This is a genomic window from Mycolicibacterium sp. P4_G11 (assembly GCF_056555145.1).
In genome coordinates this window covers 1-57,671 of record NZ_JBFUJW010000003.1, presented here as the reverse complement: position 1 = coordinate 57,671, position 57,671 = coordinate 1, and the positions used below count along the sequence as shown (strand labels likewise).

Here is a 57,671-nt window from a genome sequence, read left to right as displayed (position 1 = left end):
CAACCGTGGTTGAGCCTCTAGCGTCGCCGACGTGACCGACACACACGCCGAAACCGCGACCACAGGCAGCTGGCGGGAGCTGCTCGGTCCCAAGTATCTGGGTGCGTCGACGGTACTGGCCGGTGGTGTTGCGCTGTACGCGACCAACGAGTTCCTGACCATCAGCCTGCTGCCCAGCGCGGTAACTGACATCGGCGGCGGACGGCTGTATGCCTGGGTCACCACGGTGTACCTGGTGGCGTCGGTGATGGCGGCGACGACGGTCAGCGCCATGGTGGCCCGCTTCGGTCCGCGGCAGGCATATGTGTTGGGGTTCAGTGTTTTTGCGCTCGGCAGCGTCGTGTGTGCCCTGGCGCCGACCATGGAGGTGATGCTGGCCGGGCGCGTCGTGCAGGGCGCTGCGGGCGGCACGCTGGCCGGACTGGGCTACGCGGTGATCAATACGGCTCTGCCGCAATCGCTTTGGCCGAAGGCGTCGGCGCTGGTGTCGGCGATGTGGGGTGTCGGGACACTGCTCGGCCCCTCGTCCGGGGGCTTGTTCGCGCAGTTGGGCGTGTGGCGCTGGGCGTTCGGCGCGCTCGCCATCCTGACCGTGGCGGTGATGGTCCTGGTCCCGTTGAGTCTGCCGGGCAGGTCTGCCGACCACGTGCGGGTGCCGCTGCGGATTCCGGTGTGGTCGTTGGTGATTCTCGGATCGGCGGCCATGGCGATCAGCGTCGCCGGCATCCAGCGCAGCGTGCCGCTCATGGTGGTGCTGCTGGCCGGCGGGGTCGCGCTGGTCGGAGTGTTCATCGTCGTGGACCGGCGGATGCCTGTGAGCGTGCTGCCGAAGACCGCCTACGGGCCGGGCCCGTTCAAGTGGATTTACGTGACCCTGGGCGTGCTGATGGCGGCCACCATGGCCGATATGTACGTGCCGCTGTACGGCCAGCGCCTGGCCGGCCTGGTGCCGTTGACGGCGGGCTTTCTCGCCGTGGCGCTGAGCGTGGGCTGGACGGTCAGCGAGATCGTCAGCGCCTCGGTCACCACACCCGCTCGGGTGGTGCGCATCGTGGCGGTGGCGCCGTTGGTGATGGGGATCGGACTCGGTGCTGCCGCGCTCAGCCAGGTCGATGGCGCCTCACCCGCAATCGTCGGCGTCTGGGCGCTCGCGCTTCTGGTCACCGGGATCGGTGTCGGCATGGCATGGCCCCACCTGTCGGTGTGGGCCATGGGCCGGGTCGACGATCCCGCGGAAGGGACGGTGGCCGCGGCAGCGATCAACACCGTTCAGCTGATCTGCGGAGCTTTCGGTGCCGGGCTGGCCGGCATCGTCGTCAACACGGTCGATCGGCCCGACGCCGTCGGGGCCAGTTGGTTGTTCGCCGTATTCGCCGGCTTGGCGGCGCTGGGGTGTGTGGCGTCGTATCGGGCCGGCCGGGGGAGCAGCTAGCCCACCACGGCGGAATCGCGCTGCTCGGCGCGAGAGGCTTCCCGTGCCAGCAGCCGGTCACGTTGCTCCTCGAACCTGCTGGCCTGCTTCGCCATCGTTTCGAGGTAGGCGGCCAGCTCTTCGCGGCGCTTCTCCCCGCGAGCGGTGAAATCGGTGCGATCGAAGATCTTCCACTGGCGCAGCGGCGGCAGGACGACTTCCTCCAGATGCTGGCGCAGATCGTAGATACCGTGCTTGGCCATCAGGACGCCGTAACGCCGGAAGTTCGGCATGCCGGTGCCGGGCATCCGGAACTTCTCGATCACCGAGGCGACCGAGTGCAGGGTCTGGTCCGGTGCCAGATCAAGTGCGGCCGCACTCATCTGGCGGTAGAAGATCATGTGCAGGTTCTCATCGGCCGCCACCCGTTGCAGCAGCCGGTCAGCCACCGGGTCGTTGCAGACCTTGCCCGTGTTGCGATGGCTGACTCGGGTGGCCAGTTCCTGGAACGTCGGATACACGATGGCCATCAGCACCCCGGCGCCGATGGCTTCTTCCTCTTCGGCGGTCGGCGCAAATCCGTTGGCTACGTGCTCCATCCGGGCTTGCTCCAGCGCCACCGGGTCAACCCCTCGGTTCACCACCAGATAGTCGCGGAGGGCGATGCCGTGCCGGTTCTCTTCGGCGGTCCAGCGGTTGACCCAGGTGCCCCACGCGCTATCCAGCGACAAATGGGTCATGGCTTCACGGTGGTAGGACGGCAGATTGTCTTCGGTGAGCAGGTTGGTGATCATGGCGGCTTTGGCCAGCTCACTCAGTTGTGACTGCTCGGGATCCCAGTCCTCGCCGCCCGCCGCTGCGAAGTTCTTCCCATTGGCCCACGGCACGTAATCATGCGGATACCAGTGCACCGACCTCGACAGATGCTGGTTGAGGGCGTCGGCGGCTACCGGCTCCAGCTCGGCCAAGTAGTCAGAATCAGTCAATTCGCGCGTCATACGTCCCGTCACCCCGTTAGTTCTGCGAAACGTACAGGAACATGGGGTGTCGGCGCGCCTCCGCGTGCGTCAGTCGGGATCTTCTGTGATCTGACGCACACCGATGACCCCATCGACCTGGGCCAGCACGGCGGCGGCCCCGATGACCCCGGAACCGGCCAGCGTCACCTGGACACCGACGTGGCCGGGTGGCGCCTCGAGGGGTTCGCCGGCGGGGTCGGTCTCCAGGTCGGTGACCTGCCAGTCACGCCGGCCGCACGCCTGCAACACGTCCCGTAGGACCCCGCGGTCGTCTGCATAGGTGATGTGGAGCCGGACGGTCGCGCCCAGGCGCGAGGCCAGCCGTCGGGCCAGCGGCATGAACCCCACGATGATCAGCAGGTGCATCCCGGTCATCACGCTGGCCAGCAGCAGCAAGCCGGCGCCGGCCGCCATGCCGATCGCCGCCGACTCCCACACCGAGGCCGCGGTGGTCAGCCCATGCACCGAGCCCCGGCGCACGATGATGATGCCGGCGCCGAGAAAGCCGATGCCCGAGACGATCTGGGCCGCGACGCGGGACGGGTCGACGACCACCAGCCCAGGGGTCAGCACGTCGCCGAAGCCGTACTTGCTCACCAGCATGATCAGCGCCGCTGCGGTGCCGACGATGGTCTGTGTGCGCAAACCAGCGCTCTTGCCCTGGATTTCGCGTTCCAGTCCGATGAGTGCGGTCAGGCCGAACGCGACCACGAGTTCGATGATCTGCCGCGAGCCCTGCCCGGGCCCGCCGAAAAAGGCGGGATCTGCCAGCCATTCCATGGGGGACAAACTAACGCGCTCCGATGACTTTTGGCGGGAGTCGAAGTCTGTCTTATAGAGCCGATATCTGACGAGGAGTGATGCCATGTCCGCACAACCAACCGCTTACCCCGATGTCGTCACCCGGGAGGAATGGATGGGGGCTCGCACGAAGCTCCTGGCCAGGGAACGGGAGGCGACGCACCTGCGCGACGCGGTCAACGCCGAACGCCGTCGGCTACCGATGGTGAAGATCGAGAAGAACTACGTGTTCGACGGACCCGACGGCACCGTCAGCTTGCTGGACATGTTCGAGGGTCGCAGCCAGCTCTACATCCACCACTTCATGTGGGTCGACGCGATCGATGCCGGCTGCCCGAGCTGCACCGCCGCGGCCGATCTGACGTTCACCGAAGACGATCGAAAGCTGTTGCACGGCAAGGGCGTCACCTTCGCGTGCGTCTCTCGGGCTCCGTACGACAGCATCGCCCGGTATCGCGACCAGCACGGCTGGACGTTTCCGTGGTACTCGTCGCGTGACGGCGACTTCACCTACGACTTCCACGTGACGCTCGACCCGGCGCGGGCGCCGATCGAGTACAACTACAAGTCGCTCGGTGAGCTGTACGCCGACGGCTGGACCGACGATGACCTGCGCGGAGACTGGCCCGGTGCGAGCGTTTTTCTGCGCCGCGGCGACGAGGTGTTCCATACCTATTCGGCGTACGCGCGCGGGCTCGATCATTCGGCAGTGGGCTATCCGTTCCTGGATATGACCCCGTACGGACGTCAGGAGCCGTGGGAGGACTCGCCGGCCGGCTGGCCGCAGGGCGGCCCGGTGGTGGGTCGGCCGGTGGGGGACTGCTGCGAGGGGTAGTAATCACCGCGATCCCAACCATGGGCACGCGCAGCCTCTGCTGGCACTCTGGTCATCAGTGCGGGTGTGGCTGAGTGGCTAGGCACCGGCCTGCAAAGCCGTTCACACGGGTTCGAATCCCGTCACTCGCTCCACTACTGGAGCTCGGGTAGCTGCCACCAGCTCCCGAGCTCCAGGTCGAATGCTGCCGTTTGGCCCGCAAGCCGAGTTGAACCCGCGCGAATACCCCTGAAAGTCGTGATTTTTCAGGGGCATTCCGTTTTGTTCAGTGCGGTGGTGGTTTGTCGTTTTCGCCGGCCTCGCGGGCTGCTTCGCGGGCGGCGTGTCGGCGGTCGGCGGCTTCTTGGCCGGCCGCTATCGCTTGGAGGTCGGCTTCGTTGAGGGCGCGTTCGTAGGCGATGCGCTGGGCTTGGTTGTGGGCGCGGGTGCGCCGCCGGATGGGCATCATGATGCCGCGGCCGGGTGCTGGTGAGGTGTCGAGATCGGTGGCACTCGATGGTGGTGGGTCGGGTAGTGGGGTGTCAACCTGCGTGTGGGGGAACAGGATTCGACTTTCGGGCACGCTGGTGTAGGTGTGGCCGGTGGGTGTGGTCCACACGATGGTGCCGTCGGGCTGTTGACGGTCCCGCCATCCGTCAGGCCCGCTGTAGAAGGTTTTGAGTAGGTGGTGTTTTCGGCATTTCGGGCTGAGGTTGCCCGGATGGGTGGGCCCGGCGGGCCAGGGAATCGTGTGGTCGACATCGCAGGCGGTCGCGGGCTGGTCGCAGCCGGGGAACATGCACGTCATGGCGCGCATCCGGACGAATTCATCCATGGCGGTCGATGGCCGGTACCGGGGCACCCCGGCCAGATCAGTACCCCTGGCGACGGTGCGGACTTTGGCGCCGCGGGCCACCAGATCGGCCAACTGCGCTGGAGGTATCACCGGGCCGCCGACCACATAGCCGACAGGGGTGCGCACCGGAGCCGGGGCTCGGACAGGTGCCGACACGGGGGCGGGAGCTGGCACGGGCGCGGCGTCAGGGGTGGTTTCATCCACCAACTCTGGCTCGCGAGCTGGGGTTTCGGCCGACGTAGCTGGATGCGGCGCAGGTGTGGGCCCGGGTTGCGGTGCGGGTTGGGTCAAGGGCGCGGCCGGGTCCCCGCTGAGCAGCGGATCCGCCACCGGCGCGGGTAGCGCGTCGGTGAGGACGTGGATCACCACTGCCGTGGCCCGGGCATCAGGTGCGGCGGCCGGGCAATCCGGCGCACCGCATTGGCAGGCCAGCCGGTCCCCGCGGGCCGCGAGCACACCCAACGCGTCAGCACGCCGTTGCCCGAAAGTCCGTGGATCGTTGTCGCACACCTGCCGGGCGAGTTCGGTCAGGACCCGATCCAGCAGTTCGGCATCAGTGGCCAGCAGGGCACCCCAGATGGAGGCCACCCCGGTGTCGTCGCCGGGTTTGCCGACCCCGACCCCACGGCACCGGGCCGCGGATCGCACTTTGAGGACCGCAGCCGGATCGAATTTCTGCACCCAGCCATCGATCTTCTTCTCGATCTTCTTGCGGGACAGGCCCGCCCACTCTGACAGCGCCCCGGCCAGCGCGGCATCGATCACCGCCATCAGGTTCGGGTCCTCAACCAGACGGGTGCGCCAACAGATCAGGCCCACCGTCCGCGCGGACACTCCACCGGCGGCGAACACCGCCGCCACTCGCGGTAGCCGGTACCGCAACGCGATCGCCACCGACAACTGCCCTGACGCTTCCTTCGGACCAATCCCCAGCGCGGCACCAACTTCCGCGCAGGCCGCGTCCCAGCCATCGCAGGCCCACCACTGCCGATCACCCTGATTGTCGACCCGCAGCTCCACCAGATCAGCGATCGCCACGAATTTCCCCGACTCGGCGATCGCCGAGACCCGCGCGAAGTGGACCATGGAGTCGACTGCGGAGACATCGTGCACGAGGACCCCCGTGCCACCGATACCGCAATGATCGAACATGTGTTCGAGTCTACCTGTTGATCGGACGTGCCGCAATGGAATTCACCGATCAGTGCTACCGCTCAATTGGGCGCGTGAACATGTCAGGCAAGATGCCTCAGGTGACGTACCGTTCGCCGACCTTGTCCGATCTCGTCAGCACGCTGCTGGTGGATCAGACCGATGACCACCACTTCGTGGCCACCCAACTCGACAACCCCGGCCACCACATCGCCGGCGGTCATCTCGCCGGTCAGGTGCTGGTGGCGGCGAGCCGGACCGCGCCGGGACGCAGCGCGCACAGCCTGCACGTCTACTACCTGCGTGCCGGTGACGCCCGGTATCCGGTCGAGGTCCAGGTCGACGCCGCGCGCGACGGCGGCACGCTCGCGACGCGCCGCATCACCGCCTGTCAGGATGGGGAGATTCTGCTGGAGGCGTTGGCGTCGTTCAGCGCCCCGGTTGACGCGCTCGACTATCAGGCGACCATTCCTGATGTGCCGGAACCGCTTTCGGTACCGACCATGGCCGAACAGCTCGCCGACTACGCCGACGAATCAGGTGGCTTCTGGGTCCGCGACCAACCGTTCGAGCTGCGGTACATCGATCCGCACCCGCGGTTGGCGAAGGACTCGTCGGACCCGGCGCCGCATCTGCGGATGTGGTGGCGCCCGACGGACACCATCCCCGATGACCCGGCGTTGCACGCCGGGCTGCTCGCGTACCTGACCGGTACCACCATGCTGGAGGCGGCGATGATCCCGCGTGGTGCGCTGCCGGCCCACACCTTCTCCGCGCTGATCGACCACGCGCTGTGGTTCCACCGGCCGGTGGATCTGAGCGACTGGGTGCTGTCCGACCAGACCTCGCCGAGTGGCATTGGCGGCCGCGGCCTGGCGAGCGGGACGATGTACAACCGTGCCGGGCAGTTGGTGTGCGTGGCCACGCAGGAGCTGTATTTCGGTCGTGGCTAACAATCTTGGGTCTGAAGCGATCCCGCTCACCGGGCGAAACACGCGGTTGTTTCGTCACCATTAGCAAGCCCGTTGCGGTGGCTGCCGCTAACATCGGTGCCGGTAAAGCACATTTTTCACGGTATCCCCGGCGAACTTGTGTGGTGAAACCGCACCATCGGCCGCGCTTCAGCGGCTACTGTCTGCGGTGACGCCGGACAGTACGCCGGATACTCAAACCTGCATAACGGGAGGCCATTGATGAGCGGCTACCAGACCGTGGTCGTCGGTACGGACGGATCGGATTCGTCATTGCGCGCTGTGGAGCGTGCCGCCCAGATCGCCGCGGGGGCCAATGCGAAGTTGGTCGTGGCAACCGCCTACTTCCCGCACGCCGATGATCAGCGTGCGGCCGACGTCCTCAAGGACGAGGGCTACAAGGTGCACGGCGACGCGCCGATCTACGCGATCCTGCGTGAGGCTCGTGACCGCGCCGAGGCAGCGGGTGCCACTCAGGTGGAGGAGAAGGCCATCGTCGGCGCTCCTGTCGATGCGCTGGTCGAGCTGGCTGAGGGTTCCAACGCCGACCTGCTGGTCGTCGGCAACGTCGGTCTGAGCACCATTGCCGGCCGTCTGCTGGGCTCGGTGCCGGCGAACGTCGCTCGTCGCGCCAAGGTCGACGTGCTGATCGTCCACACCTCGTAAGGTTCGGATTTCCCTGAGGCCCCCGGCGTACTGCCGGGGGCCTCAGGATTTTTCGTGCCCGTAAAGTTTCGAGCCATGGCCCGAAGAAGTCTCGTCCTTGCGTCGTGGGTGACGCTGTCAATGGCTGCGTCACTGGTCGCCAGCTGCGGTGCGAACGATCGGACCGCTGCACCCGCGACGACCTCCGGGCTCGCGTCCGAAACCGCATCGACGATCCCGGCCGTCGCTCCTCCCGACCCCAATGTGGCGACGCACCCCGCCGTGGCTGCGGCGCAGGGGAGTGTGGTGCGGGTCCACGGTATCGCCCATAGTTGCCGAAAGCGGTTGGAGGGCACCGGGTTTGTCGTGGCGCCCAAGCGGGTCATGTCCACAGCCCATGGTGTTGCCGGGACCGACGAGATCTCGGTCGAGGTCGGCGGCACCAAGTACGACGGTCACGTGGTTTCGTTCGACCCCAACATGGACATCTCGATCCTCGCCGTCCCGGACCTGCCGACGGCTCCGTTGATGTTCTCCGAGGCGCCCGCCGTCAGCGGTGCCGACGCGGCAGCCCTGGGGTTTCCGCACGGGGGTGCCTACGAGGCCAAGCCTGTCCGGGTCCGTGAGGTCATCAAGCTGCAGGGGCCTGACATCTTTCGCACCGGCACGGTGACGCGCGAGGTGTATGCCATCAGAGGTGCTGTGCAGCAAGGAAATTCAGGTGGCCCGCTGGTCGACCTGGATGGTCGCGTGCGTGGTGTGGTCTTCGGCGCAGCGCAGGACGACCCCGACACGAGTTTCGCGTTGACTGCGAAGGAAGTTGCCCCCCAGCTGGCGCTGGTGGGTAACACCGAACCCGTCCCGACGGGTCAGTGCGTGGGCTGATGTAGCCCTTACCAGCCGCGCGTCCGCCATTCTTCGAGGTGCGGCCGCTCGGCGCCGAGCGTGGTGTCGTCGCCGTGGCCGGGGTAGATGACCGTCGAGTCGGGGTAGACGTCGAAGACCTTGCGGGTGACGTCGCCGAGCAGTCGCTCGAAGTCGCCTTCCTGCCAGGTCTTGCCGACGCCGCCCGGAAACAGGCAGTCTCCGGTGAAGAGGTGTGTGACGTCACCGTCGGCCCCGCGGAGCGCCAGCGCGACCGAACCTTCGGTGTGACCCTGCAGGTGGATGACGTCGAGGGTCAGGTCGCCGATCGTGATGGTGTCGCCGTCGGCCAGAATCCGGTCGGGCTTGACGGGCAGTGGCTCGGCGTCCAGGGCATGCGCGGCGGTGGGTGCGCCTGTGGCTTCCGCCACTTCGGCCAGCGCCTGCCAGTGGTCGAAGTGCTGGTGGCTGGTGACGATGAGCTCGACGTCCGGGGTTTGCGACCTGATCAGCTCGACGAGCGCGGCGCCGTCGTTCGCGGCGTCGATGAGCAGCGTCTTTCCGGTCGCGGAACAAGTGATGAGGTACGCGTTGTTGTCCATCGGTCCGACCGATGCCTTGACGATCGTCGCGGCGGGCAGCGTGCGACGTGCCGCGGTGCCCGCATCGACGTGGCCGGTGTAGGTGTCATTGACGACTGTCATGACGCCACCGTATCGGGCTTGTCGGTGGGGGCACATAGCATGGCGCTGTGGTGTCTGGACTGCCCAGACATTCAGGTGAAGGGATACGTGTGTCGGACCGTCTGATCGTCAAAGGTGCGCGCGAGCACAACCTGCGGGGAATCGACCTTGACCTGCCAAGAGACTCGCTGATCGTGTTCACGGGCCTGTCCGGATCGGGCAAGAGCTCGCTGGCGTTCGACACCATCTTCGCCGAGGGGCAGCGCCGCTACGTCGAGTCGCTGTCGGCCTACGCCCGGCAGTTCCTGGGCCAGATGGACAAGCCCGACGTGGACTTCATCGAAGGCCTCTCGCCCGCGGTGTCCATCGACCAGAAGTCGACCAACCGCAACCCGCGCTCGACCGTCGGCACCATCACCGAGGTCTACGACTACCTGCGTCTGCTCTATGCGCGCGCCGGCACTCCGCATTGCCCGGTGTGTGGTGAGCGCATCGCTCGGCAGACGCCGCAGCAGATCGTCGACCAGGTGCTCGCCATGGACGAGGGCATCCGGTTCCAGGTGCTCGCGCCCGTGGTCCGGACCCGCAAGGGTGAGTTCGTCGACCTCTTCGACAAGCTCAACGGCCAGGGTTACAGCCGCGTGCGGGTCGACGGCGTCGTGCACTCGCTGACCGATCCGCCGAAGCTCAAGAAGCAGGAGAAGCACGACATCGAGGTGGTCGTCGACCGCCTCACGGTCAAGGCCAGCTCCAAGCAGCGGCTCACCGATTCGGTGGAAACCGCGCTGGGCCTCGCCGACGGCATCGTCGTGCTGGAGTTCGTCGACCGCGACGACAATCATCCGCAGCGCGAGCAGCGTTTCTCGGAGAAGCTGGCCTGCCCCAATGCGCACCCGCTGGCCGTCGATGACCTTGAGCCGCGGTCGTTCTCGTTCAACTCCCCGTACGGTGCCTGCCCTGAGTGCACCGGCTTGGGCATCAAGAAGGAAGTCGACCCCGAGCTCGTCGTGCCGGACCCGGAGCTGACGCTCGCCGAGGGTGCGGTGGCGCCGTGGTCCATGGGCCACAACGCCGATTACTTCACCCGCATGATGGCGGGGCTCGGCGAAGAGCTGGGCTTCGACATCGACACCCCGTGGAAGAAGCTTCCGGCCAAGGCGCGCAAGGCGATTCTGGAAGGCTCCGACCACCAGGTGCACGTCCGGTACAAGAACCGGTACGGCCGCACCCGCTCGTACTACGCCGATTTCGAGGGTGTATTGGCGTTCCTGCAGCGCCGCATGGAGCAGACCGAATCCGAGCAGATGAAGGAACGCTACGAGGGCTTCATGCGGGACATCCCGTGCCCCGAGTGCGCCGGCACCCGCCTCAAGCCGGAGATCCTGGCCGTCACCCTGTCCGCGGATGACGACGCGAAATCCATTGCGCAGGTGTGTGATCTGTCCATCTCGGACTGCTCGACGTTCCTCAACGCGCTGACTCTCGGCTCGCGCGAGCAAGCCATCGCCGGCCAGGTACTCAAAGAGGTGCAGTCGCGGCTTGGATTCCTGCTCGACGTCGGTCTCGACTACCTGACCCTGTCGCGGGCCGCAGGCACACTGTCCGGCGGTGAGGCACAACGTATCCGGCTCGCGACCCAGATCGGTTCGGGTCTGGTCGGCGTGCTCTACGTACTCGACGAGCCGTCCATCGGGTTGCACCAGCGGGACAACCGCAGGCTCATCGACACCCTGGTCCGGCTGCGCGACCTCGGCAACACGCTGATCGTCGTCGAGCACGACCTCGACACCATCGCGCACGCCGACTGGGTCGTCGACATCGGTCCCGCTGCCGGTGAGCACGGCGGCCAGATCGTGCACAGCGGCACCTACAAGGAACTGCTGAAGAACACCAATTCGATTACCGGTGCCTATCTTTCGGGCCGGGAGCAGATCGAGGTTCCGGCCATTCGGCGGCCCGTCGACCGCAAGCGGCAGGTCACCGTGGTCGGCGCCCGGGAACACAACCTCAAAGAGGTCGACGTGGCGTTCCCGCTCGGGGTGCTGACGTCGGTCACCGGAGTCTCGGGTTCAGGCAAGTCGACTTTGGTCAACGACATCCTGGCGACCGTCATGGCCAACAAGCTCAACGGCGCCCGTCAGGTGCCGGGCCGGCACACCCGGATCAACGGGCTCGACCAACTGGACAAGCTGGTGCGGGTCGACCAGTCACCGATCGGCCGCACCCCGCGGTCCAACCCCGCCACCTACACCGGCGTGTTCGACAAGATCCGCACCCTGTTCGCGGCGACGACCGAGGCCAAGGTCCGCGGCTACCAGCCGGGCCGGTTCTCGTTCAATGTGAAAGGTGGCCGCTGCGAAGCCTGTTCAGGTGACGGCACCATCAAGATCGAGATGAACTTCCTGCCGGACGTGTACGTGCCGTGCGAGGTGTGCCAGGGCGCCCGGTACAACCGGGAGACCCTGGAGGTGCACTACAAGGGCAAGACCATCTCCGAAGTCCTCGACATGCCGATCGAGGAGGCCACCGAGTTCTTCGAGCCCATCAGCTCGATCCACCGGTACCTCAAGACACTCGTCGATGTCGGCCTGGGCTACGTTCGGCTGGGCCAGCCCGCGCCGACGCTCTCCGGTGGTGAGGCCCAGCGCGTGAAGTTGGCCGCCGAACTGCAGAAGCGGTCCACCGGCCGCACCGTCTACATCCTCGACGAGCCGACCACCGGCCTGCACTTCGAGGACATCCGCAAGCTGCTCAAGGTGATCAACGGTCTGGTCGACAAGGGCAACACGGTCATCGTCATCGAGCACAACCTCGACGTCATCAAGACGTCGGACTGGATCGTCGACATGGGCCCCAACGGCGGAGCGGGCGGCGGCACGGTGGTGGTGTCCGGCACGCCGGAGGACGTCGCGGCGAGCCCCGACAGCTATACCGGGCAGTTCCTGGCGGAGCTGTTACCGACCGTCGTGCCGGATCCGCCGAAGACGAGGCGGCGCAAGGTGAGTGTCTAGGTTCAGCGAGACAGGGCCTGGCTCAGTGGCGACGGGAACCGCGGCTTGACCCGCACCCCGTCGATCCAGTCCGTCAGCTCGGAAGCCTTGCGCTGCAGCACCTTCCGCGCTGACGCCCCGACGTCTTCGACGAACTCCAGCTGTACCCGGCCGTCCGCGTCCTGACCCCAGGCGCCGACGACGCGGCCGTCCCACCACACTGTGGGGCCGGCATTGCCGGAGCGGTCGAACAGCTGCCCGGCGTGCGGACCCAGATACCACGACCGGGCCTGCCAGCCCATGACGGTCGGGTCCAACCCGGGCAGTAGCGCGCCCCAGGGTGGGACCGGGGGAGCGGCGTCGAGATCGTCGGGCAGGACGAACCCAGCGTCAGCGCAGTCTTCCAACCCGACTTCGACGGCCTCGACCGACCGCAGCCCCTCACGCGCCCACGTCAGGGTCTGCCCGAACCACCACTTCACATCGGTGGCGGTGGCCGGGCCGAAAGTCCGCAGCCAGGCGCGCAGCAGCGCTGCCCGGGCGTCGTCGGCGGGCAAGGCGGCGGCAGGTTCGGGCAGCCAGTGTGCCGCCGCCGCCCACCGTGGCCGCGACGTCGTCCAGGTGCCGTCGTTGGGTCCGCGCAGCAGATGTCCCTGCGCGGACAACACAGTCAGTACCCGCGGGGCGACGGGAGTGCTTCCGCCCCAGGTCTTTCCGGGCGCGGGGTCCCAGTCGCCGGCCAACTCCGGCAGCGTGGTCCGGAGCGTGGCTGTATTGGCGAAATCGCCCGAGGACAGGTGGCCGCGGACGGCGGCCGACGCAAGCTCCAGCCAGGCCTCGCCGTCGGCCGCGATGCCGGATTTCTCGACGTCGCCGATCAGCCGTTTGCGCTCGGTCGCGGCCACGCGATCGCTGGCCGCGGCCTGGACCGCGGGCAGGTCGTCGGTGTGCACCACCCACAGCGTCCGGCGCATGGCCATGTGCTTGACCAGCTGCCGGTCCCGATACAGCGCACTGTCGAGATCGGTGACGGTGAAACCGGGCAGCCGCGCCCACAGCGACAGGTACGGCGTGGCGGGGTCGGTGCCGTGCAGGCCCACCAGCGACCGGGTCACCTCGTTGTGACTCGATGCCGCACCGCTCAGGAAATGACGTTGCGCCAAGCGATTGCGGCGCTCGGCGACGGTGAAGGTACGCAAGTCAGCTGTCGTGCATCGAGCGACGGATCTCCTCGACCCGTTCCGCGGCCGCCTTCTGCCGGGCTTCGTACTGTTCCTCGACCGACCGGCCTTCCGGGGTGTCCGCAGCCAGCTCGGCCGAGCCGATCGCGGTGCCGTACCGGGTCTCGATCTTCTCCCGCACCGACTCGAAAGTCGGGACACCACCGGGGGTGTAGCCGGTATCGGGCGCTGGCGCGGGTGCCGGCGAGGGGTCCGGATCCAGTGGCACGACCTCGGCGTCGATCGGCTCATTCGGATCCGTCGATGGCTGCTCGGCGGCGGTTTCGTCGGCCATGACTTCACCGTACCGCGCGGGAAAGTTGGGATCGGTAGCCGCGACGTCCGCGTGTACTTACGGCACGACGACGCCACTGGGGCGGCGTACAAGGAAGGGAAACCCTCTGCCATGAACATCAATCGCACTCTGGCCGCTGGTATCGGCATGCTGGCCGTGGGCGCCACCCTGATCGGCTGCTCCACTGACAAGTCGGACGGCCCGAAGGCGTCCGGCCCGGGTTCGGTGACGGGCGGCGGCAACACCGTCGTCAAGGTCGAGGGCCAGGACCTGGCCGGCCTGGACCTGAAGTCGGTGACCTGCGTGAAGCAGGGCGGCACCATCAACATCGCCAGCGCACCCATCGGCGGTGGCGCGCAGGGCCTCGGCGTCGTGCTGACCGATGCGGCGCCGCCGAAGGTGCAGTCCCTGGGCATGGTGGTCGACGGCAACGCGCTCGCGGTGTCGGAGATGGGCGGCATGAAGACCGGCTCGGCTGACGTCAAGGTCGACGGCAGCACGTACACCATCACCGGGCAGGCGGCGGGCGCTGACCTGAAGAACCCGATGGCCGGAATGATCTCGAAGAACTTCGAGATCAAGGTGACCTGCGGCTGACATGCCTGCCAGGGCTGCCCGAGCGGCGGGTGCATCTGATGCACCCGCCGTTCGACTTATGATGCGGCCGTGTCGACTACCGGTGAACTCGCTCGCGCCCGCGCGCTGATGTTCGCCGCCGACGAGGCGACAGCCAAGGAACTGCTGCTGTCGCTGATGCCCGCCATCGAAGCGGCCGACCGGGACGACCAGATGCTCGAGGTCTTCGCCCAGCTCGGCGAGATCTATCTGATCCGTAGCGCCCTGGACGGGGTGCGCGAATGTATCCGGCGGATCGACGATTGCCTCGACATCTACGCAGCGATCTTGGCCGGCACTGCGCCCGCCGCAATCGCCGCGCAGATGACCATGACCCCGGAGGACGCGGACCACATGCTCAGCCGCTACCGCCGCCGGGCCACATTTCTGCGGACCGGCCTGTCCGCCGCCATCGGTGACCACGACGGCGCAGCGCAGTCCTTGGCTGCGCTGGACGACGAAGACGTCTATCTGATGACCCACGCCCGCATCCTCTGCGCGCTCGCGCTGTGCGACGACGATCTGCACGTCCGTTCGGTGCCGTTGTGGGACCAGGTACTGGCCGCGATCGCTTCGCCGGCCGACGACCCCGAGCGCGAATATCTTTGGCTCACCGGCGCGCTCGGCTATGCGCGGTTCTGCATCGAAACCGGCAGGATGGACGAGGCGTTGCCGTGGCTGCGCCGGGCCGAGGCGCGGGCTCAGGCTCGTGGCTGGGAATTGGCCACCGCCAGAGTGCAATTGGAACGGGCGGCGGTGCGTTGGTCGACGGGCGACCTGGAGGGCACCGAAGCGCTGGTCACCGCCGCGTATCCGGAGATCGCCCGGCAGGCGCGAGCCCACGAGGTATCGCGCTGCTGGCTGTACTTCGGGCTGACCCGGCTGGCCGCCGGCGCATTGCAGGCCGCCGACGAATGCTGGGGGCACGCCGAACGGCACTGGCGTGAACTGGGCAAGCCGCTGCACGTGCACCGCATCCTGTTGCAGCGCAGCTGGATCGCCATCTTCCGGGGCGGCTACGACGAGGCCCGTGGGCTGATCGGTCAAGCCCGGGCGTGCCTGGATTCGTCGCCGCGGAGCAGTTGGTTGCAGTACGCGCGACTCGACGACCAACTCGGCTCCGTGTGGCGCGCCGAGGGACTGGCGGACCTCGGCTTCGATGCCGCGGGAAATCTGGGGACGTGGTCCGCCGAACCCGGCACCGATCAATACCGTTCCGGCATGGACAAATTGGCCACCGCCGCGGACTTGAAGTTGCCAGCGGCCCTGGCCGTCGACTCGGTGCGATACTCGATCACCGACGCCGACGCGCGAGCCCGCTGGGCCACCGGGGTGTCGGCACCCCTGCTGGCCGGGGCGTTCGCGGTGGCGTGGGAATCGCAGGATCCTGCCCTGGTCGGCGAACTGATCGAATATCACAGCGCCCGAGGTGCATTCAGTGTCGACGCCGCGAACGACCGGACGATGGAATGGGCCCGGGCCGCCACGACGGCAGCACCGGTCCTCGATGTCGAGCAACTCGCCTCGGTGGCATCCGGGCCGGTCGCTGTCGGCGCCGCCGGCCTCATCCGGCTCGGGCCCTTGCCACCGCTGCAGATGGAGCCGGACGGTGAGCCGGTGCTGGCACGCTACCGCGAGCTGGCTCAGACCCGCTACGGCCGCGCCGTCACCGCCGAGCAGGACGCGTGGTCGACATGCCCGTAACTGATATCACCACAACCACATTGGTGCTCCGCTTCGCCGACATCGGGATCGCGACATACGTCAGCCTGCGGGTGGTCGGCGCACCGGACCGGCTGGTCACCTGGATGGTGGCCGAGGACGTCCTACTCGCGGTGACGGCCGCACTGGCCGAGGTGCTGCCGGATCCGCTTGACGGTGAACACATTTCCGATGCCTTGACCCGGTCATTGGCCACCGGTCCCTTCGCCGCCGTGGAGCGGGAGTGCGAACTCGCCCGGCTCCTGGGGGCGCTGCTGCCCGATGAGGCCTGGGACCTGGTGCGGCAGCACGCGGGCGGGCCGGAACTGCCGGTGCTCTTCGTGTCTCCGAGTGCCCGGTTGAGTCGGGTGCCGTGGGGCCTGCTCGCGCAGCCCACCGGCACCGACGACCAGCGCCTGATCGAGCTGGCCGACCTCATCCTGGCCGTGCCGCCGAACATTGCGAATGCGCCGCGCCGGCAGGCGAATTCGGCCGACGGACCGCCGCTTCTGCTGCTGGACCCGAAAGTGCCGGGCCAACGGCCGGACTCTGCGCTGGGCTCGGTGCTCGGGCGACCCTCGCCGGATACCGTGCTGACCCGGCACTTCGCCGCGCGTCCCGCACTGCCGACGGTCACCGCGCCGGTGGAGCTCTTCCGCCGCGCCGACGCCGACCGGCACTGGCTGGCGACTCAGTTGGCACAGCAGCCGTCGCGGCTGGTGTACGTCGGGCATGCCAGCGCGGCCCCCGACCGTGACGGATCCGCTGAGCAGGCCGCCCTGCATCTGGCCGAGCCCGAGCCGCTGACCGCCGCCGGCATCATAGTGATGGAGCTGCCGATCCCACCCCGAGTCGCGCTGTTGGCCTGCGCATCCGGCGCCGACTACCGGTTCGACGAGGCCACCGGCCTGGTTGCGGCGATGATTCTCGGTGGCGCACAGGTGGTTACCGCGACCCTCTGGTCGCTGCCGACGACAGCCGGATACCGGACGGCCACAGCCGGCGACGCCGATCCGATGTCGGAGGTGATCATTGCCGTCGACACCGCACATGAGGCGACGACGCCGGCCCGTGCCGTGAACCAATGGCAGCGACACTGCCTGCGCCGCTGGCGAACCGGAGACGCGGCGCTGAGTCCGGTGTACTGGGCGGCCCTGATGACGTTCACCGTGGACGGCGCGCGGTGATGACGACGTCGCACGCCTATCCTGGGCCGATGACCATCGGGCCGCAGCCACGTCGCGCCGTCATCGACGCCGCGTGGCGCGAGATCGGGCCCGGTCTCGAACTCTTGAGCAGCCCCGACGGCGGCCCGCTGAGCCGCGCGGTGAAGCGCATCATCGATCCGCTGGTACTCCGGCTGCGGGCGAACCCCGAGTACTCGGCACCCGTGGTCCCCGAGGATGTCGCTGACGAGATGCGCCAGATCATCTTCGACCACGCTGTTCAGTTGCGCGCTGCGGCACAGTGGTTCGCGCTGCTGAAGGCGCAGCGCCGGCGCGACCGCATCACCACCGGGAACGCGCAAGAGCTCTACTTCCCGGTGTGCTTCGAGCTGGCCGCCACCAGAGGCGAACCAGGACAAGATGATTCACCCGTCGTGGTGGAGGCGCTGCGTGACGTGCACGGCGACCGCGACCGCACCGCGGTCGAGCGGCTGCATGAGTACCTCGCCGATCCCGCAGTGCTGGAGACGTTGTCGCGTCAACTCGACGCGGGCTGGGACGACGTTCGGGCCGGAAGTGAGCCGTCCGCGCCATTTCTCGCCGGGCTGACTACAGTGCTCGGCCCGTCCGGCGGCCACAACGCCGATGCCGCCCGGCAGCGGGTCTGGACCGCACTGATCGGTGACACCACCCCGTACAACTTCGGCGCCCGGATGCGAGATGCCTCGACCGCTGCGCCCTGGTCGGTCGACGAGATCGGATTGTGCGCTGCCGCACCACAATCGAAGCCGACGGTCGCGGGTTCCCGCGCGGCAGAACGTCCGCTGGACCGCAGCATCGTCGACCGTGTCCGGGCGACGCTGCGCCGTGCCCTCGACCGCGACGAGCTGCCCGACCTGTCGACCTTGTGTGCCGAAGAGGCGGACCGCGCGGCCTCGCCATGGGGGCTACTGGCAGAGGACAACCAGGCCACCATGGTCGCCGGCATCGAGATCGGGGTGGACCTGGCGCCGCTCGAGGTGAATCACCCGACCCGCTACCACCTGTCGGGTCAGATTCAGGCCCGGCTCCGCAAGGAGGCGTACGTGCTGCACGCCCGCCGGTACCTGACCGATGGCGGTCCCGTCCATCCACGGCAGCAGCAGGTGGTGGACGACCTCGCGGCGTTCGTCCGCCCCTATGTCTCGCGGCTGTGGGCACGACTGCACGGGCGTGACGTCTGGCAGGAATCCTGCGGCGATGCCGGCGAGGTGCGCGGCCTGTTGGACGGGGTCGCCCGATCGGTGAGCCTCGATCACCGCCAGCGCATCAAGGCGATGCTGGAATTGGAGGCGACAGGGTGAAACTCGCTGTCGATTCAGGATTGTGGGCCTTGGGGTCCGAGGTCGACGCACCGCCTGAGGTGGCGGTGCTCGAGGTCAGCGGCGCCGTCCTGGCGTGGACGATCCACGAACCCGCACAGGCGCTGCGGATCACGTTCACGGACCTGCCGGCCGCGGACTGGTTGTGGCGGCTGGTCGGGGAGGCCGGCCACGTGGCAGTGGTTGCTGCCGCCGCAGCAGCAGCTACCGAGGCCGGCAACGACGTCGACCTTGCCGATGTGCTGCCGCTGCCCGAACCCCTTGCTGCCCTTCGCCGTCTGGCCATCGGCCACTGGCTGCGGCGGTGGTGGCCGGCCAGCGCCCGCGACGGCATCACCCCGCTCGACCCCGCAGTGCTCGATGCCGAAGTGGCGCTGTCGACGGCGGCGCTGGAGGACTACTTCACCCAGGACACCTTGGATTCGGACATCGCCGGACTGCTGGAGCCGCACCGTCGGACGCTGTCGGGCCTGGCTGCCGCGGGTGATCCGCGGGTGCTCGACCTGGTCCGCGGCTGCGTCAGCCTGGCCGACGAATCCGGGCTGGGGGACTGGTCGGAAGTCCTTGCGGCACAGGCGGAGCCGCGGCGGGACGACTACGCGCTCGCCGCCGGTCAACCCGGTGCCGGCGACGACGGCGCCATCGCGAGCGGCGTCGCATCGGTCTCGTGGACCGCGGTGCCGCCGCGGATATTCGACGCTGCCGAACGCACCATCGACTGGTCCGTGCAGGCGCGTGACGGTGCGGTCGTCGCCGATATCCGCGTCGCCACGATCGGTCCTGCGGATGGGATAGCGGTGCGTCTGAACTCGGGTTCGATCACCGGTGACGGCACGCTCGACATCGACGGCAATGCCACCCTGCCCTTGCCGGCCACCGAAACTCAAGCCTGGGGCCATGATTGGACCGGAACCACGGTCGCCATCGGTGCCGAGAGCGGCGAGACGGAAGCGGTTCGCGACCGGGTCCGGCGTTACGTGCGCACCCGGCTCGCGGCGCCCGGCCCCGATGCCTACCTGGCCGAGATCCTGGCTGCCGAAGCCGACTACTAGACCGTCACCGGCGAGCGGCCTCGACCGTCACCGCCGGCGCCGTCGCGCCGGGCAACGGCAACCACGGAACACCCGGCGTGCCGACCTGTCCGGCCAGCCACGGCAGCCCGGCGGTGAACGCTTGCGCGGCGTACGGCCAGTCGTGCTTGCCCGGTCGTTCCACCACCGCGCACCGGATGCCGCGGGCGCTGCCCAGCCCGCACAAGGAATGTGCCGCAACGGTTTGTGCGGGCAGCGGCCCCCGGGAGAGCTCAGGTCCGTTGATGTCGTACCAGGCGGCGATGTCGTTGTACGAAGTTCGGGACATCACCGTCATCGGGTCCCAGTCGGCGTATTTGGCTGTGCTGCCGCCGAACAGGCGCTGGATGGTCTGGGGCCGGTCGCCTGCGTTGGGGGCGATGTCCCCGGCGATGTCCTGGAACGTGCTGAACAGATCGGGATGCATGACGGTCAGGTCCACGGCGCAGGTGCCGCCCATCGACCAGCCGACGATGCCGCGGTTGCGCCGGTCGGTGCTGACGCCGTACGTGGCGGTCATGAACGGCAACACGTCTTTGATGAGGTGGTCAGCAGAGTTGCCGCGCGGTCCGTTGACGCATTCGGTGTCGTTGTTGAACGCGCCACCGGGATCGACGAAAACCAGGACCGGGGCGTTGCCCTGGTGAGCGGCGGCGAAGTCATCGATGGTCTTGATCGCATTGCCGGCGCGCAGCCAGTCGGCAGGCGTGTTGAATTCGCCGCCGATCATCATCAGCAACGGCAGCCGCGGCGCCGGGTTGCTGGCGAACCACGCCGGCGGCAGGTAGACGTACTCGTCGCGATGTTTGAATCCCGATGCCGCCGAGCCTGTCTCGACCTGGACGACGGACCCCTTGCGGGGTATCTGCCGCGCGTTCTGCATCGCCACCACGGTCTCGGGCCGCGTCTGGTTGGGCACCGGCGCCGAGTTGACCTGTTCCCATGCGGTGTCGAGGTTGGGGAAGTACCCGACCCAGGCGTTCAGCGCCAGCCCCGTGGACAGCACGCACAGTGGTACCGAGACGACGGCCAGCCCGCGGCGCCACCAGCGGGTGGCCCGCCAGCCGACGATCAGCAGCACCGCCGCGGTGCTCGTGACCGCGGTCCACACCAGCAGCTGGGGCGGCGCGGGCTCGTCAGACCAGCCCTGCGATGCGACGAACCAGCGCGCGGCGGTGGTCAGCGCCACCCCGGACGCGACAGCTACAGGTAGCCAAACGGTGCGCCACCGGCGGTTGCGCCAGCCGATCGCGAAGACCAGCACCGCCACCGCGAGGGCCTGGACGGTGTAAGGCAGCCAGCCGTGCGTCAACGAAATATGTTGCTCGGCATAGAGGCTGGCAGTCGTTGCCCCGATCGTCACCACGCCAGGGTGACTCGCAAAGCTGGGAGCCTCCTGTGCGCTACCTGGGCTTCGCGAGGGGGAACGGCAGGGTCTCGCGGATGCTGCGACCGGTGATCAGCATGACCACGCGGTCGACGCCCATACCCAGACCACCCGTCGGCGGCATCGCGTATTCCATGGCCTGCAGGAAGTCCTCATCCAGTTCCATGGCTTCGGGGTCGCCGCCGGAGGCCAGCAGTGACTGTTCCTCGAGTCGCCGGCGCTGTTCCACGGGATCGGTCAGCTCGCTGTATGCGGTGCCGAGCTCGACACCCCAGGCCACCAGGTCCCAACGTTCGGCGACGCCCGGGATGCTGCGGTGCGGCCGGGTCAGTGGCGAAACCGAGGTGGGGAAGTCCTTGTAGAACGTCGGTGCCGCGGTGCGGTCTTCGACGAGGTGCTCGTACAACTCCAGCACGATCGCGCCGGCATCCCAGTGGGTGCGGTACGGGATCGTGGCGGCGTCGCACAGCTTGCGCAGGGTCGCCACGTCGGTTTCCGGGGTGACGCGCTCGCCCAGCGCCTCGGACACCGCGTCGTGCACGGTCTTGACGGGCCACACGCCCGAAATGTCAACGGGCGTAAGGCTGCCGTCCGGACCCGGCCGCATGACGACCTGAGCGCCATTGGCCGCCGCCGCGGCGTTCTGGATGATCTCCCGGCAGCCGTCGATCCAGACGTTGTAGTCGGCGTGTGCCTGATACGCCTCCAGCAGGGTGAACTCGGGGTTGTGGCTGAAGTCCACCCCCTCGTTGCGGAAGGCGCGGCCAAGCTCGAAGACGCGCTCGACACCGCCCACGCACAGCCGCTTCAGGTACAGCTCGGGCGCGATGCGCAGGTACAGATCCAGGTCGTAGGCGTTGATGTGGGTCTCGAACGGGCGGGCGTTCGCGCCGCCGTGGATCTGCTGCAGGATCGGGGTCTCGACCTCCAGGAATCCCTTGCCCACCAACGTTTCCCGGATGGCATGCAGCACGCGGCTGCGGGCGGCGATCAACTCCCGCGACTCGGTGTTGATCGCGAGATCCAGATATCGCGTGCGGACGCGGGCCTCGGGGTCGGTCAGACCCTTCCACTTGTCGGGCAGCGGACGCAGGCACTTGCCGATCAAGCGCCAGTTGTGCGCCAGCACCGACACCGTGCCGTTGCGGCTGGCGCCCATGACACCGGTGACCTCGATCAGGTCGCCGAGGTCGATCGCCCCGGTGAACTCGGCCACGGTGCCGTTCGTCAGGAGTGAATTGTCCAGCAGCAGTTGGACTTCGCCGGACCAGTCGCGCAGTTGGGCGAACAGCACACCGCCGTAATCGCGCAGCCGCAGCACGCGACCGGCGACGCAGACCACGGTGTCCGCGGCGGATTCCACTGCCTCGGCGACCGTGTGGCTGGGTGCCTGCCCCACGGGGTAGGCGTCAATTCCGTTGTCCTGCAACGCCTGTAGCTTGGCCATCCGGACCCGTACCTGGTCGGGTAGACGGCGCGCGTCGGTGGCGTCGGACGCCCCTGCCGCAAGGTCGGCCACATCGGGAGCGCTGCCGTCGGCATGCAGCCGTCCCGACTCGACCAGATTCTTGGGTGCCGCGGTGTGGTGGCCGGTGTGGGGTTGTTCGTCGCGCCGGGAGAAGGGCAACACCAGGAAGCCCTCGGCGATCACCGACGCGACCCCGACGCGCGGGATCAGCCGCGCGTCCTCGTAGCAGGCGTAGCGGGGTACCCATTCGGGCAGGTACTTCATGTTGGAGCGGTACAGCGTCTCCAGCTGCCACCACCGGGAGAAGAAGATCAGCAGCGCGCGCCACAACCGCAGGATCGGGCCGGCACCGAGCTGCGACCCCTGCTCGAAGGCCGACCGGAACATCGCGAAATTCAGCGAAATCCGGGTGACGCCAATCTCTTCCGAACGCTGGCACAGCTCGCTGACCATCAGCTCGATGGTGCCGTTGGGGGATGCGGGGGAGCGGCGCATCAGGTCCAGTGACACCCCGTTGTTGCCCCACGGCACCAGGGACAGCATGGCGACGACCTGGCCGTCACCTTGCACGGCTTCCACCAGCAGGCAGTCCCCGTCGGCGGGGTCCCCGAGTCGTCCCAGCGCCATCGAGAAGCCGCGTTCGGTCTCGGTATCGCGCCACGCGTCGGTGTGCGTGATCACCTGGGCCATCTCGTCGGCGCTGATGTCGCGGTGCCGGCGCATCCGCACCGTCAATCCGGCCCGGCGGGCGCGGGTGACGGCCTGCCGCACGGCACGCATGTCGGGCCCGGACAGCTTGAACTGGTCGGGATACAGGATCGCCTCGTCGCCCAGCTGCAGGGCGTTGAGCCCGCCCTGGCGATAGGCCTCGGCGCCGGTCGAGCTGGCGCCCATCACGCCCGGTGCCCAGCCGTAGGTCTGGCACAGGGCCAACCAGGCGTCGATGGCGGCCGGCCAGGCCCGCGGGTCGCCCACGGGATCGCCACTGGCCAGGCAGACGCCTACCTCGACCCGGTAGGTGATGGCCGCGCGGCCGTTGGGCGCGAACACGACCGCCTTGTCGCGGCGGGTGGCGAAGTAGCCCAGTGAGTCGTTCTTGCCCCACAGCTCGAGCAGCCCGCGGATGGCGGACTCGTCCTCGCCGGTGAGGGCGTTCTCCGCGCGCTGGGACTGGAACAGCACGATCGCCGCGACCATCAGCGCCACCGCGCCGAACAAGCCGAACAGCGCATTGAGCAAGGCGTGCGGATGGCCACCCTCGAACGCTTCCTTGCCGACCGCGGCGAACCCGCTGACCCGGTTCACCGCGTAGGCCAGCCGGTAATCAGGGTCCAGCGGGGGCCGGCCGGGGAACATCTCCAGCAGGCCCCAGGCCAGCAGGATGCCGACGGCCATGCCGGCGACCAGGGTCAGGGCCGCCTTGAGCAGCGCCCCGCGACGGACCTTGGCCCAGAACTGATTCCGCGACAGCAGCAGGACGACGATGACGCCGATGTGGAACACCAGGCCGATCGCCTCGCCGAGGTCCCGCATCACGGTCAGGTCGACCACCGAGAGGTTGCCGGAAAGCAGGCCGTAGATGTTCCAGCCGATGTGGCCGACCATGTAGATCAGCAGGATCCACCAGGCGATCCGCTTGCGTGCCGCGAGCGCGGCGGCCAGCAGCACCAACACGAACGACCAGGCGAAGCTGGTGTCCGGGAAGTTGAACAGGTAGTCGTTGACGAACTCTCGGGGGATGTGGATCATCCACCGGATCAGCGGCGACAGGCTGGCGAACAACGACAGCGTCGCGACGACACCGACGGTCCAGCCGGCGGCGGCCGGAACCCACCCCAATGTCGTCGGGCGCTGCTGTTGTCTGCTCGACGTCAACGTCATAAGTTCGGACAATATGCGGTGAAACCTGGGAGTGTCTGCAGAGCCCTGGTCACGGCTACCAGACGGGGCCCGTGTACTTCTCGCCCGGACCCTGGCCGGGCTCGTCGGGCGCGACGCTCGCCTCGCGGAAGGCCAGCTGCAGACTCTTGAGGCCGTCGCGGACCGGGCCGGCGTGCATTCCCAGATACTCGGCGGAGGCCTGAACCAGGCCGGCCAGCGCGGTGATGAGGCGACGGGCCTCGTCGAGGTCGCGGTGCGGGCTCTCGTCGGGATCCGCGTCGGCCAGCCCGAGCTTCTCGGCGGCGGCGCTCATCAGCATGACGGCGGCGCGGGTGATCACCTCGACGGCAGGGATCGCGGCCAGCTCCCGTACCTGGGCTTCCTCAGCTTCGGTCGCTGAGTTTGTGGTGGGGTCACTGGTTAGGTTCGGGTCGGTCATGACTGCTAGAGTGTCATGCGCGACCGTCCTGGCTTACGTCAGGACAGCAAGTGGAGTCCCACCTCCCACCGTCGGCCTCGCGGCTTGACGGTCCGGTCACAGGCACATTGTGCCTGTTCTGCGTTGTGCGCAGACGGCGTGAGCCGTGATCGGTCGGCATTGGGCCCTGCTATATGCAGGGCTTTTCTGTTCATGCGAACAGATGGCCGGGCCGGGTGTGACCTCTACTTAACAAGTACTGGAACAACCCGGGAGGCCCCATCAGCACTGAGACACGCGTCAACGAGCGCATTCGAGTACCTGAAGTTCGGTTGATCGGACCGAACGGCGAACAGGTAGGCATCGTGCGCATCGAAGATGCCCTCCGCGTCGCCGCAGACGCCGATCTCGACCTTGTCGAAGTTGCGCCAGGCGCCAAGCCGCCGGTCTGCAAGATCATGGACTACGGCAAGTTCAAGTACGAGACGGCTCTGAAGGAGCGCGAGTCTCGCAAGAACCAGCAGCAGACCGTCGTCAAGGAACAGAAGCTGCGACCCAAGATCGACGATCACGACTACCAGACCAAGAAGGGCCACGTGGTCCGCTTCCTGGAGGCCGGGTCGAAGGTCAAGGTGACCATCATGTTCCGCGGACGTGAGCAGTCGCGGCCCGAACTGGGCTACCGACTCCTGCAGCGGCTGGGCGCCGACGTCGCCGAATTCGGCTTCATCGAGACGTCCGCCAAGCAGGACGGCCGCAACATGACGATGGTGCTGGCACCGCACCGCGGCGCGAAGACTCGCGCAAAGGCGGCGCATGATGCCGACGCACCGGCCGGCCGGCCGGCGCCTGAGGCACCTGAATCTGACGCAACCGCGTAACAGCAGTCGCGATTGCCCGCAGCGGTTCCCGCCGCCGCGGGCGACCGCTTGGAAAGAAACTGAGGACACATGCCCAAGGCCAAGACCCACAGTGGCGCATCGAAGCGGTTCCGCAAGACCGGAACCGGCAAGATCGTGCGCCAGAAGGCCAACCGTCGCCACTTGATGGAGCACAAGGCCACCAAGCGCACCCGTCGTCTCGACGGTCGCGCCGTGGTCGCTGCCAACGACACCGCGCGTGTCGCCAAGATGCTGGCCGGCTAGTACAGCCCCGCTACCCGAACGAACGATAGGAACACTCTCATGGCACGCGTGAAGCGCGCACTGAACGCTCAGAAGAAGCGGCGCACAGTACTGAAGGCCTCGAAGGGCTACCGTGGGCAGCGCTCGCGGCTCTACCGCAAGGCCAAGGAGCAGCAGCTCCATTCGTTGACCTACGCCTACCGCGACCGTCGCGCCCGCAAGGGTGACTTCCGGAAGCTGTGGATCACGCGTATCAACGCGGCGGCCCGCGAGAACGGCGTCACCTACAACCGCCTGATCCAGGGTCTGAAGCTGGCCGGCGTCGAGGTTGACCGCAAGAACCTGTCGGAGATCGCGATCAGCGATCCCGCCGCGTTCACCGCGCTGGTCGAGGTGGCCAAGGCCGCTCTGCCCGCCGACGTCAACGCTCCGTCCGGAGAGGCTGCCTGAGTCTGACTACAGACTCAGCGCTCACCGAGCGATCTGCCCGGGTGGTCGCTGCAGCCAAGCTGCAGCGCCACGTCGGGCGCAAACGCGCCGGGCGCTTCCTTGCCGAGGGACCCAACCTCGTCGAGGCAGCGCTGCGGCGCGGTCTTGTTTCTGAGGTCTTTGCGACCGAAGCCGCGCTGGACCGGTTCGGCGCGCTGCTCGACGGTGCCCCGGTTTCGGTGGTCACCGAGAAGGCCGCAAAGGCGTTGTCGGAGACCGTCACTCCCGTCGGGCTCGTTGCGGTCTGCGCGCTGCCCGAGTCGTCCCTGGAGTCCGTGCTGGCCGCGGAGCCGCGGCTGTTGGCGGTCGCTGTGGGCATGTCGGAGCCGGGCAACGCCGGCACCCTGATCCGCATCGCAGACGCCATGGGCGCCGATGCGGTGGTGTTCGCCGGGCACAGCGTGGATCCCTACAACGGCAAGTGCCTGCGGTCCTCGGCGGGCAGCATCTTCTCGCTACCGGTGGTGGTGGATCCCGATGCGGCCGCAGTGGTTTCGGCGATCCGGGACAGTGGCATCGAGGTGCTCGCGACGGCGCTGGATGCCTCTGTCGACATCCGCGCCGCCGATCTGTCGGCGCGCACCGCGTGGCTGTTCGGCCCCGAGGCGCACGGCCTGCCCGCCGACCTGGTGGCCCTGGCGTCGCAGCGGGTGCACATTCCCATGCGGGGGAGCGCCGAGAGCCTCAATGTGGCAGCAGCGGCGTCGATCTGCCTGTACGAGAGCTCCCGCGCCCAGTCGTGATTCGGCCCTAGGCCAACAGCCCCTTGGCGACGTGGGTGATCTGCACTTCGTTGCTGCCGGCGTAGATCATCAGCGACTTGGCGTCGCGCGCCAGCTGCTCGACGCGGTACTCGGTCATGTAGCCGTTGCCGCCGAACAACTGGATGGCGTCCATGGCCACGTCGGTGGCGGCCTGCGAGCAGTACCACTTCATCGCCGACGCCTCGGCCAGCGGAATCTGGCGGCCGGCCTGACCGGACTCGATCACGCGGAACAGCATGTTGCGCACGTTCATCCGGGCCACCTCCATGCTGGCCAGCTTGAGCTGGATCAGCTGGAACTGCCCGATCTCCTTGCCCCACAGCGTGCGGGTCTTGGCGTAGTCGATGCACAGCCGTAGACATTCCTCGATGATGCCCAGCGACATGGACACCACGCCGACGCGTTCGGCCGAGAAGCTCGAGCGGGCGCTGTCGCGGCCGTCGCCGGCTTTGTTCTCCTCGGTCTCGCCGAGCAACCGGTCGCGGCCCAGCCGGACGTTGTTGAAGAACAGCTCACCGGTGCGCGACGAGTGAATCCCCATCTTGCGGAACGGCTTTGACTGGACGAAGCCCTCCATGCCGCGGTCGAGCACGAAGGTCAGCACCTTGCGGTCACGCTTGTCGGCGCCGTCGCCCTCATCCAGCTTGGCGTACACGACGACGACGTCGGCGTCGGGGCCGTTGGTGATGAACGTCTTCTGGCCGTTGAGGATGTAGTCGTCGCCGTCGCGCACGACGTAGGACTTCATGCCGCCGAATGCGTCTGAGCCCGAGTCGGGTTCAGTGATGGCCCAGGCGCCGACCTTCTCGTAGGTCACCAGGCCGGGTAGCCAGCGCTCCTGCTGGGCCAGGGTGCCGCGGCTCTGGATGGTGGGCACCGTCAGGCCCAGGCTGACGCCCACGCCGGTGACCAGACCCGAACTGACGCGGCACAATTCACTGATCAGCACCATGCCCATGCCGGCTTGATCGGGCCCGCCGCCGAACATCCCGCCCGACGCCCGCTGCTTGCCTTCCGACGCCTCGCCCGAACGCAGACGGGACAGCCGCCGCTCCAGCGACTCTCGCGCCATCACGTCGATTCCGAAGGTGGCGAACAGCTTTCGGATGATCGGGTACGGCTCCATGTCGCCGCCCTCGAGGTCGTCGAGGTGCGGGCGGATTTCCTTGTCCACGAACTCGCGAACGGCGTCGCGCACGGCAATATCGACGTCGGACCAATCAAGCATGTATTCAGGCAGCCTTTCCGGGGACAGAGCGGTTGCGCGCGGGACGCAGACCGGCCAACGAGAACGTGGTGTGCACCAGTGACCCGGCGCGTTCCATCAATGACTTGTGACGTGGCACATAATGCATCGGCAGTCCCCAGCGATCTTTGGGTGGGGCCATGAACGCCGGCGCCTCGACCAGTGGCGCATCCGGCGGCAGCTGCCCGGCAGCTCGGCGGTACGCGGCCAATGCCCTTGGGTGCAAACGGATTTCCTCGGGAATGGCGAGGAACGCCAGCTCGACGGCCTTGCCGAGGAGGCGCAGTACCACCTCGTCGCCGGGCGTCCAGCGCATGCCCGCCCGCTCGCGGACGGCGGCGTCGAAAACCCCGGCCGCGACCCAGCGCTGCCCGGCCAGCCAGGGCTTGAACATCTGATCCCACACCGGGGTGGGCATCAGCACGAACCACGGCTTGGGAATCCGGATGGTGAAGATGTCGAGCGTGGCCCGGTTGATCTCCAGTTCCTCGGAACACTTGTGCTCCCAATAGGTTTGGAAGTCCTCCCAGGTCTCCGGAACCGGCCGCATGCTCATGCCGTACATCTGGTACCACTGCACGTGTTCGTCGAACAGCTGGCGCTTCTCGGCTTCGGTCAGCCCGCCGCAGAAGTACTCGGCGGTCTTGATGATCAGCATGAAGAACGTCGCGTGTGCCCAGTAGAACGTCTCAGGGTTAAGTGCGTGATAGCGGCGGCCGTCGTGATCGACGCCCTTGATGGTCTCGTGATACCCACGGATCTGGGCTCCGGTGTCTGCGGCGCGGTCGCCGTCGTAGACCACGCCCATGATCGGGTACACCGAGCGCGCCACGCGCTGTAGCGGCTCCCGCAGCAGGATCGAATGGTCCTCGACGCCGGCGCCCAGTTCGGGATACATGTTCTGGATCGCGCCGATCCACACGCCGAGCAGGCCGGTGCGTAGGTCGCCGAAGTACTTCCAGGTCAGGGAATCCGGGCCCAGTGGCGCGATGGGCGGGGTGGCGGGAGTCTTGCGTGCGGTCATCGTGTGCCTCGCTCAACGTTGATACCGAGGGTTCTGCGCGCCACGATAATCGTGACAACGCATGTTGTCCACGATTTGGCACTGGTGTCGCCGGCACTGTTACGGACCGTCTACCGGCGCGCCACAACACGGTGACCAGGTATTTTTCGGCCGGACCGCGGCTATCGTTGCCGCTGCCGCGCGACGCCACCTAGGGTGGCGTCGTGGAAGTCGAATCGTTCGAAGAACGATCCGACGGTGTGGGCGAGATCGGCCCGGCGTCACACGCCGGGCCAGGATCAAGTGGACCGTTGGGCTGGTTGCAGAACACCAATCACAGTCCGGCTGTAATCGAATTCATCAGGCGGGCGCGCCGTTCCCTGCCGGGGGACCCGGAGTTCGGTGATCCGCTGTCGGTCGCCGGCGTCGGCGGTCCGAGCGCCGCGGCCCGGGCCGCCGATCGGCTGCTGCCGCGCGGTGGCGCGTCACACGAGGTGAGTCTGGCCGGTTTGCAGGTGTGGCAGGCGCTCACCGAAAGGGTCTCCGGACGGCCGGCGAACCCCGAGGTGACCATCGTGTTCACCGATCTCGTCGGCTTCTCGAAATGGTCGCTGAGCGTCGGGGACGACACCACTCTCCGCCTGTTGCGCCGCGTGGCTCAGGTGTTCGAGCCGCCGCTGTTGGAGTCCGGCGGGCACATCGTCAAGCGCATGGGCGACGGGTCCATGGCCGTGTTCAGCAACCCCGTCACCGCTTTGCGGTCGGTCGTGCGCGCGCTCGACGCGCTCAAAGAGGTCGAGATCGACGGGTACCACCCCAAGATGCGCGCCGGCATCCACACCGGGCACCCGCATCGCATCGGGTCAGACCTGCTCGGCGTCGACGTCAACATCGCGGCGCGCGTCATGGAGCGGGCCACGAAGGGCGGGCTGATCATCTCGCAGGCCACCCTGGACCGGATCGACGAGCAGTACCTGGACGCTCTCGGAGTGACGCCCAAGAAGGTGCGCAAGCAACTGTTCGCCGCCAAGGCCTCGGGTGTGCCCGAGGACATGTCCATGTACTGGATCAGGCCGCGCAAGGACGCCGCAACCGAACCCGATGACGGGGAGCTCGCTGAAGCCTAGGGCCGGCCTGGTGTGGCGCCGCCTGCCCCGCGTCCCGGTCACCGTCGTCTATGCCGCGCTGCTGGTCGCCGTCACGGTGACGTTGGCGGCGCTCGGTCCGGCGGTGCACGACCGGGTCATCGGGTACGCCAGTACCAATCTGCACAATCTCGGTGAGGGCCGCGTCGGCACGCTGATCGCCAGCGCCCTGATCGCTGACGACGGTCGGTTCTTCCTGTGGCTGCCCGGGCTGGTCTGCCTGCTCGCAATCGCAGAACTGCTCTGGCGCAGCCGCCGCCTGCTGGTGGTGTTCCTCGTCGGGCACATCGGCACGACGCTGGTGGTCGCGGTCGGGCTGGTGGTGGCCATCGAGCTGGGCCGGCTGCCGTGGTCCATCGGCCGGGTTGCCGACGTCGGGGTGAGCTACGGGGTGTTGACGGTGGTCGGAGCGCTGACCGCGGTGGTGCCCGCCCGTCTGAAACCGGCCTGGTTGGGCTGGTGGCTGGCCGGTTCGGTTGCCGTTGTGGTCGTCAGCGACGACTTCATCGAAGTGGGGCATGTGGTCGCGTTGGTCCTGGGTCTGGCGATCTCGAGTCGACTTCAAACGCCGGTGCATTGGACCCGCGGAAAGGCCGCAGTGTTCGGGGTGGGTGTGTGTTTCGGCTACGCCGTCCTGGTCCACACACCGGAGCTGGCGATGGTCGGGGTCCCTGCGAGTGCGGTGGGTGCCGCGCTCGTCGCTATGATCTCCGGGTGGCTGAGCAGGGTGAAGAACACAGTGGAGGGCCCTCCGGCGCCCTATCGGAAGAAGCACTGACCGCGGCGGTCGACGCCGCCCGTCTCGCCTTCGACCAGGCCGCTGACCTCGACGCCCTGGCCCGCGCCAAGACCGAGCACCTCGGTGACAAGGCGCCCATCGCGCTGGCCCGTCAGGCGCTGGGCGCGCTGGCCAAGGAAGACCGGGCCGACGCCGGCAAGCGCGTCAACGTCGCCCGCACCGCCGCACAGCAGGCGTATGACGACCGCATCGTGGTGCTGCGCGCCGAGCGCGACGCCGCCGCTCTGGTCGCCGAGCGCATCGACGTGACGTTGCCGACCACGCGCCAGCCCATCGGCGCCCGCCACCCGATCACGATCCTCGCCGAGAACGTCGCCGACACCTTCGTGGCAATGGGCTGGGAGCTGGCCGAAGGGCCGGAGGTCGAGACCGAACAGTTCAACTTCGACGCGTTGAACTTCCCGCCGGACCACCCGGCCCGCAGCGAGCAGGACACCTTCCACATCGCGCCCGACGGTTCGCGACAGGTGCTGCGCACCCACACGTCGCCGGTGCAGATCCGCGCCCTGCTGGAGCGGGAACTGCCCGTCTACATCGTCTCGATCGGCCGCACCTTCCGCACCGACGAACTCGACGCCACCCACACCCCGGTGTTCCACCAGGTCGAGGGTCTGGCCGTCGACACGGGCCTGACCATGGCCAACCTGCGCGGCACTCTGGATGCGCTGGCGCGCGCCCAGTTCGGCCCCGAAGGACGCACGCGGTTCCGCCCGCACTTCTTCCCGTTCACCGAGCCGTCGGCCGAGGTCGACGTCTGGTTCCCGGACAAGAAGGGTGGTCCCGGCTGGGTGGAATGGGGCGGCTGCGGCATGGTCAACCCGAATGTGTTGCGGGCCTGCGGTATTGACCCCGACGAGTACTCCGGATTTGCCTTCGGCATGGGATTGGAGCGAACCCTGCAGTTCCAGAACGGAATTCCCGACATGCGCGACATGGTGGAGGGCGACGTGCGCTTCTCCCTGCCGTTCGGGGTGGGTGCCTGATGCGCATTCCCTACAGCTGGCTGCGGGAAGTCGTCCAGGCCGGGGCTCCGGGCTGGGACTTGTCGCCCGAAGAGCTGGAAGCAGCGTTCATCCGGATCGGCCACGAGGTCGAGGACATCATCGCCGCGGGGCCGGTCACCGGTCCGCTGACCGTCGGCCGTGTCGTCGAGATCGAGGAACTGACCGAGTTCAAGAAGCCGATCCGGGCCTGCAAGGTCGACGTGGGTGAGGCGCAGCCGCGCGACATCGTCTGCGGGGCGCGGAATTTCGCCGTCGGTGACCTGGTCGTCGCGGCGCTGCCGGGTTGTGTGCTGCCCGGCGAGTTCAAGATCGCGACCCGTAAGACCTATGGCCGGGTGTCCGACGGCATGATCTGCTCGGCCGCCGAATTGAACTTCGGCTCCGACCATTCCGGCATCATCGTGCTGCCCCCGGGCACCGCTGAGCCAGGCGCCTCGGGCGCCGAGGTGCTGGGGCTCGACGACGTCGTGTTCGACCTCGCCATCACCCCGGACCGTGGCTACTGCCTGTCCATCCGCGGCATGGCCCGCGAGATCGCCTGCGCCTTCGACCTGGATTTCGTCGACCCTGCCGACGTGCCGGCCCTGCCCGCCGAGGGCGAGGCCTGGCCGCTGACGGTGCAGCCCGGCACCGGTGTGCAGCGTTTCGGCCTGCGTCCGGTCGTCGGCATCGACCCGGCCGTGGTGTCGCCGTGGTGGCTGCAGCGTCGCCTGCTGCTGTCCGGTATCCGCGCCATCTCGCCGGCCGTCGACGTCACCAACTACGTGATGCTCGAACTCGGCCACCCGATGCACGCCCACGATCGCAAGCTCATCACCGGTGGGTTCGACGTGCGCTTCGCCAACCCGGGGGAGACCGTCGTCACCCTCGATGACATTGAGCGCAAACTGGATCCGGGCGACGTGCTGATCGCCGACGACGTCGCCACGGCGGCCATCGGCGGCGTCATGGGCGCCGGCACCACCGAGGTTCGCGACACCACCACCGACGTGCTGCTGGAAGCGGCAGTGTGGGATCCGGCCGCTGTGTCGCGCACTCAGCGCCGCCTGCACCTGGTCAGCGAGGCCAGCCGCCGGTACGAGCGCAGCGTCGACCCGGCGATCTCGCGGGCCGCGCTGGACCGCTGTGCCGCGCTGCTCGCCGAAATCGCCGGGGGCGCAGTCGAACCCACGCTGACCGACTGGCGTGCCGACGACGCCGCGCCGGACTGGTCGCAGCCGCCGGTGACCATCGCCGTCGACCTGCCCGACCGGATCGCCGGCGTCAGCTACCCGGATGGCACCACGGCCCGCCGTCTCATGCAGATCGGCGCCGACGTCACGGTGTCCGGTGCCACGGCGACCGTGATCCCGCCGAGCTGGCGGCCGGACATGAAACAGCCGGCCGACCTGGTCGAGGAAGTGCTGCGGCTCGAAGGGCTCGACGCCATCCCGTCGGTGCTGCCACAGGCGCCGGCCGGCCGCGGCCTGACGGCAGCCCAGCAGCGTCGCCGTGCCATCGGTAAGTCGTTGGCGCTCAATGGTTTCGTCGAGGTGCTGCCGACGCCGTTCCTGCCTGCCGGGGTGCTCGACGCCTGGGACCTGCCGGCCGACGACCCGCGGCGCGCCACCATCTCGGTGCTCAACCCGCTCGAAGCCGACCGGCCCGCACTGGCGACCACGCTGCTGCCGGGCCTGCTCGAGGCGTTGGTGCGCAATGTGTCTCGCGGCGCGGCCGACGTCGCGCTGTTCGGTATCGAGCAGGTCGTGCAGGCGACACCGCAGACCAAGGCCCTCGCGCCGATCCCGGTGGATCGTCGTCCGACCGAGGCTGAGCTGGCCGAGATCGACCAGGCCCTGCCGTATCAGCCGCTGCACGTCGCCGCGGTGCTCACCGGCCTTCGCGAACCGGCCGGGCCGTGGGGCGCGGGTCGTGCGGTCGAGGCCACGGACGCCTTGGAGACCGTGCAGATCATCGCCCGGGCCTGCGGCGTCGAGGTGACGCTGCGCGCGGCGCAGGAGCTGCCGTGGCATCCGGGGCGCTGCGCCGAGGTGTTGGTCGGTGACACCGTTGTCGGCTATGCCGGCCAACTGCACCCTGCCGTCATCGAACGCACGGGCCTGCCGAAGGGCACCTGCGCCGTCGAGTTGAACCTGGATGCCATCCCGGTCGTCGAGCGGGCCATCGTGCCGTCGGTGTCGCCGTACCCGGCGGTGTTCCAGGACGTCAGCTTGATCGTCGCCGACGACGTCGCGGCCCAGGCCGTGGTCGACGTCGTGCGCGAGGGCGCCGGCGAACTCCTGGAGGACGTGCGGTTGTTCGACGTCTACACCGGCCCGCAGATCGGGGAGGGGCGCAAGTCGCTGACCCTGGCCCTGCGGTTCCGGGCGCCCGACCGGACGCTGACCGAGGACGAGGCGAGTGCGGCCCGCGACGCGGCAGTGGCCCTGGCCACCGAGCGGCTCGGTGCCGAGCACCGCCGGTAACACGCCCTACTAATTGGTTTGCAAGTTGATGCATAAACATGCAGAATTGCTTGCATGACTTCTGTGGCGGTGGCCGGCGCCAGTGGGTACGCCGGCGGCGAGATTCTGCGGCTTCTGCTGGGCCATCCGGCCTATGCGGACGGTCGCCTCACCATCGGTGCTCTGACCGCCGCGGGTAATGCCGGAACCACCGTCGGTGACCACCACCCGCACCTCCTGCCCATCGCGCAGCAGGTGCTGCAGCCCACCGAGGTGGACGTCCTCGCCGGGCATGACGTGGTGTTTCTGGGTCTGCCGCACGGACATTCGGCCGCGCTGGCGCAGCAACTCGGCCCGGACACCCTGATCGTCGACTGCGGCGCCGACTTCCGGCTCACCGACGCCGCCGCCTGGGAGAAGTTCTACGGCTCCGAGCACGCCGGCAGCTGGCCCTACGGCCTGCCCGAGCTGCCCGGCGGTCGCGACAAGCTGGTCGGCACGAAACGTATTGCGGTACCGGGCTGTTACCCGACCTCGGCCCTGCTGGCCTTGGTGCCTGCGGTCGCCGCTGGGCTCGTCGAACCCAACGTCACCGTGGTGGCGGTCAGTGGCACCTCGGGTGCCGGCAAGTCGGGCAAGGTCGACCTGTCGGCCGCCGAGGTCATCGGTTCGGCCCGGGCGTACAACGTCGGCGGCGCGCACCGGCACACCCCAGAGATCGCGCAGGGCCTGCGGGCCGTCACCGACAAGGACGTGACGGTGTCGTTCACCCCGGTGCTGATCCCCACGTCGCGCGGCATCCTGGCCACCTGCACCGCGCGCACCACCGCGACCGTCGAGGAGATTCGGGCCGCGTACGAAAAGGCCTACGCCAGTGAGCCGTTCATCTACCTGTTGCCGGAAGGGCAGCTGCCCAAGACCGGTTCGGTCATCGGCAGCAACGCCGCGCAGATCGCCGTCGCCGTCGACGAGGATGCGAAGACTCTCGTCGCCCTGTGCGCCATCGACAACCTGACCAAGGGCACCGGCGGCGCCGCAGTACAGTCCATGAACATCGCGCTCGGCTGGCCGGAAACCGAAGGACTATCCACCGTGGGAGTAGCACCGTGACTTCAACGTCGCCGACCCCGTCCCTGCATCGCAACCAGGGCGTCACCGCACCCGAAGGCTTCCGGGCAGCCGGAATCGCCGCCGGCATCAAGGCGTCCGGGAAACCGGACCTGGCCCTGGTCTTCAACGAGGGGCCCGATCTTTCGGCGGCCGGGGTGTTCACCCGCAACAAGGTGCGGGCCGCTCCCGTGCAGTGGAGCGAGCAGGTGCTCAAGACCGGCCGGTTGCGGACCGTGATCCTGAATTCCGGTGGCGCCAATGCGTGTACCGGCCCGGGCGGTTTCCAGGACACGCACCAGACGGCCGAGGCCCTCGCCGCGGCACTCAGTGACTGGGGTACCGAGACCGGTGCCATCGAGGTCGCGGTGTGCTCGACCGGGCTGATCGGTGACCGGCTCCCGATGGACAAGGTGCTCGCCGGCGTCACCGAGATCGTGCACGAGATGGCCGGTGGCCTGTCCGGCGGCGAGGAGGCCGCGCGGGCCATCATGACCACCGACACCGTGCCGAAACAGGTTGCGCTGCACCACCCGGGCAAGTGGACCGTCGGTGCCATGGCCAAGGGCGCCGGCATGATGGCCCCGTCGCTGGCGACCATGCTGGTGGTCATCACCACCGACGCCGTCGCGGACGCCGAGGCACTCAACCTTGCGCTCAAGAACGCCGCCGCGAAGACCTTCGACCGGCTCGACATCGACGGCAGCTGCTCGACCAATGACACGGTGCTGCTGCTGTCGTCGGGCGCCAGCGAAATCCAGCCCAGCCAAAGCGAATTGGACGAGGCCGTCTTCACGGTGTGTGACGACCTGTGCGCGCAGCTGCAGGCCGACGCCGAGGGCGTCACCAAGCGCATCGCGATCACCGTCACGGGTGCGGCCAGTGAGGACGACGCCCTGGTGGGCGCCCGCGCCCTGGCCCGCGACAGCCTCGTCAAGACCGCGCTTTTCGGTTCCGACCCCAACTGGGGCCGCGTCCTCGCTGCGATCGGGATTGCGCCGATCGAACTCGTGGCCGACCGGATCAGCGTGTCGTTCAACGGGTCCGCGGTGTGCATCGATGGTGCGGGCGCGCCGGGCGCCCGGGACGTCGATCTGTCGGGCAAGGACATCGACGTCATCGTCGACCTGAAGTTGGGCGAGCACGAGGCGACGATCCGGACCACCGACTTGTCGCACGCCTACGTCGAAGAGAACTCGGCGTACAGCTCGTGAGCACTGCCGGACTCTCCACCGCGGTGAAGGCGTCGGTCTTCGCCGAGGCGCTGCCGTGGCTCAAGCAACTGCACGGCAAGATCGTCGTGGTCAAGTACGGCGGCAACGCCATGACCGACGACACCCTCAAGGCGGCCTTCGCCGCCGACATGGCGTTCCTGCGCAACTGCGGCATTCAGCCGGTCGTCGTGCACGGCGGCGGCCCGCAGATCAGCGCCATGCTCAAACGTCTTGGTATCGAAGGCGATTTCAAGGGTGGCTTCCGGGTCACCACGCCCGAGGTTCTCGAGGTCGCGCGGATGGTGCTGTTCGGCCAGGTCGGCCGCGAACTGGTCGGCCTGATCAACGCCCACGGCCCGTATGCGGTCGGCATCACCGGCGAGGACGCGCAGCTGTTCACCGCGGTGCGTCGGAGCGTGACGGTCGATGGGGTCCTCACCGACATCGGGCTGGTCGGCGACGTCGACCATGTCAACACCGACGCCATCCTGGATCTCATTGCCGCGGGCCGCATTCCGGTGGTGTCCACCATCGGTCCCGACGTCGACGGCGTCGTGCATAACATCAACGCCGACACCGCGGCGGCCGCACTGGCCGAGGCACTCGGCGCCGAGAAGCTCCTGATGCTCACCGACGTCGAAGGCCTGTACACCGACTGGCCGGACCGCAACTCGCTGGTCACCGAAATCGATACGGCGGCACTGGCTCAGCTGTTGCCGAAGCTCGAATCCGGCATGGTGCCCAAGATCGAGGCGTGCCTGCGGGCCGTGCAGAACGGTGTCCCGAGCGCACACGTCATCGACGGCCGCGTCGAACACTGCGTCCTGGTCGAACTGTTCACCGACGACGGAACCGGAACCAAGGTGGTAGCACCCGCATGACCGAAACTGAAGCGCTGCAAGCCCGTTGGCAGGCAGTGATGACGAACAACTACGGCACCCCGCCGGTCGCTCTGGTCAGCGGCGACGGCGCCGTGGTCACCGATGCCGACGGCAAGAGCTACGTCGACTTCCTGGCCGGCATCGCGGTGAACGTGCTGGGTCATCGCCATCCGGCGGTGATCGAGGCCGTCACCAACCAGCTGAACACGCTGGGGCACACCTCGAATCTGTATGCCACCGAACCGGGTATCGCCCTGGCTGAAGCCCTCGTCGCCCAGCTCGGCGCACCGGCCCGTGTGTTCTTCTGCAACTCGGGCGCGGAGGCCAACGAAGCCGCGTTCAAGATCAGCCGGCTCACGGGACGCACCAAAATCGTTGCGGCGCAAGGCGCTTTCCATGGCCGCACCATGGGGTCGCTGGCGTTGACCGGCCAGCCCGGCAAGCAGGAGCCGTTCCTGCCGTTGCCCGGCGACGTCACCCACGTCCCGTACGGCGACGCCGACGCTCTTGAAGCGGCCGTCACCGACGAGACCGCGGCGGTGTTCCTCGAACCGATCATGGGCGAGGGCGGCGTCGTCACCCCGCCGGCCGGGTACCTGGCCAAGGCGCGCGAGCTCACCACGAAACACGGTGCGCTGCTGGTGCTCGACGAGGTGCAGACCGGTATCGGCCGCACCGGTGCCTTCTACGCCCACCAGCACGACGGCATCACCCCCGACGTCATCACGTTGGCCAAGGGCCTCGGCGGTGGCCTGCCCATCGGGGCCTGCATCGCCATCGGACCCGCGGCCGACCTGCTGCAGCCGGGCATGCACGGCAGCACCTTCGGCGGTAATCCGGTGTGCACCGCCGCGGGCCTGGCCGTGGTCAAGACCCTGGCCGACGATGACCTCGTGCACCGGGCCGACGCCGCGGGCAAGACACTGGCGCACGGTATCGAGGAGTTGGCCCATCCACTGGTCGATCACGTCCGCGGCCGTGGGCTGCTGCTCGGCGTCGTCCTGACCGCGCCGCAGGCCAAGGCCGTCGAAAACGCCGCGCGCGACGCGGGTTTCCTGGTCAATGCCGCGGCCGCCGACGTCGTGCGGCTCGCGCCGCCGCTGGTCATCACCGACGCCCAGATCGACGCCTTCCTGACCGCACTACCCACCGTTCTCGACACCGCAGCAGGGGAGTCCCAGTGATCCGCCATTTTCTCCGTGACGACGACCTGAGCCCCGAGGAACAGGCCGAGGTCCTGGCGCTGGCCGCCGAGCTCAAGAAGGCGCCGTTCAGCCGGCGCCCGCTCGAGGGGCCGCGGGGCATCGCCGTCATCTTTGAGAAGAACTCCACTCGCACCCGGTTCTCCTTCGAGATGGGCATCGCCCAGCTCGGCGGGCACGCCGTCGTCGTCGACGGCCGCAGCACCCAGCTGGGCCGCGAGGAGACCCTCGAGGACACCGGCGCCGTGCTGTCCCGCTACGTCGACGGCATCGTCTGGCGCACCTTCGCACAGGAGCGCCTGACGGCCATGGCCAGTGGTGCCTCCGTCCCCATCGTCAATGCCCTGTCCGACGAGTTCCATCCCTGCCAGGTGCTGGCCGACCTGCAGACCATCGCCGAACGCAAGGGCAAGCTGGCCGGGCTCAACATGTCGTACCTCGGCGACGGCGCCAACAACATGGCGCACTCGCTGATGGTCGGCGGGGTCACGGCGGGCATCAACGTGACCATTGCCGCGCCGAAGGGGTTCGAGCCCGACCCGCAGTTCGTCGAGGCGGCCAAGAAGCGCGCGGCCGAGACCGGGGCGACCGTCACGGTCACCACCGACCCGCAGGCCGCCGCGGACGGCGCCGACGTCCTCGTCACCGACACCTGGACCTCGATGGGCCAGGAGAACGACGGCCTGGACCGCGTGCGCCCGTTCCGCCCGTTCCAGATCAACACCGCGCTGCTGGGCCGCGCCAACAGCGATGCCGTCGTGCTGCACTGCCTGCCGGCGCACCGCGGGGACGAGATCACCGACGAGGTCATCGACGGCCCGCAGAGCGCGGTGTTCGACGAGGCCGAGAACCGGCTGCACGCGCAGAAGGCCATGTTGGTGTGGCTGCTGGAACGTAACGGCCGATGACAGCACCGACCCGGGCCGGACGGCAGTCGCGCATCGTGGCGCTGCTGTCGTCGAACCCGGTGCGCAGCCAGACCGAGCTCGCGGCCCTGCTCGCCGAGGAGGGCATCGACGTCACCCAGGCCACGCTGTCGCGGGACCTGGAGGAACTCGGTGCGGTCAAACTGCGCGGCGCCGACGGTGGCACCGGCGTCTACGTCGTCCCCGAGGACGGCAGTCCCGTCAAAGGCGTCTCCGGCGGCACCGAGCGGATGTCCCGTCTGCTCGGCGAGCTGCTGGTGTCCACCGACGCCAGCGCCAACCTGGCGGTGTTACGTACGCCACCTGGGGCGGCGCATTACCTGGCCAGTGCAATAGATCGAGCGTCTCTGCCTTATGTTGTGGGCACGATCGCCGGGGATGACACCATCTTGGTTGTTGCCCGCGAACCGATGAGCGGCGCCGAGCTCGCCGCCACCTTCGAGAACCTGTAGCAGTACTAGACAAGGAGATTGACACATGTCCGAGCGCGTCATCCTGGCGTATTCCGGTGGCCTGGACACCTCGGTCGCGATCAGCTGGATCGGCAAGGAGACCGGCAAAGAGGTCGTCGCCGTGGCCATCGACCTGGGCCAGGGCGGGGAGGACATGGAGGTCGTCCGGCAGCGTGCCATCGACTGCGGCGCCGTCGAGGCCGTCGTCGTCGACGCCCGCGACGAGTTCGCCGACGAGTACTGCCTGCCCACCATCAAGGCCAACGCGCTCTACATGGACCGGTACCCGCTGGTCTCGGCCATCTCGCGGCCGCTGATCGTCAAGCACCTCGTCGAGGCCGCCCGCAGCCACGGCGGCACCGTCGTCGCGCACGGCTGCACCGGCAAGGGCAACGACCAGGTGCGGTTCGAGGTCGGCTTCAACACCCTGGCGCCCGAGCTCGAGGTCATCGCCCCGGTCCGCGACTACGCCTGGACCCGCGAGAAGGCCATCGCCTTCGCGCAGGAGAACGACATCCCGATCAACGTCACCAAGAAGTCGCCGTTCTCCATCGACCAGAACGTCTGGGGCCGCGCCGTCGAGACCGGCTTCCTCGAGGACCTGTGGAACGCGCCGACCAAGGACGTCTACGACTACACCGAGGACCCGACGGTCCACTTCAACACCCCTGACGAGCTGATCATCAGCTTCGACAAGGGTCGCCCCGTCGCCATCGACGGCCGCCCGCTGAGCGTGCTGCAGATCATCCAGGAGCTCAACACCCGCGCCGGTGCGCAGGGCGTCGGGCGACTCGACGTCGTCGAAGACCGCCTCGTCGGCATCAAGTCCCGCGAGATCTACGAGGCCCCGGGCGCCATGGTGCTGATCACCGCGCACACCGAGCTCGAGCACGTCTGCCTGGAGCGCGAGCTCGGCCGCTACAAGCGCGGCGTTGACCGCAAGTGGGGCGAGCTGACCTACGACGGTCTCTGGTACAGCCCGCTGAAGGCCTCGCTCGAGGCGTTCGTCGAGCACACCCAGCAGCACGTCTCCGGCGACATCCGCCTGGTCCTGCACGGTGGGCACATCTCGGTCAACGGCCGCCGCTCGAACGAGTCGCTGTACGACTTCAACCTCGCCACCTACGACGAGGGCGACAGCTTCGACCAGAGCTCGGCCAAGGGCTTCGTCCAGCTGCACGGCCTGAGTTCCAAGATCTCCGCCAAGCGCGATCTGGGTCTGTAGGCCACATGAGCACCGGTGGGACCAACGAAGGTTCGCTGTGGGGCGGACGGTTCGCTTCCGGCCCGTCCGAAGCGCTTGCCGCACTGAGCAAGTCGACGCACTTCGACTGGGCACTGGCGCCATATGACGTCACGGCGTCCAAGGCGCACGCCCGTGTGCTCCACAACGCCGGGTTGCTCACCGATGAGCAGCGCGACGGCCTGTTGGCCGGGCTCGACAGCCTGGGCAACGACGTCGCCGACGGCTCCTTCGGGCCGCTCGCGACCGACGAGGACGTGCACGGCGCGCTGGAGCGCGGGCTGATCGACCGCGTCGGCGACGACCTGGGCGGCCGACTGCGCGCCGGCCGGTCCCGCAACGACCAGGTGGCCACACTGTTCCGGATGTGGCTCCGCGACGCCATCAAGGTCATCGGCAACGGTGTGCTGGACGTGGCCGCCGCGCTGGCCGGCCAGGCCGAGGCGCACCCGACGGCGATCATGCCCGGCAAGACGCACCTGCAGTCGGCGCAACCCGTGCTCCTGGCCCACCACCTGCTCGCGCATGCGCACCCGCTGCTGCGCGATGCCGACCGGTTGCTCGATCTGGACAAGCGGGTGGCGGTGTCGCCCTACGGATCTGGCGCGCTCGCCGGTAGCTCGCTCGGCCTGAGCCCCGACGCCATCGCCGCGGACCTCGGCTTCGCCTCCGCGGCCGACAACTCGATCGACGCCACGTCCTCGCGTGATTTCGCCGCCGAGGCCGCCTTCGTCTTCGCCATGATCGCCGTGGACCTGTCCCGGCTGTCCGAGGACATCATCCTCTGGAGCACAACGGAATTCGGCTACGTCCGGCTGCACGACTCCTGGTCGACAGGCAGCTCGATCATGCCGCAGAAGAAGAACCCCGACATCGCCGAACTTGCGCGTGGCAAATCCGGCCGCCTCATCGGCAACCTGGCCGGTCTGCTGGCGACGCTCAAGGCGCAGCCGCTGGCTTACAACCGGGATCTGCAGGAGGACAAGGAGCCGGTCTTCGACTCCGTCGCCCAGCTCGAGCTGCTGCTGCCCGCGATGGCCGGACTGGTCGGCACCCTTACCTTCGACACCGACCGGATGGCCGCGCTGGCACCGCTGGGTTACACATTGGCCACCGACATCGCGGAATGGATGGTGCGCCAGGGCATTCCGTTCCGGGTCGCGCACGAAGCGGCCGGCGCGGCGGTCAAGGCCGCCGAGGCCAGGGGAGTCGGGCTCGAAGAGCTCGCCGCCGACGAGCTCGCGGGCATCCATCCGGGACTCACCGCCGAGGTGCGGGACGTGTTGACGATCGCCGGTTCGGTCGAGTCGCGCGACGCCCGCGGCGGCACGTCACCCGCTCGGGTCGCCGAGCAGCTCACCATCGTTCGGGATGAGGCGGCGCGACTGCGCACGCACCTGGGGTAGTGTCGGTGGACGCCGAGGCGGTGGTTCAGCGGGCCGGACTGCTCTCCGGCGTCGGCCGGTGGCACGCCGCGGCTGACCTACTGTCGTCCGCTCTTGCCGAGCACCCACACGACGGCCCGCTGCTCGAAGCGTTCGCGGTCGCTGCGTACAACACCGGGGATCTGGAGCGGGCGCGCACCGCTGCAGAGTCGGTGCTGGCTCACCACGGGTCATCGCTGTTCGCGTTGCAGGTCTTGGCGCGGGTGCACCTCACGGTCAACAAATCCAGCGATGCGGTCAGGTTCGCGCGTCGGGCCGTGGCGGCGAGCCCCCATGACGCCGACGCGCACATGCTGCTGGCGACGTGTCTGTCGCAGGCGCCGGATCGGCGCGCAGCGGTGGCGGCAATGGATCGCGCGTTGGAACTCGAATCCCATGACCCTGAGCTGTTCTTGGCCGCGGCACGCGTGGCGCGGCGATGTGGTGACGCCCGCGTCGCACAGTTCATCGCAGCTGGACTGGAACTGGATCCGACCAACACCGACCTGCAAACCGAGGCCGCGGCGGCCCGGACTTTCACCGGCGAGCGCGTGGAGGGGTTGTCCTCGGTGCTGGTCGAGGACCCCACCCATGACGTAGCGCGGCACACCCTGGCCCAGACCGTGTGGGGCACCATCGCGCGGTTGGCCAGTGGTGTGTGGATCTATGCGTTGGCCGTGATCCTGTTGTCGGCGTGGGTGTCTCCGGCGGTGTTACGCCATCTGGCGCCGGTGCTGATGGCTCCGCTGATCGTTCATTGGGTTCGAGTGTTCCACCGGGTGCGCAAGCAGCTGCCCCGTGGCTACCTGGTCCGACGGTTGCGGCGCGGTCCAATTGCGTTGGCCGGCATCGGTTTGGCCGCCTTCGCCGCAATCATCGCCAGCATGGCGCCGGTGCTGCTCATTGTCGGATGGAGCCCGGCCGGAGTACGCCTGGGGTACTACACGCTGATCGCCGCGTGCCTGGTTGCGGGACTTGCACACGTGCTGGTGACCGTCGGCCGATTGCGCAGCGACCGCGACGTAAATCTGGGTAACCATCTGGATGAGCAGTCCGGCTACTGGTTGGTGTGGTTGCTGGGCTTGGGGCTGCCGATCGGCGTGGGCTGGGCGTGCTACCGATTGGCGGCGCAGCCCGGCGCGCTGTGGTTCGCCCTGATGATTCTGCCGATCGTATTCGGGGTTCGGTGCGCGGAATACGTCGTCGCACTGGCCGGTCGGGGCCTGCGGTGGCTGGGCTTCCTCCTGGCAGCGCTGTTTCTCGCGGGTTGTTTCTCGCTGGTGCTTTGGTGTGGACAGCGCGCGGCGGGCGTCGAGTTCGAGTATCAGCCGGGTCCGCTGTCGCCCGGCAAAATTCAGGTGCCGACGTTCACACCATTGCGCCCCCTGCCGACCTACCCAGCGCCCACGCCGGGTCGCTGAGCAACTCGTGACTGTGCGCGACACCGCCGATCGTTTGCGGACCCGCCTGCACGGCTGAGCCCGCCTGCGGCCGTAGGCTCGGGCGGTGCCAACTCGCAGCCGCGCCGCGGTGTACGCCAGACGTCGCAAACGTCGGATGGCGAAGGTCGACCACGACCTGACAGCACAGCAATGGGCTGTCCTGCAACAGGTTTGGGGTGGCTGCGCCTACTGCGAGGCGCAGGACGCTGATCTGCAGAAAGACTGCGTACAGCCCATCTCTCGCGGTGGGCGGTACACGCTCGACAATGTGGTGCCGGCCTGCCGGTCCTGCAATGCGAGCAAGTGCAATGCCGAGGTCACCGGCTGGCTGCGCCGAAAGAAGTTGGACGAAGGCAGGTTTCTGCTGAGGAAAGCGACCATCGCCAGGGAACTGGTCGGCCACGAGATCTCCGCGGACCACTCCAGTCAGGCCGAATCCGGATCCTGACGCGGCCCGGCGCCTACGCTGACCCGATGGCCGGTACCCAGACGCCCGACGTGCGGCTGGCTGAGCTGATTGCCTCGCTCTCCCTGGCCACCGATCTGGGCCTGGGGCAGCCGCAGGAGCATGTGCTGCGGCAGACGGTCATCGCGACGCGGCTGGCTGCTGCCGCGGGGATGGCGCCCGAGCATCGGGCCGCCGCTTTCTACGTATCGCTGCTGGCCTGGATGGGATGTGTCGCCGACTCGCACGAGCTGGCCCACTGGTTCGGCGACGACCTCCAGATGCGCGCCGACAGCTACCAGGTCGACAAGGTCGGGCCCGGCATGGCGCGGTTTCTGCTCGGGCACCTCGCACAAGGCCAACCGGCGCTGCAACGCATCACCATGGTCGGGCGCTTCCTGGCCCAGGGCGTCGCGGATATGCCGAAACTCTTTGTCAGCCACTGCCAGACGGCCAGCGACATCGCCGACCGGCTCAACCTGCCTCCCGCGGTCCGGGCCGCCCTGCTGGACGCCTTCGAGCGCTGGGATGGCAAGGGCGTGCCGGGGCGGGCGCGGGGCACGGAGATCGAACCGGTGATGCGCGTCGTGCATATCGCCGACGACGCCGAGGTGCACCACCGCACTGGTGGCGTCGAGGCCGCGCTGGAGATGCTGCGCAGCCGACGGGAAACCGAATTCGACCCGGAGTTGGTCGACCTGTGTTGCGACCGCGCCGACGAGATCTTCGGGGGACTGGACACCGTGGACGCCTGGGGCTCGGTGATCCACGGCTGCGCGCCGCTGGATGGCACCATCCGCGATGCTGACTTGACCGCCGTGCTCCGCGTCTTCGCCGACTACGCCGACCTGAAATCGCCCTGGTTCCTGGGTTACTCGCGCCGAGTCGCGGAACTCACCGCGGCCGCGGCAAGAACTGCTGGACTCAGTGATGACGACGTCGCCCTCGCCGAGCGCGCCGCCCTAGTGCACCGGATCGGGGCCATTGGCGTATCGACCGGCATCTGGAACAAGCCGGGCCCCTTGACCATTGCCGAACGCGAACGCGTCCGCACCGTCCCGTATCTCACCGAACGGGTGCTGTGCCGCCAGCCGCGGCTGTGCGAGATCGGCGCGGTCGCCGCCGCGAGTTACGAACGGATGGACGGCAGCGGCTACCCGCGCGGCTTGACCGGCACGGCCATTCCCGCGACCGCCCGGCTGCTCGCCGCCGCCGCGGTCTATCAGGCCCTCGGCCAGGATCGTCCACACCGGGTCGCGTCCTCCGACGCCGACCGCACTGCGGCCATGCACGCCGAGGTCACTGCCGGGCGGCTGGACGGCGCGGCGGTCGGTGCAGTGCTGACGGCGGCTGGGTGCCGTATCACGCGTCGGCCCAAAATGGTCGCCGGGCTGACGGGCCGCGAGCTCGAGGTACTCGAGCTCTTGGTCCGGGGCCGGTCGAATCGGCAGATCGCCCAACATCTTTCGATCACGCCACGAACCGTCGGCACGCACGTCGAACACATCTACACCAAGATCGGGGTTTCGACCCGCGGCGCCGCCGCGATGTTCGCGATGCGCCACGGGCTGGTCAACGCCGCCGAATAGATCGGGCATTCACCCGATGTGCCGGTACGGCCGCGGGCCGTAGAACCGATACATGAGCAATGACACCGACACGGGATGGGCAGTGGCCGGCGCCTTCCTGGAGGCGTTCGCCGGCCAGGATTTCGTCTCGCTGGCCGAATGCCTTGATCCCGACGTGCATTTCCGCGCCCTGATCCCTCCCGGCCTCGTCGACGTGACCGGAGTCGACGACACCGTCGGCCGGTTCCGGCACTGGTTCGGCGCCGACAACTTCGAACTGGTCGACGCCTCCGTCGGCCGCGTCGGAGACCGCGTCGCGTTGAGCTGGCGCGTCCGCACGTCACCGCCCGGGGATCCGACCGTCGTCAGGCTCGTCGAACAGCGCATGTTCGCCGCCGCCGACGACCGTATCCATTCAATCGACTTGCTGTGCTCAGGATTTCAGCCCGAACAGAAGGAGACCCGCTCATGAGCTCGAAAGTGGCAATCAGCCTCACCACCGGATTGGAAGATGCCGAGAAGGTGACCATCGCGCTGCTGGTGGCTGTCGGCGCGGCCGAACAGGGCCACCCCACGATGATGTTCCTGACCAAGGAAGCGGTGCGGCTCGCCCAACCCGGGTTCGCGCTCGGCGTCGCGTGCGACGGCTGCCCGCCGCTGCCGGACCTGATGGCCCGCTACGAAGCCGCCGGCGGCAAGTTCCTGATCTGCCCGATCTGCTTCAACGCCAAAGGGCTTGAGGCGGAAAGGGTAGTGGCCAATGCCGACCTCGGCGGCACCATCCCACTGTGGCAGTGGATCGGCGACGAGCCGGCCACCACGTTCAGCTACTGACCTCTTCGGACAGCTCCATCCAGCGTTCCTCCAGCTCGGTCACTTCGCCTTCGAGCTCCCTCAGCGAGCTGGTAAGACGTTGCAGCCCTTCGTAATCGCCCTGATCGTGCTCGGCGAACCGCTGGTGCGCGGTGTCGATCTGGCCGGCGAGCTTCTCCAGTCGCCGCTCGATCGCCGTGATTTCCTTCTGCGCGGCGCGGAGCTCCGCACCCGATAGGCCTTCGGAGACCACGGCGGCCGGTTTGGCTGCGGCGGTACCGGTTTGGGCCGCGTGCGAAGCGCGCAGCCGCAGGTACTCATCGACGCCGCCGGGCAGGTGCCGCAGCCGGCCGCCGAGGATGCCGAACTGTTGATCGGTGACGCGCTCCAGGAAGTACCGGTCGTGGCTGACCACGATCAGTGTGCCGGGCCAGGAGTCCAGCAGATCCTCCATGGCGGCCAGCATGTCGGTGTCCAGGTCGTTGGTCGGCTCGTCGAGGATCAGCACGTTGGGCTGCTCCAACAGGATCAGCAGCAGTTGCAGCCGGCGCTGTTGCCCACCGGACAGATCCTTGACCGGCGTGGACAGCTGGGCGCTGGCGAAGCCGAGACGTTCCAGCAGCTGGCTCGGCGTGAGTTCGGTTGCCTTGGAACCGGATCCGAATGCGTAAGTGGTGGCCAGCCGGCTCAGCACCACCCGCACGGGCTCGTCGAGATGCTCGGCCAACTTCTCCACACCCTGGGTCAGGGTGGCGATCTGCACCGTCTTGCCGTGCTTGACCCGGCCGCCGGTCGGCTCGACCGAACCGTCGATCAGTCCGAGCAGCGTCGATTTGCCGGCGCCGTTGACACCGAGGATGCCGGTGCGCTCGCCGGGGGCGATCCGCCACTCGACGTCCTGCAGCACCTCCCGCTCGCCGTAGGTCACCGACGCGTCCAGAATGTCGACGACCTGCTTGCCCAGACGGGTCACGGCCAGCGACTGCAGCGCCACCTTGTCGCGGATCTCGGGGACGTCGGCGATCAGGGCGTTGGCGGCGTCGATGCGGAATTTCGGCTTCGACGTCCGCGCCGGCGCACCGCGGCGCAGCCACGCGAGTTCCTTGCGGGCCAGGTTCTGCCGTCGTGCCTCACTGGCGGCCGCCTGCCGGTCGCGCTCCACGCGCTGCAGGATGTACGCCGCGTAGCCACCCTCGAACGGTTCGACGATGCGGTCGTGCACCTCCCAGGTGGCGGTACAGATCTCGTCGAGGAACCACCGGTCGTGGGTGACCACCAGCAAGCCACCGGCGTTGGCGCTCCACCGCTTCTTCAGGTGTGCGGCCAGCCAGGTGATCGCCTCGACGTCGAGGTGGTTGGTCGGCTCGTCGAGGATGAGGACGTCGTGGTCGCCGGCGAGCAGCTGGGCCAACGCGACGCGGCGGCGCTGGCCACCGGACAGCGTGCCGATCACCGCGTTCCAGTCGAGGTCGCCCAGAAGTCCGGCGATGACGTCGCGGCCGCGGGGATCGCCGGCCCATTCGTGCTCGGGGACGTCGCCGACGACGGCGTGCCCGACGGTGTCGGTGTGGTCGAGCGTGTCGGCCTGGTCGAGCATCCCGATGCGGACGCCGCCGCGCACCGTCACCCGGCCGGAGTCGGGCTTCAGCCGCCCGCCCAGCATCGCCAGCAGACTGGATTTGCCGTCGCCGTTGCGGCCGACGATGCCGATCCGGTCGCCCTCCTCGATCCCGACCGTCAGCGAATCGAAAACCACACGGGTCGGAAACTCGAGATGCAGGGCTTCGGCCCCCAATAGATGCGCCATCAGGCGCCGATCATATGGGGTGCGCAGCGGCGTCCGCACTCACCGCAACAGCAAGGCCACAACCGCCAGGTAACCAGCGCGTTGTGCCATGATGGCGACGTAATCAGCGGATTTGTACTTATTTGACCAAAAGGGAGTGCCCGGTGGTGGACTTTTCAGCGATCACCGCTCCAGTGGAGCGGTTGGTGGCTACCGCCCAGAACGGGTTGGAAGTGCTTCGCTACGGCGGGCTGGAGACCGGTGCCGTGCCATCGCCGTTCCAGATCGTCGAGAGCGTGCCGATGTACCGGCTGCGGCGCTACTTCCCGCCGGACACCCGCCCGGGTGCCGCCGCGGCGGGCTCGCCAGTGCTCATGGTGCACCCGATGATGATGTCCGCGGACATGTGGGATGTGACGCGCGACGACGGCGCCGTCGGCATCCTGCATGCCGCGGGACTCGACCCGTGGGTCATCGACTTCGGCTCACCCGATCAGGTCGAGGGCGGTATGGACCGCAACCTGGCCGATCACGTGGTGGGGCTCAGCGCGGCCATCGACACCGTCAAGGCCACCACCGGCAAGGACGTGCACCTGGCCGGCTATTCGCAGGGCGGCATGTTCGCCTACCAGACCGCCGCCTACCGGCAGTCCCGCGACCTGGCCAGCATCGTGGCCTTCGGCTCGCCGGTGGACACCCTGGCCGCACTGCCGATGAACATGCCGGCCGGCCTCGCGACCAACGTCGCCGACTTCATGGCCGACCATGTCTTCAGCCGCCTCAACATCCCGGGTTGGTTGGCGCGCAACGGTTTCCAGATGCTGGACCCGATCAAGACCGCGCAATCACGCCTGGACTTCCTGCGCCAGCTGCACGACCGTGAGGCCCTGCTGCCGCGTGAGCAACAGCGCCGCTTCCTGGCCAGCGACGGCTGGATCGCCTGGTCCGGGCCGGCGATCGCCGAGCTGCTCAAGCAGTTCATCGCGCACAACCGGATGATGACCGGCGGTTTCGCCATCCACGGCAACCTGGTCACGCTGGCCGACATCACTTGCCCGGTGCTGGCCGTGGTGGGCGAGGTCGACGACATCGGTCAGCCCGCCGCGGTGCGCGGCATCAAGCGGGCCGCCCAGGACGCCGACGTCTACGAATACCTCATCCGCGTCGGGCATTTCGGGCTCGTGGTGGGTTCCAAGGCGGCCAGCCAGAGCTGGCCGACGGTGGCGTCGTGGGTCAAATGGCTCGATGCCGGCGGGCCGATGCCGGCCGACGTGGTGCCGATGCCGCTGCAGTCCGAATTGCCGCGCGAGTCGGTGCCGCTGGCGACCCGTGTCGCGCACGGTGCCGCGGCGGCCACCGAGATGGCCTTCACCCTGGCCAGCACCGCGGCCGACGCCGTGGTGTCGGCGGGCAAGTCCACGCGGGCGCTGGCCATCGAGACGGTCCGCACCCTGCCTCGTCTGGCCCGATTGGGTCAGATCAACGACCACACGCGAATCTCGTTGGGCCGCATCATCTGTGAGCAGGCCGAGGGCGCGCCGGACGGTGAATTCCTGCTGTTCGACGGTCGCGTGCACACCTACGAGGCGGTGGATCGCCGCATCAACAACGTCGTCCGCGGACTGATCGAAGTCGGTGTCCGGCAGGGTGTTCGGGTCGGCGTCCTGATGGAAACCCGGCCCAGTGCGCTGGTCGCCATCGCGGCGTTGTCGCGCCTCGGCGCGGTGGCAGTGCTGATGCCGCCCGACGCCGACCTGGCCGTGGCGGCCCGCCTCGGCGGCGTCACCGACATCATCTCGGACCCGGCCAATCTCGACGCCGCCCGCCGGTTGCGCACCCGCGTGCTGGTGCTCGGTGGCGGCGAGAACCGCGACCTGCATCTGGACGAAAACGGCGATGCCGACTTCATCATTGACATGGAGAAGATCAACCCCGACGTCGTCGAGCTGCCCGGCTGGTACCGGCCCAACCCGGGCTACGCGCAGGACCTGGCGTACGTCGCGTTCGCCAACGTCGGCGGCGAGCTGGTGGCCCGGCAGATCACCAACTTCCGTTGGGCGCTCTCGGCATTCGGCACCGCCTCGGCGGCCAACCTGGGCCGCGGCGACACCGTCTACTGCCTGACCCCGCTGCACCACCAGTCCGGCTTGCTCGTGTCGCTCGGCGGCGCGGTCGTCGGCGGTGCCCGCATCGCGCTGTCCCGCGGTCTGCGGCCCGACCGCTTCGTGCACGAACTGCGGCAGTACGGCGTCACCGTGGTGTCCTACACCTGGGCGATGCTGCGTGACGTCATCGACGATCCGTCGTTCGTACTCAACGGCACTCACCCGGTGCGGTTGTTCATCGGCTCAGGCATGCCGGCCGGATTGTGGCGCCGTGTCGAAGAGGCGTTCCAGCCCGCACACGTTCTGGAGTTCTTCACCACCACCGACGGTCAGGCCGTGCTGGCCAACGTGTCGGGCCTCAAGATCGGCAGCGAGGGCCGTCCGCTGCCGGGCGGCGGCCAGATCGCGCTGGCTGCCTACGACGTCGACGACGACCTGATCCTCGAGGGCGATGAGGGTTTCGTGGCGATCGCCGAGCCCAACGAGGTCGGCGTGCTGTTGGCCAAGCCGCGCGGCCCGGTCGACCCGACGGCGTCGGTCAAGCGCGGCGTCTTCGCGCCGGGCGACACCTGGGTGTCCACCGAGTTCCTGTTCCGCCGGGACGACGACGGCGACTACTGGATGGTCGACAACCGCCGCTCGGTCATCCGCACCCCACGCGGCCCGGTGTTCGGCAAGGAGGTCGGCAATGCGCTGGGCCGCCTCGACGCCGTCGACATCGCCGTCACCTACCGCGTGCCGGTCGGCGATCGCGACCTGGCCGTCACGGCGTTGAGCCTGCGTCCGGGCGGCAGCGTGCTGGCCGCCGACCTCCGTGAGGCGCTCATCGAGCTGCCGGTCGGAGTGGTGCCGGACCTCATCCACGTGGTGCCGGAGATGACGCTGAACGCGTCATATCGCCCGGTTCTCGCCGAGTTGCGTACCGCGGGCGTGCCCGAGTCGTCGGACAACGCGTGGCAGTTCGACGTGGACACCGACTCGTTCGTGCAGTTCACGTCGGCCGCTCACGCGGAGCTGACCGGGGACGGCAGTCTGTCGTGACAGCCTGCCGGTGCCGGTCAGCGCTGTTAGGCTGCGCTTGGTCATATCGAATGGAGGACGCATGACGTCACACACCAGCCGTCGCCGGCACGGTGTTGCCGGCGCGATTCTGGCGGGAGCGGTGGCTGCCGGCATGATGATCACTCCTGCCGCGGCGCACGCCGATGTCCTCGACGACCTCGACGCCGAGTACGACATCGGTGCCAGTGGCGGCGACCTCTCGAAGCTGCTGCACACCGCACTCAAGCTGCGCGCCCAGGGCTTCGGTCCCTCGAGGGGCAACCTCGCCGATATCCAGGCGGCCCTTGACGATCGTCCCAACCAGGTACCGCTGATCCACGCGCTGCAGGACACCGTGAAGTTCCAGAAGCGCAATCAGGCCCGTGCTGCCGGCGCGAAGCCGCAGAACCCCATCGTCATCGGTGGTCCGGGTGGCCTGCCGCCTGGCCTGGTGCCGGGCACCGGCGGCTCGCAGATTCCGTTGGGTGGCTAGCGCACGATGATCGACGAAGCGTTGCGCGCGATTTTGGTGTGCCCGCAGGACCGCGGTGAGCTGCTGCTGGTCGGGGACGAATTCCTGTACAACCCGCGGCTGCGTCGGGCGTACCGGATCGACGCCGGGGTCCCGGTGCTGCTCATCGACGAGGCGGTCGACATCACCGACGACGCCGAGCACCAGCGACTGATCGACGCCGCCCAGCGGTAGCTCAGCCCGGCAGGTCGCCGGTGAGATAGCGCTGCAGGTTGGGGCCGATCGTTTCCACGATCTGTTGCACCGGCAGCGATTTGAACGGCTCCAGCTCCAGGATGTAGCGGGCCATCACCACGCCGATCAGCTGGGACGCGACGAACTGCACCCGGATTCGTCCGGTGCCGGGTGGATTGTCAACGCGCGCACCGACTTCGGTGGTGATGACGTCTTCCAGGAAGATTCGGATCAGATTGACGTCGTCGCCGGCCAGCATCGAGCGCAGCGCCGCGATGAATCCGACGCCGAGTTCGGAGTCCCAGATCGGGAGCAGCAGTGCCGGCAGGGTGTGCCCGAGTTCCTCGATGGGGGTGTTCCGCAGCGGTCCCAGCACCATTTGCGGGTCGACGGGAATGTGTACCGCGGCTGCGAAGAGCTGCTGCTTGGTCCCGAAATAGTGATGCACCAGCGCCGCGTCGACGCCCGCGGCGGCGGCGATCGCCCGCACCGAGGTGTTGTTGAATCCGTTGCGGGCGAACAGCTCCCGCGCACAGGCGAGGATCGTCTCCTTGGTGTCCGATGGTCCGGTCGGACGGCCGGGGGGCTTGCGGCGGGGCCGCGGCTGCGTCGCGGTCATGGGGTCCGACGGCGCAGGGTCGCGGCGGCCAGGCACAGGGTGACGACCGCGAACACGATCACGATGACGATGTCCCGCACGGTGGTGCTGGTGATCTCGGCGTGGTCGGCCACCTCGCGGAGCGCTTCCAACGCGTAGGTCGCGGGCAGCGCGTCACTGATCCACCGCAACCAGTCGGGCAGCATCTCACGCGGAACGATGATGCCGCACAACAACAATTGCGGCACGATCACGACCGGCATGAACTGCACGGCCTGGAACTCGGTGCGCGCGAACGCACTGCACAACAGGCCGAGGCCGACGCCGAGCACGGCGTTGATGATCGCGATCAGGAACACCAGCGCGGGGCTGCCCGCAGTGTCGAACCCGAGGAACCAGAACGACACCAGGCAGGCCAGCGTCGCCTGCGCGGCCGCGGCCACGGAGAACGCCGATCCGTAGGCGGCCAGCAGATCCAGCCGGCGCAGGGGAGTGGTCAGGATTCGTTCCAACGTGCCCGAAACCCGTTCGCGCTGCATGGTTATCGACGTGATCAGGAACATGACGATCAACGGGAAGACGCCCAGCAGGATCAGGCAGGCGTTGTTGAACGGCGACAGCGTGCCGGGCCGGTGCGGCAGATCGTCGAACATGAAGTACATCAACGTGATGACGGCGCTCGGCACCACCAGGATCATCGCCATGCTGCGATGGTCGGCGGCGAGCTGACGCAGGATGCGGGCAGTGGTGGCCAGATAGGGCTGCAACGTCAGTCGGCTTTGGCCGCGGTGCTGCGCCTGATGATGGTCAGAAACGCTTCCTCCAGCGATGAACATCCGGTGTCCTCTCGTAGATGGGTGGGCGTGGTGTGCTCGAGCAGGCGGCCTTCGCGCATCAGCAACAGTTCCCCGCAGTGGTCGGCCTCGTCCATCACATGGCTGGACACCAGCAGGGTGGTGCCGCCGCGGGCCAGCCGGTCGAATTGTTCCCACAGGTCGACGCGTAGCACCGGGTCCAGCCCGACGGTCGGTTCGTCGAGCACCAGCAGGTCAGGTTTGGACACCAGCGCACACGCCAGCGACGCCCGGGTCCGCTGGCCGCCAGATAGGTTGCCGCAGAGCGCGGTTCGGTGATCCTGCAGCCCGACGGCGGCGATGGCGTCGTCGGCCGCGGTCTTGCCGGAGCCTGTCAATGCGGCGAAATAGCGCACGTTGTCGATGACGCGCAGATCGTTGTAGACCGTCGGCTCCTGCGTCACATAGCCGACGCGGCGACGCAGCTCCGCTGATCCGGCGGGTTTCCCGAGCACGGTGACGGTGCCCTTCGTGATGATCTGGGTACCCACGATGGAGCGCATCAGGGTGGTCTTGCCGCAGCCCGAAGGGCCGAGCAGTCCGGTGATGCTGCCGCGCCGCACCTGCAGGGACACTTCGTCGATCGCGCGTCGCTTACCGCGGACGACGGTCAGGCTGTCGACTCGAATCGCGACGTCAGGGGCATGATCCATTAATTCATCACTCGATGAACTCATCATAGGATGAATAATCCGCTCGCGGCGTGGACATGTCAACGGCGAGTCTTCGAGCGGGCAGAATGACGGGCCATGAGCGCCGCGCAACTCGCCGTCGACCCGGTCACCGCGGCCCGGCGCCTGCTCGGAGCCACGCTGTACGGCCGCGACGTGGTCGCCACGGTGGTGGAGGTCGAGGCCTACGGCGGCCCGCCGTCGGGGCCCTGGCCGGATGCGGCAGCTCACTCGTTCCGCGGCCCGACACCTCGAAGTGCGGTGATGTTCGGACCGGCCGGCCGGCTGTACACCTACCGCAGTCACGGAATTCACGTGTGCGCCAACGTCGTCTGCTGCACCGACGGGGTGGCGGGTGCCGTGTTGCTGCGTGCGGCCCGCGTCATCGACGGCTGTGGTGCCGCCCAAGGCCGCCGACGCGCCGGCGTTACGCCGGCCGCGATCGCCCGCGGACCCGGCAATCTGTGCGAGGCGCTGGGAATCACCTTGTCGGACAACGGTATTGACCTGATGGATCGACGATCCCCGGTTCGGCTGGAACTGCACGCACTGCAGGAGGGGAGTGCCGGGCCGCGAGTCGGCGTCAGCCAGGCCGCCGACCGGCCGTGGCGATTCTGGCTGGCGGACACTCCGGAGGTTTCGGCCTACCGGCGCAGTCCCCGGGCGGCCGCACCGGGGGATAGTGACTGATGGCAGCCGCTGACCTGCGATAGGGGAAGATCGACGTCGTGAGTACTGGCATCCTCGATGAACTGGACTGGCGCGGACTGATCGCGCAATCGACCGACCGCGAAGCGCTTGCCGCCGCGACCACGGATGGGCCGCTCACTCTGTATGCCGGCTTCGATCCGACCGCGCCCAGCCTGCACGCCGGACACCTGGTTCCCCTGCTCACGCTGCGGCGATTCCAGCAGGCCGGGCATCGTCCCATCGTGCTGGCCGGTGGTGCGACCGGCATGATCGGCGATCCCCGGGACAACGGGGAGCGGACCATGAATACCGCCGATACCGTCGCCGACTGGTCTGAACGCATTCGCGGCCAGCTCGAGCGATTCGTCGAGTTCAACGACTCCGGCAACGGCGCGATCGTCGAGAACAACCTGTCCTGGACGGGTCCGATGTCGGCCATCGAATTCCTGCGTGACCTGGGCAAACACTTCTCGGTCAACGTCATGCTCGACCGGGACACCATCAAGCGGCGACTCGAAGGTGACGGCATCTCGTACACCGAGTTCAGCTACATGCTCCTGCAGGCCAATGACTTCGTCGAGCTGCACAAGAAGCACGGCTGCAGCCTGCAGATCGGTGGCTCCGACCAGTGGGGAAACATCATCGCGGGCGTCCGGCTGGTGCGTCAGAAGCTGGGTGCGACGGCACATGCGCTGACGGTTCCGCTGGTCACCTCGGCTGACGGCAAGAAGTTCGGCAAGTCGACCGGTGGCGGCAATTTGTGGCTCGACCCCGAGCTGACCAGCCCATATGCCTGGTACCAGTACTTCGTGAACGCGGCTGACGCGGATGTCGTCGGTTATCTGCGCTGGTTCACCTTCCTGTCCGCCGACGAACTCGGCGAACTGGCGACCGCCACGGCGGAGCGTCCCCACGAACGGGCTGCTCAACGCCGGCTGGCTCGGGAATTGACCACTTTGGTGCACGGCCAGGCCGCGACCGACGCCGTCGAACTGGCCAGTCAGGCGCTGTTCGGCCGTGCCGAACTGCGGGATCTCGACGCATCGACGCTGGCCGCGGCACTGACCGAAGCCAGTAATGGCCAGGTCGCGGAGCTGGCGCCCGGTGGTCCGGACGGGATCACCGACCTGTTGGTGGCGACGGGACTGTCCAAGAGTCGTGGGGAAGCGCGCCGGACGGTCGCCGAGGGCGGCGTTTACGTCAACAACGCACGCGTGGAAAGCGACGAGTGGGTACCACAGCCGACGGATTTTCTGGGTGATCGCTGGCTGGTGTTGCGGCGTGGCAAGCGCCACATCGCGGGGGTTCGGCGGGTTACGGGCCTGACCAGTGGGAATCACCCCCTGTGACCAGGGGAAACGGCCCGCTGACCTGGCGATTTGACTCGCTGTTAGCCCTGCCGTAACTTATTCCAGGTCAGAGCGACACGGACAAGCGCCGGAGAGCGAAGACCAAATCCGAGAGTAACACCCATTAAGTTGGGAGTTCCTCACTGCCCGCACACGGACCGCGGCTTTTAAGCCGCGGGTTTGTTGCGCGGTCAGGCCGGGCGTGTTGTTTGAGAACTCAATAGTGTGTTTGGTGGTTTTTGTTTGTTGTTTTTTTGACTGCACCTCTTGTTTTCCCGTTTGTGGGGTGTGGTTGTTTTTTTGATGCCAGTTTGTTTGGTGTCTTTTGTTTGTGATCGGATTTTTCTG

General features: G+C 68.0%; 52 protein-coding genes and 1 tRNA gene. 38 read left to right on the top strand and 15 right to left on the bottom strand.

All coding sequences use genetic code 11. The features are described from left to right. Positions 1–31 precede the first annotated feature (31 nt). On the top strand, positions 32–1,432 hold the full coding sequence (locus AC1U2B_RS06270; protein WP_480216110.1) for an MFS transporter: 1,401 nt from the start codon (positions 32–34) through the stop codon (positions 1,430–1,432). Here AC1U2B_RS06270 and AC1U2B_RS06265 read toward each other — a convergent pair. Together AC1U2B_RS06265 and AC1U2B_RS06260 are read right to left on the bottom strand one after the other, a co-directional pair. Beyond that, positions 1,429–2,409: an acyl-ACP desaturase gene (locus AC1U2B_RS06265; protein WP_260942138.1), complete on the bottom strand. Its 981-nt coding sequence runs from the start codon at positions 2,407–2,409 to the stop codon at positions 1,429–1,431. The genes AC1U2B_RS06270 and AC1U2B_RS06265 overlap by 4 nt on opposite strands. Before the next feature lie 69 nt (positions 2,410–2,478). Then, positions 2,479–3,210, bottom strand: coding sequence for an MgtC/SapB family protein (locus AC1U2B_RS06260; RefSeq protein WP_071286233.1), 732 nt, complete (start codon positions 3,208–3,210; stop codon positions 2,479–2,481). An 85-nt stretch (positions 3,211–3,295) separates the two neighbouring features. Here AC1U2B_RS06260 and AC1U2B_RS06255 point away from each other — a divergent pair, with 85 nt between their 5' ends. Both AC1U2B_RS06255 and AC1U2B_RS06250 read left to right on the top strand, forming a co-directional pair. Continuing rightward, positions 3,296–4,066, top strand: a complete 771-nt coding sequence (locus tag AC1U2B_RS06255) for a DUF899 domain-containing protein (RefSeq protein ID WP_480216109.1) — start codon at positions 3,296–3,298, stop codon at positions 4,064–4,066. Between the two features lie 60 nt (positions 4,067–4,126). After that, positions 4,127–4,200: transfer RNA gene (locus AC1U2B_RS06250), tRNA-Cys, on the top strand. A gap of 131 nt (positions 4,201–4,331) precedes the next feature. On the opposite strand, the gene AC1U2B_RS06245 is transcribed toward AC1U2B_RS06250, so the two are convergent. Continuing rightward, positions 4,332–6,053, bottom strand: coding sequence for an HNH endonuclease signature motif containing protein (locus AC1U2B_RS06245; RefSeq protein ID WP_480216108.1), 1,722 nt, complete (start codon positions 6,051–6,053; stop codon positions 4,332–4,334). Between the two features lie 92 nt (positions 6,054–6,145). Between AC1U2B_RS06245 and AC1U2B_RS06240 the strand changes: the two genes are divergently transcribed. The 3 genes from AC1U2B_RS06240 to AC1U2B_RS06230 all read left to right on the top strand — a co-directional run bounded on the left by AC1U2B_RS06240 (position 6,146) and on the right by AC1U2B_RS06230 (position 8,554). Continuing rightward, entirely contained in the window at positions 6,146–7,006 is an 861-nt protein-coding gene (locus AC1U2B_RS06240; protein WP_480216583.1) for an acyl-CoA thioesterase, read from the top strand. Between the two features lie 240 nt (positions 7,007–7,246). Continuing rightward, positions 7,247–7,690, top strand: a complete 444-nt coding sequence (locus tag AC1U2B_RS06235; RefSeq protein ID WP_043399432.1) for a universal stress protein — start codon at positions 7,247–7,249, stop codon at positions 7,688–7,690. Between the two features lie 120 nt (positions 7,691–7,810). Next, the gene (locus AC1U2B_RS06230) at positions 7,811–8,554 is read left to right on the top strand and encodes a MarP family serine protease (protein WP_480216107.1); all 744 of its coding nucleotides are present in this window, start codon (positions 7,811–7,813) and stop codon (positions 8,552–8,554) included. Positions 8,555–8,562: 8 nt separating this feature from the next. On the opposite strand, the gene AC1U2B_RS06225 is transcribed toward AC1U2B_RS06230, so the two are convergent. After that, positions 8,563–9,237 carry an MBL fold metallo-hydrolase gene (locus AC1U2B_RS06225; RefSeq protein WP_480216106.1) on the bottom strand — a complete coding sequence of 225 codons (675 nt, stop codon included), beginning with the start codon at positions 9,235–9,237 and terminating at the stop codon, positions 8,563–8,565. Positions 9,238–9,326: 89 nt separating this feature from the next. On the opposite strand from AC1U2B_RS06225, the gene uvrA reads away from it, so the two are divergent. Further along, positions 9,327–12,227, top strand: a complete 2,901-nt coding sequence (gene uvrA, locus AC1U2B_RS06220) for an excinuclease ABC subunit UvrA (protein ID WP_480216105.1) — start codon at positions 9,327–9,329, stop codon at positions 12,225–12,227. A gap of 2 nt (positions 12,228–12,229) precedes the next feature. Here the strand turns inward: uvrA and AC1U2B_RS06215 are convergent, their stop codons facing one another. Then, positions 12,230–13,405 carry a winged helix DNA-binding domain-containing protein gene (locus AC1U2B_RS06215; RefSeq protein WP_480216104.1) on the bottom strand — a complete coding sequence of 392 codons (1,176 nt, stop codon included), beginning with the start codon at positions 13,403–13,405 and terminating at the stop codon, positions 12,230–12,232. 1 nt (position 13,406) lies between these two features. Beyond that, positions 13,407–13,721, bottom strand: coding sequence for a hypothetical protein (locus AC1U2B_RS06210; protein WP_480216103.1), 315 nt, complete (start codon positions 13,719–13,721; stop codon positions 13,407–13,409). Between the two features lie 117 nt (positions 13,722–13,838). Here AC1U2B_RS06210 and AC1U2B_RS06205 point away from each other — a divergent pair, with 117 nt between their 5' ends. The 5 genes from AC1U2B_RS06205 to AC1U2B_RS06185 all read left to right on the top strand — a co-directional run bounded on the left by AC1U2B_RS06205 (position 13,839) and on the right by AC1U2B_RS06185 (position 19,616). Continuing rightward, positions 13,839–14,318, top strand: a complete 480-nt coding sequence (locus AC1U2B_RS06205; RefSeq protein ID WP_043399495.1) for a lipoprotein LpqH — start codon at positions 13,839–13,841, stop codon at positions 14,316–14,318. A 69-nt stretch (positions 14,319–14,387) separates the two neighbouring features. Further along, on the top strand, positions 14,388–16,040 hold the full coding sequence (locus AC1U2B_RS06200) for a hypothetical protein (protein WP_480216102.1): 1,653 nt from the start codon (positions 14,388–14,390) through the stop codon (positions 16,038–16,040). Further along, the gene (locus tag AC1U2B_RS06195; protein WP_480216101.1) at positions 16,031–17,224 is read left to right on the top strand and encodes a CHAT domain-containing protein; all 1,194 of its coding nucleotides are present in this window, start codon (positions 16,031–16,033) and stop codon (positions 17,222–17,224) included. Before AC1U2B_RS06200 ends, AC1U2B_RS06195 begins: the two co-directional genes overlap by 10 nt. A gap of 29 nt (positions 17,225–17,253) precedes the next feature. Then, the gene (locus tag AC1U2B_RS06190; protein WP_480216100.1) at positions 17,254–18,546 is read left to right on the top strand and encodes a hypothetical protein; all 1,293 of its coding nucleotides are present in this window, start codon (positions 17,254–17,256) and stop codon (positions 18,544–18,546) included. After that, on the top strand, positions 18,543–19,616 hold the full coding sequence (locus AC1U2B_RS06185) for a hypothetical protein (RefSeq protein ID WP_480216099.1): 1,074 nt from the start codon (positions 18,543–18,545) through the stop codon (positions 19,614–19,616). The genes AC1U2B_RS06190 and AC1U2B_RS06185 overlap by 4 nt, the downstream gene beginning before the upstream one ends. A 4-nt stretch (positions 19,617–19,620) precedes the next feature. Here the strand turns inward: AC1U2B_RS06185 and AC1U2B_RS06180 are convergent, their stop codons facing one another. From AC1U2B_RS06180 to AC1U2B_RS06170, 3 genes are read right to left on the bottom strand one after another with little or no spacing between them, the layout of a single operon-like run. After that, positions 19,621–20,997: an alpha/beta hydrolase gene (locus AC1U2B_RS06180; RefSeq protein WP_480216098.1), complete on the bottom strand. Its 1,377-nt coding sequence runs from the start codon at positions 20,995–20,997 to the stop codon at positions 19,621–19,623. A 40-nt stretch (positions 20,998–21,037) separates the two neighbouring features. Continuing rightward, positions 21,038–24,370 (bottom strand): bifunctional lysylphosphatidylglycerol synthetase/lysine--tRNA ligase LysX, encoded by a 3,333-nt coding sequence (gene lysX / locus AC1U2B_RS06175; protein ID WP_480216097.1) that lies wholly within the window; start codon positions 24,368–24,370, stop codon positions 21,038–21,040. A 55-nt stretch (positions 24,371–24,425) separates the two neighbouring features. Further along, a complete protein-coding gene (locus AC1U2B_RS06170; protein WP_480216096.1) occupies positions 24,426–24,809 on the bottom strand; it encodes a DUF1844 domain-containing protein in 384 nt (127 codons plus the stop codon). 260 nt (positions 24,810–25,069) lie between these two features. On the opposite strand from AC1U2B_RS06170, the gene infC reads away from it, so the two are divergent. From infC to AC1U2B_RS06150, 4 genes are all read left to right on the top strand, one after another. Further along, on the top strand, positions 25,070–25,669 hold the full coding sequence (infC, locus tag AC1U2B_RS06165; protein WP_082068006.1) for a translation initiation factor IF-3: 600 nt from the start codon (positions 25,070–25,072) through the stop codon (positions 25,667–25,669). Positions 25,670–25,738: 69 nt separating this feature from the next. Next, a complete protein-coding gene (gene rpmI, locus AC1U2B_RS06160; RefSeq protein ID WP_020103309.1) occupies positions 25,739–25,933 on the top strand; it encodes a 50S ribosomal protein L35 in 195 nt (64 codons plus the stop codon). 39 nt (positions 25,934–25,972) lie between these two features. Further along, the gene (gene rplT / locus AC1U2B_RS06155) at positions 25,973–26,362 is read left to right on the top strand and encodes a 50S ribosomal protein L20 (protein WP_029121325.1); all 390 of its coding nucleotides are present in this window, start codon (positions 25,973–25,975) and stop codon (positions 26,360–26,362) included. 41 nt (positions 26,363–26,403) lie between these two features. Continuing rightward, complete coding sequence (locus AC1U2B_RS06150; protein ID WP_480216095.1) at positions 26,404–27,144, top strand: TrmH family RNA methyltransferase; 741 nt, start codon at positions 26,404–26,406, stop codon at positions 27,142–27,144. A 7-nt stretch (positions 27,145–27,151) separates the two neighbouring features. On the opposite strand, the gene AC1U2B_RS06145 is transcribed toward AC1U2B_RS06150, so the two are convergent. Then, positions 27,152–28,393: an acyl-CoA dehydrogenase family protein gene (locus AC1U2B_RS06145; protein WP_260973106.1), complete on the bottom strand. Its 1,242-nt coding sequence runs from the start codon at positions 28,391–28,393 to the stop codon at positions 27,152–27,154. Between the two features lie 4 nt (positions 28,394–28,397). After that, a complete protein-coding gene (locus AC1U2B_RS06140) occupies positions 28,398–29,435 on the bottom strand; it encodes an oxygenase MpaB family protein (RefSeq protein WP_043399400.1) in 1,038 nt (345 codons plus the stop codon). 203 nt (positions 29,436–29,638) lie between these two features. On the opposite strand from AC1U2B_RS06140, the gene AC1U2B_RS06135 reads away from it, so the two are divergent. The 17 genes from AC1U2B_RS06135 to AC1U2B_RS06055 all read left to right on the top strand — a co-directional run bounded on the left by AC1U2B_RS06135 (position 29,639) and on the right by AC1U2B_RS06055 (position 47,544). Continuing rightward, positions 29,639–30,541 (top strand): adenylate/guanylate cyclase domain-containing protein, encoded by a 903-nt coding sequence (locus tag AC1U2B_RS06135; protein ID WP_308204180.1) that lies wholly within the window; start codon positions 29,639–29,641, stop codon positions 30,539–30,541. A 10-nt stretch (positions 30,542–30,551) separates the two neighbouring features. Beyond that, on the top strand, positions 30,552–31,337 hold the full coding sequence (locus AC1U2B_RS06130) for a rhomboid-like protein (protein WP_480216094.1): 786 nt from the start codon (positions 30,552–30,554) through the stop codon (positions 31,335–31,337). Beyond that, complete coding sequence (gene pheS, locus AC1U2B_RS06125; protein WP_480216093.1) at positions 31,274–32,341, top strand: phenylalanine--tRNA ligase subunit alpha; 1,068 nt, start codon at positions 31,274–31,276, stop codon at positions 32,339–32,341. Before AC1U2B_RS06130 ends, pheS begins: the two co-directional genes overlap by 64 nt. After that, entirely contained in the window at positions 32,341–34,827 is a 2,487-nt protein-coding gene (gene pheT / locus AC1U2B_RS06120; RefSeq protein WP_480216092.1) for a phenylalanine--tRNA ligase subunit beta, read from the top strand. The genes pheS and pheT overlap by 1 nt, the downstream gene beginning before the upstream one ends. Before the next feature lie 54 nt (positions 34,828–34,881). After that, positions 34,882–35,916, top strand: a complete 1,035-nt coding sequence (gene argC, locus AC1U2B_RS06115; RefSeq protein ID WP_043399390.1) for an N-acetyl-gamma-glutamyl-phosphate reductase — start codon at positions 34,882–34,884, stop codon at positions 35,914–35,916. Continuing rightward, positions 35,913–37,127, top strand: a complete 1,215-nt coding sequence (argJ, locus tag AC1U2B_RS06110; protein ID WP_260973102.1) for a bifunctional glutamate N-acetyltransferase/amino-acid acetyltransferase ArgJ — start codon at positions 35,913–35,915, stop codon at positions 37,125–37,127. The genes argC and argJ overlap by 4 nt, the downstream gene beginning before the upstream one ends. Continuing rightward, complete coding sequence (gene argB, locus AC1U2B_RS06105; protein ID WP_043986883.1) at positions 37,124–38,008, top strand: acetylglutamate kinase; 885 nt, start codon at positions 37,124–37,126, stop codon at positions 38,006–38,008. Before argJ ends, argB begins: the two co-directional genes overlap by 4 nt. Further along, positions 38,005–39,192 (top strand): acetylornithine transaminase, encoded by a 1,188-nt coding sequence (locus AC1U2B_RS06100; protein ID WP_480216091.1) that lies wholly within the window; start codon positions 38,005–38,007, stop codon positions 39,190–39,192. Before argB ends, AC1U2B_RS06100 begins: the two co-directional genes overlap by 4 nt. Then, positions 39,189–40,118, top strand: coding sequence for an ornithine carbamoyltransferase (argF, locus tag AC1U2B_RS06095; RefSeq protein WP_480216090.1), 930 nt, complete (start codon positions 39,189–39,191; stop codon positions 40,116–40,118). Before AC1U2B_RS06100 ends, argF begins: the two co-directional genes overlap by 4 nt. Then, entirely contained in the window at positions 40,115–40,588 is a 474-nt protein-coding gene (locus AC1U2B_RS06090) for an arginine repressor (RefSeq protein ID WP_043399377.1), read from the top strand. The genes argF and AC1U2B_RS06090 overlap by 4 nt, the downstream gene beginning before the upstream one ends. A 25-nt stretch (positions 40,589–40,613) precedes the next feature. Beyond that, a complete protein-coding gene (locus AC1U2B_RS06085) occupies positions 40,614–41,813 on the top strand; it encodes an argininosuccinate synthase (protein ID WP_043986887.1) in 1,200 nt (399 codons plus the stop codon). A gap of 5 nt (positions 41,814–41,818) precedes the next feature. After that, positions 41,819–43,237, top strand: coding sequence for an argininosuccinate lyase (gene argH / locus AC1U2B_RS06080; RefSeq protein ID WP_480216089.1), 1,419 nt, complete (start codon positions 41,819–41,821; stop codon positions 43,235–43,237). A gap of 5 nt (positions 43,238–43,242) precedes the next feature. Continuing rightward, positions 43,243–44,676 carry a tetratricopeptide repeat protein gene (locus tag AC1U2B_RS06075; protein WP_480216088.1) on the top strand — a complete coding sequence of 478 codons (1,434 nt, stop codon included), beginning with the start codon at positions 43,243–43,245 and terminating at the stop codon, positions 44,674–44,676. A gap of 136 nt (positions 44,677–44,812) precedes the next feature. Further along, positions 44,813–45,145, top strand: a complete 333-nt coding sequence (locus AC1U2B_RS06070; RefSeq protein ID WP_051955058.1) for an HNH endonuclease — start codon at positions 44,813–44,815, stop codon at positions 45,143–45,145. 26 nt (positions 45,146–45,171) lie between these two features. Further along, complete coding sequence (locus AC1U2B_RS06065; RefSeq protein WP_480216087.1) at positions 45,172–46,731, top strand: HD domain-containing phosphohydrolase; 1,560 nt, start codon at positions 45,172–45,174, stop codon at positions 46,729–46,731. 52 nt (positions 46,732–46,783) lie between these two features. Then, positions 46,784–47,182: a nuclear transport factor 2 family protein gene (locus tag AC1U2B_RS06060; protein ID WP_480216086.1), complete on the top strand. Its 399-nt coding sequence runs from the start codon at positions 46,784–46,786 to the stop codon at positions 47,180–47,182. Further along, the gene (locus AC1U2B_RS06055; RefSeq protein ID WP_043399369.1) at positions 47,179–47,544 is read left to right on the top strand and encodes a DsrE family protein; all 366 of its coding nucleotides are present in this window, start codon (positions 47,179–47,181) and stop codon (positions 47,542–47,544) included. The genes AC1U2B_RS06060 and AC1U2B_RS06055 overlap by 4 nt, the downstream gene beginning before the upstream one ends. Here the strand turns inward: AC1U2B_RS06055 and AC1U2B_RS06050 are convergent. Continuing rightward, a complete protein-coding gene (locus AC1U2B_RS06050; RefSeq protein WP_480216085.1) occupies positions 47,534–49,330 on the bottom strand; it encodes an ABC-F family ATP-binding cassette domain-containing protein in 1,797 nt (598 codons plus the stop codon). The genes AC1U2B_RS06055 and AC1U2B_RS06050 overlap by 11 nt on opposite strands. 143 nt (positions 49,331–49,473) lie before the next feature. Between AC1U2B_RS06050 and AC1U2B_RS06045 the strand changes: the two genes are divergently transcribed. The 3 genes from AC1U2B_RS06045 (at position 49,474) to AC1U2B_RS06035 (ending at position 53,161) form a co-directional block, all read left to right on the top strand. Then, positions 49,474–52,455, top strand: a complete 2,982-nt coding sequence (locus AC1U2B_RS06045; RefSeq protein ID WP_480216084.1) for an acyl-CoA synthetase — start codon at positions 49,474–49,476, stop codon at positions 52,453–52,455. Between the two features lie 61 nt (positions 52,456–52,516). Next, a complete protein-coding gene (locus AC1U2B_RS06040; RefSeq protein WP_043399360.1) occupies positions 52,517–52,948 on the top strand; it encodes a hypothetical protein in 432 nt (143 codons plus the stop codon). Positions 52,949–52,954: 6 nt separating this feature from the next. Continuing rightward, positions 52,955–53,161 carry a Trm112 family protein gene (locus AC1U2B_RS06035; RefSeq protein ID WP_043986897.1) on the top strand — a complete coding sequence of 69 codons (207 nt, stop codon included), beginning with the start codon at positions 52,955–52,957 and terminating at the stop codon, positions 53,159–53,161. A gap of 1 nt (position 53,162) precedes the next feature. On the opposite strand, the gene AC1U2B_RS06030 is transcribed toward AC1U2B_RS06035, so the two are convergent. Genes AC1U2B_RS06030 through AC1U2B_RS06020 form a run of 3 tightly spaced genes read right to left on the bottom strand, consistent with a single transcriptional unit; the run spans position 53,163 to position 55,293 of the window. After that, entirely contained in the window at positions 53,163–53,780 is a 618-nt protein-coding gene (locus AC1U2B_RS06030; protein WP_480216083.1) for a TetR/AcrR family transcriptional regulator, read from the bottom strand. Then, on the bottom strand, positions 53,777–54,595 hold the full coding sequence (locus AC1U2B_RS06025; RefSeq protein ID WP_480216082.1) for an ABC transporter permease: 819 nt from the start codon (positions 54,593–54,595) through the stop codon (positions 53,777–53,779). Before AC1U2B_RS06025 ends, AC1U2B_RS06030 begins: the two co-directional genes overlap by 4 nt. Next, entirely contained in the window at positions 54,529–55,293 is a 765-nt protein-coding gene (locus tag AC1U2B_RS06020; RefSeq protein ID WP_480216081.1) for an ABC transporter ATP-binding protein, read from the bottom strand. Before AC1U2B_RS06020 ends, AC1U2B_RS06025 begins: the two co-directional genes overlap by 67 nt. Positions 55,294–55,362: 69 nt before the next feature. Between AC1U2B_RS06020 and AC1U2B_RS06015 the strand changes: the two genes are divergently transcribed. After that, positions 55,363–55,974, top strand: a complete 612-nt coding sequence (locus AC1U2B_RS06015; RefSeq protein WP_260942212.1) for a DNA-3-methyladenine glycosylase — start codon at positions 55,363–55,365, stop codon at positions 55,972–55,974. A gap of 38 nt (positions 55,975–56,012) precedes the next feature. Beyond that, positions 56,013–57,323, top strand: a complete 1,311-nt coding sequence (tyrS, locus tag AC1U2B_RS06010; RefSeq protein ID WP_260942213.1) for a tyrosine--tRNA ligase — start codon at positions 56,013–56,015, stop codon at positions 57,321–57,323. Positions 57,324–57,671 lie beyond the last annotated feature (348 nt).

Excerpts from the sequence above, each read along its gene's own strand:
- AC1U2B_RS06265 (WP_260942138.1), bottom strand. The coding sequence starts at position 2,409 with ATGACGCGCGAATTGACTGATTCTGACTACTTGGCCGAGCTGGAGCCG.
- AC1U2B_RS06260 (WP_071286233.1), bottom strand. The coding sequence starts at position 3,210 with ATGGAATGGCTGGCAGATCCCGCCTTTTTCGGCGGGCCCGGGCAGGGC.
- AC1U2B_RS06255 (WP_480216109.1), top strand. The coding sequence starts at position 3,296 with ATGTCCGCACAACCAACCGCTTACCCCGATGTCGTCACCCGGGAGGAA.
- AC1U2B_RS06245 (WP_480216108.1), bottom strand. The coding sequence starts at position 6,053 with ATGTTCGATCATTGCGGTATCGGTGGCACGGGGGTCCTCGTGCACGAT.
- AC1U2B_RS06240 (WP_480216583.1), top strand. The coding sequence starts at position 6,146 with ATGCCTCAGGTGACGTACCGTTCGCCGACCTTGTCCGATCTCGTCAGC.
- AC1U2B_RS06235 (WP_043399432.1), top strand. The coding sequence starts at position 7,247 with ATGAGCGGCTACCAGACCGTGGTCGTCGGTACGGACGGATCGGATTCG.
- AC1U2B_RS06230 (WP_480216107.1), top strand. The coding sequence starts at position 7,811 with ATGGCTGCGTCACTGGTCGCCAGCTGCGGTGCGAACGATCGGACCGCT.
- AC1U2B_RS06225 (WP_480216106.1), bottom strand. The coding sequence starts at position 9,237 with ATGACAGTCGTCAATGACACCTACACCGGCCACGTCGATGCGGGCACC.
- AC1U2B_RS06210 (WP_480216103.1), bottom strand. The coding sequence starts at position 13,721 with ATGGCCGACGAAACCGCCGCCGAGCAGCCATCGACGGATCCGAATGAG.
- AC1U2B_RS06195 (WP_480216101.1), top strand. The coding sequence starts at position 16,031 with ATGCCCGTAACTGATATCACCACAACCACATTGGTGCTCCGCTTCGCC.
- AC1U2B_RS06190 (WP_480216100.1), top strand. The coding sequence starts at position 17,254 with ATGACCATCGGGCCGCAGCCACGTCGCGCCGTCATCGACGCCGCGTGG.
- lysX (WP_480216097.1), bottom strand. The coding sequence starts at position 24,370 with ATGACGTTGACGTCGAGCAGACAACAGCAGCGCCCGACGACATTGGGG.
- AC1U2B_RS06170 (WP_480216096.1), bottom strand. The coding sequence starts at position 24,809 with ATGACCGACCCGAACCTAACCAGTGACCCCACCACAAACTCAGCGACC.
- rpmI (WP_020103309.1), top strand. The coding sequence starts at position 25,739 with ATGCCCAAGGCCAAGACCCACAGTGGCGCATCGAAGCGGTTCCGCAAG.
- rplT (WP_029121325.1), top strand. The coding sequence starts at position 25,973 with ATGGCACGCGTGAAGCGCGCACTGAACGCTCAGAAGAAGCGGCGCACA.
- AC1U2B_RS06145 (WP_260973106.1), bottom strand. The coding sequence starts at position 28,393 with ATGCTTGATTGGTCCGACGTCGATATTGCCGTGCGCGACGCCGTTCGC.
- AC1U2B_RS06140 (WP_043399400.1), bottom strand. The coding sequence starts at position 29,435 with ATGACCGCACGCAAGACTCCCGCCACCCCGCCCATCGCGCCACTGGGC.
- pheT (WP_480216092.1), top strand. The coding sequence starts at position 32,341 with ATGCGCATTCCCTACAGCTGGCTGCGGGAAGTCGTCCAGGCCGGGGCT.
- argC (WP_043399390.1), top strand. The coding sequence starts at position 34,882 with ATGACTTCTGTGGCGGTGGCCGGCGCCAGTGGGTACGCCGGCGGCGAG.
- AC1U2B_RS06100 (WP_480216091.1), top strand. The coding sequence starts at position 38,005 with ATGACCGAAACTGAAGCGCTGCAAGCCCGTTGGCAGGCAGTGATGACG.
- AC1U2B_RS06090 (WP_043399377.1), top strand. The coding sequence starts at position 40,115 with ATGACAGCACCGACCCGGGCCGGACGGCAGTCGCGCATCGTGGCGCTG.
- AC1U2B_RS06085 (WP_043986887.1), top strand. The coding sequence starts at position 40,614 with ATGTCCGAGCGCGTCATCCTGGCGTATTCCGGTGGCCTGGACACCTCG.
- argH (WP_480216089.1), top strand. The coding sequence starts at position 41,819 with ATGAGCACCGGTGGGACCAACGAAGGTTCGCTGTGGGGCGGACGGTTC.
- AC1U2B_RS06070 (WP_051955058.1), top strand. The coding sequence starts at position 44,813 with ATGGCGAAGGTCGACCACGACCTGACAGCACAGCAATGGGCTGTCCTG.
- AC1U2B_RS06065 (WP_480216087.1), top strand. The coding sequence starts at position 45,172 with ATGGCCGGTACCCAGACGCCCGACGTGCGGCTGGCTGAGCTGATTGCC.
- AC1U2B_RS06060 (WP_480216086.1), top strand. The coding sequence starts at position 46,784 with ATGAGCAATGACACCGACACGGGATGGGCAGTGGCCGGCGCCTTCCTG.
- AC1U2B_RS06055 (WP_043399369.1), top strand. The coding sequence starts at position 47,179 with ATGAGCTCGAAAGTGGCAATCAGCCTCACCACCGGATTGGAAGATGCC.
- AC1U2B_RS06050 (WP_480216085.1), bottom strand. The coding sequence starts at position 49,330 with ATGGCGCATCTATTGGGGGCCGAAGCCCTGCATCTCGAGTTTCCGACC.
- AC1U2B_RS06040 (WP_043399360.1), top strand. The coding sequence starts at position 52,517 with ATGACGTCACACACCAGCCGTCGCCGGCACGGTGTTGCCGGCGCGATT.
- AC1U2B_RS06035 (WP_043986897.1), top strand. The coding sequence starts at position 52,955 with ATGATCGACGAAGCGTTGCGCGCGATTTTGGTGTGCCCGCAGGACCGC.
- AC1U2B_RS06030 (WP_480216083.1), bottom strand. The coding sequence starts at position 53,780 with ATGACCGCGACGCAGCCGCGGCCCCGCCGCAAGCCCCCCGGCCGTCCG.
- AC1U2B_RS06025 (WP_480216082.1), bottom strand. The coding sequence starts at position 54,595 with ATGTTCATCGCTGGAGGAAGCGTTTCTGACCATCATCAGGCGCAGCAC.
- AC1U2B_RS06020 (WP_480216081.1), bottom strand. The coding sequence starts at position 55,293 with ATGATGAGTTCATCGAGTGATGAATTAATGGATCATGCCCCTGACGTC.
- AC1U2B_RS06015 (WP_260942212.1), top strand. The coding sequence starts at position 55,363 with ATGAGCGCCGCGCAACTCGCCGTCGACCCGGTCACCGCGGCCCGGCGC.